Here is a 57,078-nt window from a genome sequence, read left to right as displayed (position 1 = left end):
CGGCTCGAGGTCGCGGAACCCGGACTTGCGGATCTCCTCGAAGCTCTTCTCGAACAGGAAGAACTCGAGCTCGGTGGCCATCATCGCCGTGAGGCCCATGGCCTCGAGCCGCGCGACCTGCGTCTTCAGCATGGCGCGCGGCGAATGGGGAACCGCCTGATGGGTGTGATGGTCGAGCACGTCGCACAGCACCATCACCGTGCCCTCCAGCCAGGGCAGGGGGCGCAGGGTGGAAAGGTCCGGCTTCATCACATAGTCGCCGTAGCCGCCGGCCCAGCTCGTCGCCGCATAGCCCTCGACCGTATACATCTCCAGGTCGGTCGCCAGCAGGTAGTTGCAGCAATGCGTCTCCTCGAAGGAGTGCTCGATGAAGTTGCGCGCGTGAAAGCGCTTGCCCATCAGCCGGCCCTGCATGTCGACGATGCAGGCCAGCACGGTGTCGATCGAGCCGTCGTCGACGGCCTTGATGAGCGCTTCGAAGGTCAGATTGCCAGCCATGGATCATCGTTCTCGGTTTGGCAGAAAGCTGCGGTATCACGGCCGGGCACGCCGGCGGGAAAGGCCGGGGACGGCGATGTCGCCGCCCCCGGACGCGTCACGCTCAGGTGTAGCGGTAGGGCCGCCCAGCCTTCTGCATGTCGGAGTTGTACTTCTTGAAGATCTCCACGACCTTCGCCTTGATCTCGGACTCCGCCGCGATCTCGTCCCAGAACTTGACCGCGGCTTCCTCCACCGTCGCCCATTCGGCGTCCGGGATCGAGGTCAGCTCCATCTTGGTTCCGTCCACGCGCAGGCTCGCCTCGCCGCCCCAGTACCACCACTGGCGATAATAGTGAGAGGCGTCCATGGCGAGCTGAAGCATGACCTTGAGATGCTCGGGCAGCTCGTTCCAGCGATCCATGTTGGCAAAGAAGGAGCCCGCCCAGGCACCGGAGATGTTGTTGGTGAGGAAGTAGTTGGTCACATCGGCCCAGCCGACGGTGTAGTCCTCGGTGATACCCGACCAGGCAACACCGTCAAGCTCGCCGGTCTGCACCGCCACCTCGATGTCCTCCCAGGGAAGCGTCACCGGAACGACGCCGAACTGGCTCAGGAAGCGGCCCGCGGTCGGGAAGGTGAACACGCGCTTGCCCTGCAGGTCCGCGAGGCTGCGGATCGGGTTCTTGGTGGCGAAGTGACAGGGATCCCACGAGCCGGCGGAGATGTGCTTGACCCCGACCTTGGCGTATTCCTCCTCCCAGATCTCCTTCAGGCCGTACTGGTTGAACAGCACCGGCACATCCAGCGAATAGCGGCTGGCAAAGGGGAAATAGCCACCGAAGACGGTCACTTCCGTAGGCGAGGCCATGGAGTCGTCATCCGACTGCACCGCGTCGATGGTGCCGCGCTGCATGGCGCGGAAGAGCTCGGCCGTCGGCACGAGCTGATCGGAGAAATAGAGCTCGATCTCCATCTGCCCGTTGGCGGCCTTGTTGAAGGCGTCGATATGCGGCTTGATCACATGCTCGGCCAGAGCCGGGCCGGCGTAGGTCTGCAACCGCCACTTGATCGGCGCCTGGCCCAGGACGGCCGGCGCGGCAAGCGTGGTGGCGCCTGCGGCGGCGACGGAGCCGAGGCCGGCCTTCTTGAGAAAATCGCGTCTGTTGGTCATCGGTATCATTCCCCTCTGGTTGGTCGATCTTTCGGCACCCGGGTTTCCCGGGAGCCCAAACGTCATTTCGACACCGCGTGCTTTCAGCCCGTTCTCGTTGTTTTCCGCGGGGACCTCTCATCCCGCCCGGTTTCCCCGGGTCTTGGCCTTCGGCCCCGCATTTCCTCTCCCCCGGTTCCGCGTCTCCTCAACGGCCGTAGACATAATCAGGCAGCCACAGAGCGATCTGCGGGAAGACCATCAGGATCACCAGCGCGAGCACCATCACAATGACGAAGGGCGTGATCGATCCGTAAATGTCGCGCATGGAAATCTCCGGCGGAGCCATGGCGCGCATCAGGAACAGATTGTAGCCGAACGGCGGCGTCATGTAGGCGATCTGGGTGGTGACCGTGTAGAGCACGCCGTACCAGATCAGCACCTCGTCGCGCGGCAGGCCGAGATCCAGCGTGCCGACCAGCGGCACGTAGAGCGGCGCCACGATCACCAGCATGGCGGTGTCGTCGAGAAAGGTGCCCATCACCAGGAAGGACAGCTGCATCAGGATGAGGATCATCCAGGGATTGAGGCCGAGCCGCTCGGTGAAGAGGTCCGAGATGGCGTTGACCGCACCGAGACCGTCGAAGACCGCGCCGAAGCCCAGCGCTGCCAGGATGATCCACATGAACATGCAGGAGATCGCCAACGTCTGCCGCACGCAGGTGATGAACACCTTCCGGTTCATCCGGCGGCGCAGGACAGCGGCGAGAAAGGCGGTGATCGCACCGATCGCCGAGCTTTCGACAAGGCTCGTCCAGCCATTGACGAAGGGCACCATCATGGCGGCGAAAATCACCAGCGGCAAAATGCCGGCGCCGAGCAGCCGCAGCTTCTCGGCCCGAGAGACGTTGCGCTCCTCGGCGCTGAGCGCGGGTCCGAGCGAGGGCTTGATGCGGCAGCGCACGTAGATATAGACGACGAACATCGCCGCCATCATCAGCCCCGGCACGATGCCGGCCAACCAGAGCTGGCCGACCGGCGCGCGCGCGATCATGGCGTAGAGCACGAGCACCACGGAAGGCGGCACCAGAATGCCGAGCGACGAGCCGGCCTGGATCACGCCGGTGACCATGCGCTTGTCGTAGCCGCGCTTGAGCAGCTCGGGCAGGGCGATGGTGGCGCCAATGGCCATGCCGGCGACAGACAGGCCGTTCATCGCCGAGATCAGCACCATCAGGCCGATGGTGCCGATGGCCAGCCCGCCGGACATCGACCCCATCCACACGTGGAACATGCGATAGAGATCGTCGGCAATCTTCGATTCCGACAGGACGTAGCCCATGAAGATGAACATCGGCAGCGTCAGCAGCGGATACCACTTCATCAGCTTCATGGCCGAGGAAAAGGGAATGTCCGCGCCGCCCGTGCCCCATAGCGCCAGGGCCGCGACCGCGGCCACGCCGCCGATCGCGGCAAAGACCCGCTGTCCCGTCAGAAGCATCAGCATCATCGAGGAGAACATCAGCAGGGCGATCATTTCATAGGACATCAGATCTCCTCTCCGCGGATGCGGGCAATGTCCTTGATCAGTTCCGAGATCGCCTGGAGCAGCATCAGAAAGAAGCCGAGCACCATCACGCCCTTGATCGGCCACAGATACGGCCGCCAGGCGGTGGGGCTGCGCTCGACATAGCCGATCACCTCGCCGGCCGCGTCGGGACCGCCGGTAACGAAGGCAACGACGAGATCCTTGAAAAAGACGAAAGGCTCGGTGCCAAAATGACCGAGCGAATAGGCCATTGAGTTGAGGCCGCCATAGAGCAGGACACCCAGGTAGAAGATCAGCACGAAGACCGTGAAGGCGTCGAACCAGGCCTTCTTCTTGACCGACCAGTTTGCATAGAAGAGATCCATGCGCACGTTCGAGCCGAGCTGGATCGAATAGGGTCCGCCGAGAATGTAATAGGCGACCATGGCGAACTGGGCGATCTCCAGCGTCCACTGGGACGGCAGGAAGAAGGTCTTGGAGATCGACGACCAGAGCAGGATCGCCATCATCACGAAGATGCCGAACATGACAATGCAGCCGAGGACGCGGTTGAAGCTGTCGACACCGCGCACGTAGGCCCGCGCCAGACTACCCATTGCGCGCCCCTCTTTCGACAAGAGCCGCCTCGCCGGCGCGTAGCGCCCGCGCGAGCCTTTCTCCCCACAGCCGTTCTCCGGCCGGATCGGCCACCTCATCGTTGCGGATCTCGACCATGGCGCAGGCGAGCCCGCGCCTCTCGCCGTGGCGGTGAAGCGTGTAATAGACCCCGTCGCGCGGCGCATAGGGCTCATTGTCACCGATGTCGGAGATCGACTGCGCCGCCAGGTCGGCGCGCATCGCATCGGCAAGCCGGCGGTCATGGTTGGACAGGATGCCCACCGGCCAGGGACGGGAGACGCCCTTGTAGACCGGCGTGAACGTGTGGATCGAGACGACGATGCTCTCGATGCCAGCGCCGGCGCGCGCCTCGAGAAGCGCCTCGACGCGGGCGTGGAAGGGCGCGTGGGACAGCGCGATGCGGCGGGCACGGGCCGCCGCGTTCAGGTCCTGATTGCCCGGCACCCGCGTCGTCTCGCTCACCGCCGGCACGAGATCCGGCGCGGAAATGTCGCGGTTGCAATCGATGACGAGGCGGGAAACATCGGGAAACACCAGCGGCGCATCGAGCGCGGCGGAAAGATGGCGCGAGACCCCCAGTGCGCCCGGATCCCAGGCGATATGGGCGCGCCGCGCCTCGGCATCGAGGCCGAGGTCGCCGAATTCCGCCGGAATCCGGTTTGACGCGTGGTCGCACAGGATAACGACGCGGCCCCGGCCGCCGGCGTTCTCCGTGACGATGGGGGCATCCCCGAGGGGCTCCCCGTTCGGCATGCCTGATGCCGGCTGCGGCGTCATGCGCCTCTCCCCCGCTCCGGGCGCCGGCTGGAAACGGCCCCGTGGCTGCACTGCGAACCGGCAACGCTTGTTATATTTGTTACAGAATTGCGTTGCCTGTGCCCTTCTGTATGATTTGATACACCATGGTTCCGATTGTCAATCGGGTTTCAAAAACGGCACTGCCGAGGCGGCACATGACGCAATCGCTGGCGGAAGAGATCCGCGAAAGGCTCGGGGAATGCACGGCGACGGAGCGGCGTGCGGCGCTGGCGCTGCTTGGCAACTATCCCGTTCTGGGGCTGGGAACGGTCGCGCAATTCGCGGCCGCCGCCGGCGTCAGTTCGCCAACGATCCTGCGCTTCGCCACGCGGATGGGCTTTGCCACCTATGCCGCCCTGCAAACCCGGCTGCGCACCGAGCTTGAGGATCAGTTGCGCTCGCCTCTGGCCAAGGCGCAGGCCGGCGGCGGCGTCGGCAAGCCGGCGGCGGGACAAGGCATCGGCGCGCTGGCCGACGCCGCCCGCACCAACATCGCCGAGACCTTCCGCCAGCTCCCCGAGGCCGAACTTGCCGCCGTGGTCGCGCTGCTGGCCGACGAGCGCCGCACGGTCCACCTGCTCGGCGGGCGCTTCACCGACGCGCTCGCCCGCTACATGGCCGCGCATCTGCGCATCGTGCGCTCCGGCGTGGTGCATCTGCCCGGGCAGGAAGGCAACTGGCGCGACTTGCTGCTCGACATGGGGCGCCGCGACGTGCTGGTGGTCTTCGACATCCGCCGCTATCAGGCCGACCTCGGGCGGATGGCGGAGAGCGCGTCGGCGCTTGGCGTGACGGTGGTGCTCGTCACCGACAGCTGGCTGTCGCCGATCGCAAGTGTCGCCGCCCATGTGCTGCCGGCGCGCGTCACCGTGCCTTCGCCCTGGGATTCGGCCGCCGCCCTCCTCGTCATCGCGGAAACGCTGGTCGCCGGCGTCACGCAGCACGATCCGGAGCGCAGCGAGCGGCGCATGGCGATGCTGGAGCGGCACCGGGATACGGACCCCGCAGATCCGCGCCCGGGCCCGTCGGCGACGCGCACCGGCGGACCGCAGGACGGCGACGGATGAGCCGCTAGCCGGCCAGGCCGCCACGCCCGCAGACCGCCTTGCGCAAGGCCGCAATGAAGGCGACCAGATCCGGCGTCTGCGTCTCCTCGGCGCGGGTCGAGATGCCGACCGGACCGAGGGTCAGCGCCGTATCGACGGGCAGCGCCACCAGCGCGCCCTCGGCAAGATCAGCCGCAATCACCCCGTGCGAGATGATCCAGACCGCATCACCGGAACGGGTGAAGGCCCGACCGAAGGCGTTCGAGACGGTCTCGATCCGGCGTGGCAGGTGGCCGATGCCATTGGCGACCATCAGCCGCTCCACCAGCGGCCGGATCGCCGCAGAACGGTTCGGAAAAAGCACCGGGAACGCGCCGAGCCGGGCGAGATCGGGATCGGCGATGAGCGGATGCCCCGGACGCACGGCGAATGCAACCTGCTCGGCGTAGAGCTGGCGGAAGCTGAGGCCCTGCATCGCGTCGGGGCGGCCGAGCCGGCCGATCACCACGGTGAGCGCGCCGGAGCGCAATTGATCGAGCAGGTGGCCGTTCGGGCCGGTGACGATCTCGAGCGTCGCGCCGTGGCCCTGCTCCAGATAGAGGCGCGCGGTCTCGGGAATGACGCTGGCGGCCACGCTCGGCAGGGCGCCGACGCTCAGCACCCGGTCGCTGCCCCTGCGCGCCTGCTCGATGCCGTCGAGCCCCTCGCGCAGGGCGGAGACCGACAGGCTCGCGTAGTGATGGAAGACCTCGCCGGCCTGGGTCAGGGCCACGCCGCCGCGTCCGCGCTCCATCACCGTCACGCCGAGCAGGGTTTCCAGCTCCTTGAGCGTCTTCGAGATCGCCGGCTGCGTCACACTGAGCGCATCCGCCGCCTCCGAGAGGCTGCGCCGGCGCGCGATCTCGAGAAAGGCCTCGAGATGTCGCAACTTCAACCCCATGCCGACCCGCATGCGCTGCCTCCGCAGATTGAGCAATTTGGTTATGCAAATACGCCGATTTCTTATTTTACATTACCAAACCCCATCGCCATGCTGAACACTGAAGATCCTGCGGGGAGGCGGAGGAGAGTGTGAGAGCGGTCATTCGGGACGGACGCGTGCTTCACGCAAGCCACAGGCCGGGCACTGGCGCGGTGACGCTGGCGTTTTCCAATTCGCTCGGCACCGACCTGCGCGTCTGGGACGCCGTCGCCGAGCGCCTGCCGGCAGCCTTTGGCCTGCTGCGCTATGATACCGCCGGCCACGGGCTTTCCTCCGGGGGGGCCTCCACCCGCTCTCCCTCTGTTTCTGACCATGCGGACGACCTCGCTCATCTCCTCGACACGTTCGGCATCGGCAAGGCCGTTGTCGTCGGACTGTCCGTCGGCGGGCTGATCGCGCAGGATCTGGCGATCCGCCATCCGGATCGGGTCGCCGGCCTCGTCCTGTCCAACACCGGCATGAAGATCGGCGCGCCCGAGATGTGGGAGGCGCGGATCGCGGCGATCGCGGCCGGTGGCATGGAGGCGATCGCCGAGGCAACGATGGAGCGCTGGTTCTCGGAACGCTTCCGCCGCGACCGGCCGGCCGAGCTTGCCCTGTGGCGGACGATGCTCGCCCATTGTCCGGCCGACGGCTATTGCGCGCTGGCGCGCGCCATCGGCGCCGCCGACCTGCGGGAGCTGACACCCACGATCCGCCGCCCCGCGCTGTGCATCGCGGGCTCGCAGGACCTGGCGACGCCGCCGGAAACGGTGCACGCGCTGGCGCGGGCAATCGAGGGGGCGGAGTTCGCCGAAATCGCCGGGGCCGGGCACCTGCCCTGCGTCGAGGCACCGGAAGACATCGCCGGGCTCCTTGTCGGTTTCGTGGAGGGGAGGATCGCATGAGCGAGGGCCGGGACCCCTATGACGACGGTGTGGCGACACGCAGGGCGGTGCTGGGCGAGGCGCATGTGGCGCGCGCCCAGGCGGCGGCGACCGCCTTCGACGCGCCCTTCCAGGAACTGATCACGCGCGGGGCGTGGGGCACCGTCTGGTCGAGCGACGCGATCACCCGGCGGGAACGCTCGATGATCACCGTCGCGCTGCTCGCGGCCCTTGGCCAGGATGAGGAACTGGCCATGCACTGCCGCGCCTGCGCCCGCACCGGGGCAAGCGCGGACGATGTGCGCGAGGCGCTGATGCATGTGGCGATCTATGCCGGCGTGCCGGCCGCCAACCGGGCAATCCGCATCGCCCGGGCCGCCTTCGCCGAGACGGCGACGCAAGAGAAAGACAGCGCCGCCGGCGCGCCGGGGGAGGAGCAGGAAAACGATGGCTGAAACCGCGCGCGGGCAGGGGCCCGCTTTCTATCGCCGCGACAGGAGCGGGCACCCGCCGTCGCTGACGCCGGCCTACAAGAGCTCGGTGCTGCGCGCGCCGGTCCGCCCGCTCGTCTCGCTGGAGCAGACGAAACTGGAAAAGACCGGCCCGGCCCTCGGCCGGCGCCCGCTCGGACCGCTCGACCACGACCTCATCCGCAACGCCGCTGTGAGCGGCGACGCGCTCGGCGAGCGCATCTACGTCTTCGGCCGGGTTCTCGACGAGAACGCGCGCCCCGTGCCCGATGCGCTGATCGAGGTCTGGCAGGCCAATGCCGCGGGACGCTACGCCCATGTCAACGACGGCTATCTGGCGCCGCTCGACCCGAATTTTTCCGGCTGCGGGCGCTGCGTCAGCGACGCGGACGGCCGCTATCTCTTCCGCACGATCAAGCCCGGCCCCTATCCCTGGCCGAACAATGGATCCGACTGGCGACCGGCGCATATCCACCTTTCGGTGTTCGGCGAGGCCTTCGCCCAGCGACTGGTCACCCAGCTCTATTTCGAGGGCGACCCGCTCATCCCGCTCTGCCCGATCGTCAACACCATCCCCGACAAGAGCGTCGTCGAGCGGCTGGTGGCACGGCTCGACATGCGCAATCAGGAGCCGTTCGACTGCCTCGCCTACCGGTTCGACATCGTCCTGCGCGGACGCCGGCAGACGCATTTCGAGAGCCAGCCGGAGGGCATGTGATGGGCGACGAAGGACTGACCGCGCGACTGGTCGAAAGACTGGCCGAAACCCCGTCGCAGACGGCGGGCCCCTTTGTGCACATCGGCACCGCGCCGCAGGCGATAGGGCGCAACGCCGCGATCAACATGCCGGGCGCGGAGATCGACAGCGACACGGGGCCGGCGATCGAGATCGAGGGCACCGTCTTCGACGGGGCCGGTGCGCCGGTGCGCGACTGCATGCTGGAAATCTGGCAGGCGGACGGCAGGGGCCGGGTGGGCGAGCACGGGCTCTTCGCCCGCGCAACGGCCGATCTTTCCACCGGCCTGTTCCGCTTCAGGACGGTAAAGCCGGGCGTTCACGCGGAAGGACACGCTCCGCACATCGCGCTGTTGATCTTCGCGCGCGGCATCAACATCCATCTGCACACCCGCATCTACTTCGAGGAGGACCGCACGGCCATCGCAGCCGACGGCGACCTCGGACGCATGGATCCGGCGACGCGCGAGACGCTGATCGCACGTGCCGTCGAGGGGACAGGCGACCGCTACCGGTTCGACATTCGGCTTCAGGGCGCGGATGAGACCGCGTTTTTCGACATCTGAGCACAAAGGCGGATAGTCTGCGGCGACACACTCCAAGACCCCCGCCCGGAAGCGATCCGACATGGCCGAAACGCCCCTTCATTCCCCGCTCTATGCCGGCCTTTTCGGCGACGCGGAAACCCTTGCGCTGTTCACCGACGAGGCGGAAATCGCCGCCATGGTCGAGGTGGAACGGGCCATCGCCCGCGTGCAGGGCGGGCTCGGCCTGATACCGGGCAAGGCGGCGGCGGCGATCGACCGGGAACTCGCGGCGCTGGCCGACCGGGGCGATCTGCCGACGCCGGAGGAACTGGCGCAAGGCACGGCATCGGCCGGCGTTCCCGTGCCGGCGCTGGTTGCGGCGCTGCGCCGCCGGATCGGTCGCGAGGCGGCCGACCATCTCCACTTCGCAGCCACCTCGCAGGACATCGTCGACACCGGCCTGATGCTGCGCCTCGGCAAGGCGGTTGCAGTGCTGGAGAAGCGTCTCGCCGGACTCGTCGACGCGCTTGCCACCCTTGCCCGCGCCCACGGCACGACGCCGATGGCCGGACGCACCCGCACGCAAGGCGCGACGCCGGTCAGCTTCGGCTTTCGCGTCGCCGGCTGGGCGCTGCCGCTCGCCCGCGCGCTTGCCCGCACGCGGCGGCTTTCCCGCGACGGGCTTGCCGTACAGCTCGGCGGCGCCTCGGGCGACCTCGCCGCCCTGTTCGAGAGTGCCGGCGCGAAGGGGCTCCCAGATGATTTCGGCGCGCGGCTTGCCGGCGAACTCGGCCTTTCCGACGCCCCGCCCTGGATGACCGACCGACAACCGCTGGTGCGGGTCGCGGACCTGTGCAGTGCGATCTGCACCGCCGGCGAGAAGCTCGCCGCCGACGTGCTCATCGCCGCGCGCTCCGAGATCGGCGAGCTCCGGCTGAAGGGGGCCGGCGGCTCCTCCACCATGCCACAAAAGCAGAACCCGGTCCGGGCCGAGGCGGTGGTGGCGCTGGCGCGCCAGGGGCGCGGCCTTGCCGCCATGCTGTCAGGAACGCCCGCCCATCAGGACGAACGCGACGGCGCCGGCTGGATGGGCGAATGGCTGATCCTGCCGCAGCTCCTGCCGGTCACCGGAGCGCTGCTTCTGCAGGCTGGCGCGCTCGTCGACACGCTGGAGCCACAGGTGCGGCGGATGGGGGAAATCGTCACGCAAGGCGGCGGCGCACTGCTAGCAGAACGGCTTTCCTTCGCGCTCGTGCCGCATGTCGGGCGCGCCCGCTCGCAGGACCTGGTAAAGGCGGCGGCGGCGAAGACCCGCACGCAGGACATCACGCTCGTCGATGCGCTGAAAGAGATCGCGGACAGCGAGACGGGCGAGGGCGGGGCGGGTCTGCGCACACTCGACTGGGAGGAACTCGGCTCCTTCGCGGCGGCGAGCCGGCCGGCGGCAGCGATGACGGAGAGGCTGCTTGCCGAGGTCGACCGGCTGACGCGCGCGGGCTAGAACCCCGCGCGCCCGCCGCTCAGCGCTGGCCCTTGAAATAGGGCTTGAGCATGGCGCGCGGGTAGTCGGCCTTGCGGGCGACGACGACGAGCGCGGCGATGGACAGAAGATAGGGCATCATCAGGAAGACCTGACCTGGCACGAAGGCGCCGACCTCGGTCTGGAGCCGCACCTGGAAGGCATCGAACGCGCCGAAGAGCAGCGCCCCGAGCAGGGCCTTGCCCGGCCGCCAGGAGGCAAAGACCGTCAGCGCGATGCAGATCCAGCCACGGCCGTTGACCATGCCGAAGAAGAAGGCGTCGAAGGCCGACATGGTCAGGAACGCCCCGCCCAGCGCCATCAACGCCGAACCCGCGACCACCGTCCCCATGCGCAGCCACGTGACCGAAAGCCCCTGCGCCTCGACAGCAGAGGGATTGTCGCCGACGGCGCGGATCGCCAGGCCGAGCGGCGTTCGGTAGAGCACGAAGCCGACCGCCAGGACGAGCGCCAGCGCCAGCATGGTGAGCGCGGTCTGCTGGAACAGCACCGGGCCGATGAACGGCAGGTCGGAGAGGCCTGGAATGTCGAGCGGCTGGAACGCCTCGATGCGCGGCGGCGAACTCACGTCGGGCAGCGCCGTACGGTAGGCATAGTAGCTGAAGCTCGTGGCGAAGAGCGTCACGCCGATGCCCGAGACATGCTGTGACAGGCCGAGCGGTACGGTGAGGATGGCGTGGACAAGGCCGAAGGCCGCCCCCGCGAGCGCGGCGACCAGCACGCCGCCCCACAGGCCCGCGCCAAGCCAGGCGGCCATCCAGCCGGCCATGGCACCGGCGGTGAAGATGCCTTCGATGCCGAGATTGAGGACGCCGGCACGCTCGCACAGGAGCGCGCCCAAAACGCCGAAGATCAGCGGCGTCGCGATGCGCAGCGCCGCCGCCCAGAAGCTCGCCGAGGCGAGAATGTCGAGGACCTCGGTCATGCCTCTTTCCCGCCTTTGCCGAAGGGGCCGGTGATGCGCACCTTGAAACGCACGAACAGGCCCGAGACCAGAACCGCGATCAGCGACGTGGCAACGACGAGGTCGGCCAGATAGTTGGAAACGCCAATGGCCCGGCTCATGCTGTCGGCGCCGACGAAAATGCCGGCGATGAAGAGCGCGGCGACGACCACGCCGAGCGGCGACAGGCCGGCGAGCATGGCGACGACGATGCCGGAATAGCCGAAACCGGGCGAGATGTCGGCGGTGAGATAACCCTTGAGGCCTGCGACCTCGCCAACGCCGGCGAGCCCCGCGAGCCCGCCGCTGATGAGGGCGACCCGCAGGAAGGTCGCCGTCACGGGAATGCCCGCGTGGCGGGCGGCATCCTGGTTCTCGCCGACGGCGCGGATCTCGTAGCCGACCACGGTCCGCTTCATGACGATATGGATGGCAATGGCGGCGACGAGCGCCACGATCAGCCCGGCGTGAACGCGCATGCGGGCCATCAGCTTGGGCAGGCTCGCCTCCGCCAGGATCGGCGCGGACTGGGGCCAACCCATGCCCATCGGATCCTTCATCGGCCCCTCGAGCATCATCTGCACGAAATAGATCACGACGAAATTGAGAAGCAGCGTCGTCACCACCTCGTCTGCCCCGAGCCGAACCTTGAGGAGGGCAGGAACCAGCATGAGCAGGCCGCCGGCGAGGAAGCCGGCGAGCAGCACGGTCGGGATCATCACCGCCGGCGGCATCGACACCGTGCCCGAACCGATGGCGACGGCGGCGAGCGCGCCGGCGTAGAGCTGCCCCTCGCCGCCGATGTTCCAGAGCCGCGCACGGAAGGCGATGGCCGCGGCAAGGCCGGTCAGGATCAACGGCGTCGCCCGCGCCAGCAACTCGGAGAGGGCGAAGAGCGAGCCGAAGGCGCCCTTGGCCATCAGGCCGTAGGCGGTCAGGACCGGCGCACCGGCCGCCGCAATCGGGATCGCGGCCAGAGCGAGTGCCGCCAGCGCGGCGATGACGGGGGCCGCGATGCGGCGGGCGGGCGAGACGCTTTCGCGTGGTTCGAAGCGGATCATGCCACCGCGTCCTCATGGTCGTGGCCGGCCATCATCAGGCCAACGGTCGCACGGTCGAGATCTTCCGTCGCCGCCGGCGCGGACAGCCGGCCACGGTGGATCACCGCGATACGGTCGGACAGGGCGAAAAGCTCGTCGAGATCCTCGGAAATCAGGATGACGCCGGCGCCACGCCCGCGCGCCGCGAGCAGGCGGCGGTGCACGTCGCCGGTCGCGCCGATGTCGAGCCCGCGCGAGGGCTGGGCGGCAAGCACCACGCGCGGATCGGCGTCGAGGGTGCGGGCGAGCACGATCTTCTGGATGTTGCCACCGGACAGGAGCCGCGCCACAGCGTGACCGCCGGAACAGCGGATGTCATAGGCGGCAATCGCCTCCTTCGCCCGCGCCGCGATGGCGCCGAAGTCCAGGAACCCCAGGCGCTGGTAGCGCGGCGAGCGGATCTCCTCGATGACGAGGTTCTCGGCGACCGTCATGGCGCCGACGATGCCGTCGCGATGCCGATCCTCGGGAATGCGGGCGAGGCCGGCGCGGATCATCGCCCGCGCGTCGTGGGCCTCGATCGGTCGGCCGTCGAGGCGGAGCGCACCGCCGGTGGCGGGCGTCAGGCCGGAGAGCAGGCGGGCAAGCGTCGCCTGGCCGTTGCCCGAGACGCCGGCGATACCGAGGATCTCGCCAGCGCGCAACTCGAGATCCACGTCGGAGAGCGCGTCGCGGCCGGATCCTGCGGAAACGCGGGCCATCGCCAGCAGCACGCCACCGGGCGTGCCCGGTTCGCGCAGGGTCTGGGTCAGCGCATGACCGACCATCAGCTCGGCCAGCTTCTTGCGGTCGCATTCGACTGTGGGCAGGTCGGCGACCTTGCGGCCGTGACGCAGCACCGCCACCCGGTCGGAGGCAGCGAGCACCTCGGCAAGCTTGTGCGAAATGAAGACGATGGCGATCCCGTCGGCGGCAAGCGTCTTGAGGGTCGAGAAGAGCTGCTCGGACTCTTGCGGAGTAAGCACCGCGGTCGGCTCGTCGAGCACCAGCACGCGGGCATCCCGGTAAAGCGCCTTGAGGATCTCGACGCGCTGCTTCTCACCGACCGAAAGCCGCGAGACGCGCAGGTCCAGATCGACGACGAGGCCGCAGCGGCGCATCAGCGCCTCGAGCCTTACGCGCGCGCCTGCCGGGGCGCTGCGCGGCGCGAAGAGAGGACCGGTCCCAAGCAGGATGTTTTCCAGCGCCGTCAGGTTCTCGGCGAGGGTGAAATGCTGGTGCACCATGCCGATGCCGGCGGCAAGCGCGGCATGCGGCGATCCCGGCTCGAGCGGGGCCAGACGGCCGCCTGAACCGGAGCCATCAACCAGAACCTCTCCTTCGTCGGCGACATAATGGCCGAAGAGAATGTTCATCAGGGTCGTCTTGCCGGCGCCGTTCTCACCGAGCAGCGCGACGATCTCGCCGCGGCGCAGATCGAGGTCGATGCCCTCGTTGGCGACGAGCGGGCCGAAGCGCTTGGTGATGCCGGCAAGCGACAGGACAACGGGCGCGATGGCCTGCGTCTGCCGGGCCGCGTCCTGCGGGGAGGCGGGCATGGGACCCTCTTTCCGGTCTTGCGGGGGGCGCTCGGGCCGGAACCGGTCCGGAGCGGGCCTGATCGTCATGGCGGCCGGGGACGGAGCGCCTGTCATCGGCCGCCGCGTGTCATATCGGGCGGACGCGGGCGCGGCAAGCCGCCACTCCCGGGCCGGGACCGGTGGCGTGGAAAACCCCGCCACCGGGAAAGCCGGTCACATCGTCGACTTGGGCTCGCCGTCGTTGACGTTGACGCGGAAGAGACCGTCGACGATCTCCTTTTCCTTCTCACGGGCAGCCTTGACGGCATCCGCATCGGCAAGCGTCTCGTCGACGACAAAGCTGCCGCCGCCATAGCTCATGAAGGAATACTGGCCGTAGTCAGCCGGCTCGAAGCTGTCGGAGGCGACCGCCTCGACCACCTTGTCGATGGTCGGCTGCATGTGCCACAGCGCGCTGGCGAGGATCGTTCCGGGATAGTCGCCGGCGGTGTCGATGACATTGCCGATGGCCAGCACGCCCTTCTCCTTTGCCGCGTCGGACACACCGAAGCGCTCGGCGTAGAGAATGTCGGCGCCCTTTTCAATCATGGCGAAGGCGGACTCCTTGGCCTTCGGCGGGTCGTACCAGGAGTTGATGAAGGTCACGAGGAACTTCACATCCGGATTGACCGCGCGCGCGCCGTCCATGAAGGCGTTCATCAGCCGGTTCACTTCCGGAATGGCGTAGCCGCCGACCATGCCGATGACATTGGACTTGGTCGCCTTGCCGGCGATCATGCCGGTCAGGTAGCTGGGCTCGTGGATCCAGTTGTCGAAGACCGCGAAATTGGGCTGCGCCGGACCAAAGGAAGAGCCCATCAGGAAGGCGGTGTCGGGGTATTCGGCCGCCACGGAGCGGGCGGCGCGCTCAACGGCGAAGGCCTCGCCGATGATCAGATCCATGCCGCCTTCGGCATATTCGCGCATGACGCGCTCATAGTCGGTGTTGGCCACATTCTCGGAATAGGTGTAGGTCACATCGCCGCGCGCCTCGGCGGCCTTGAGCGCCTCGTGGAGACGGCCGACCCACTGCTGCTCGACCGGCACCGTGTAGATCGCCGCGACCTTGAGCGGCTTGTCCTTGGCAAAGGCCGGCATCGAAGCGCCGGCGAAGGCCGCCGCGCCGACGGCAAGACCGAGCACGGCCCGGCGCGTCCACGCGAAACTGGATTGGAACGTCATCAGCTTTCCCCTGCATGCGCCGAATGTCGGCAAGCGGCGTGGAGTTCGCCTCCATCGCCCGCGATCCGGCGCCGCACGGGAAGCCCCGGCCGGACGGCTGTCCGGCGGATCAGAACCTGCCCCCTCGCCCGGCGCGCCGGACCTTCCCCGACCGGTCGCGCGTCTCCGCATCCCGGCCGATCATCACAAGCCGCGATTGGACCACATTCCCAGAAAACCGACAATGCGGGGACCGGTGCGCCGGCTCATTTTCTTGATCAAATGGACAGGATTTGATCATTTGGTCAAAAATTGACCCGGCATCTGTCTCAATTTTCGTCCGCGCCGGAGGGTGGGGGCGTGGTTGGCGCGCCCTGCCGCGCCGCCTTGCGGCGGGCCTGCGAGGCCTTGCCCCTGCGGATGTAGCTCCTGATGTCGACGGCTCCGGTGACCTGCACGAAGACGGCGAAGAGCACCATTCCAGCGGCAACCAGCAGTGCCAGCGCGCCGAAGCGGGCGGCGACCGCCTCGGCGGTGAGCCAGGGCGCCAGCAGCCCGGCGCCGAAGTGAACGCCCGCGCCCATCAGCAGGCTTGCCAGAGCCAGCAGCGGCAGGCGCTTTCGAGAGCGGGAATCGAAGCGGAAATGGCCCCGCTTCCACAAGACGGCGACGAGCAGGCCGGTGTTGATCCAGCCCGCAAGGCTGGTCGCCAGCGCAATGCCGACATGGGCAAGGAAGGGTGCCAGCGCCAGCGCGCCGGCGACATTCACCACCATGCCGATGCCAGCGAACCACATCGGCGTGACGGTGTCCTCGCGGGCGAAGAAGGCGGGCGAGAACACCTTGTTGAGGACGAAGGCCGGCAGGCCGACGGCGAAGGCGACGAGCGCCCCCGTCGTCGCGGCCGCCGCCTCCGGCCCGAACTCGCCCCGCTGGAAAAGCACCGACACGACGGGGCCCGGCACGACGATCAACGCCACCGTCGCCGGCAGGGTGAGCGCGAGGGAGAACTCCAGCGCCCGGTTGAGCCTGTCGTTCGCATCCGCGGCGGCGTTTTCCGCTCCCGATCGCAGCGCCCGGGAGAGATCCGGCAGCAACACCACGCCAATGGCGATGCCGACGACACCGAGCGGCAGCTGGTAGATGCGGTCGGCGTAATAGAGATAGGAGACGGCGCCGGCCTGGGCGGAAGCGATCACCGTGCCGACGGCGATATTGATCTGTGTGATGCCGCCGGCGACAACGCCGGGCACGCCAAGCTTCCACAACCGGCGCACCCCCTGCGTGAGGCGCGGGCGTCGCAGCGGGACGGAAAATCCCATGCGGCGCACGGCGACAACGAGCAGCGCAAGCTGGGCGACGCCGGCGACGGTGACGCCGGCCGCAAGCACCATGCCGAGCGTCTCACCGGTCTCGAGACCGACGGCCCAGATGCCGAGCAGCACCGTGATCATCACCAGATTGAGCACCACCGGGGCGAAGGCGGCGGCCGCGAAGCGCTGGAAGGTGTTGAGAATGCCCGACAGGAAGGCGACCAGCGACATGCACAGCAGATAGGGAAAGGTGATCCGCGACAGCAGGACCGCCAGGTCGAACTTCTCCGGATCCTCGGCAAATCCGGGCGCCAGCACGAAGACGAGGCCCGTCATGCCGACGAAGGCAATGGCGGTGAGCGCCATCAGCGTCCAGAACAGTGCAGCCAGGATCTCGCCGGCAAACCGGCGCGCGCCCGCCTCGCCCTCTTCCTCCAGCGACCGGGCAAAAAGCGGCACGAAGGCCGAGTTGAAGGCCCCTTCCGCGAACAGCCGGCGGAACAGGTTGGGCAGGCGGAAGGCGACGAAGAAGGCATCGGCGACCGGGCCCGCGCCGGCGAAGGCGGCGATCATCACGTCGCGGGCGAAGCCGAGCACACGGCTCGTCATGGTCGCGCCGCCGACGGTGGCGAAATTGCGCAAGAGGCTCATGCAGGGTGCTCCGGGAGCGCGGGAAAGCGGGGGAAGGCTCTTGTCAGGCGGCGCCGGCGCGGCGCGGCCGCCGTCTTGCGGGATCCTCGCCCGCCTCGCCCTCGACCGCCTCGCTCAGGCGCTCCCGGATCGCTTCCTGACGGCCGATGTTGGCGATTTTCTGGCCCGTGAGGTCGGTGACATAGAAAACGTCGACGACGCGCTCGCCAAACGTCGCCACATGGGCGGAATTGATGTTCAGGTTGAGATCCGAAATCGCCCGCGTCAGGTCGTAGAGCAGGCCGGGACGGTCGAGGCCGGAAATTTCCAGCACCGTATAGCGGTTCGACAGGGCGTTGTTCACCAGCACCTCCGCCTCGATGCGGAACGCCTTCATGCGCCCTCGCGAGGCCACCTTGCTGGCGACGCTGTCCGGCAGGCGCTCCTGGCCGCGCAGGGCCTTCTCGATCAACCGGCAGATGCGCGCGCCCCGCCGCGCCTCGTCCTCGTCGCCGGGCAGTTCGCGCGAAATGAAGATCGTATCGAGGGCAAAGCCGTCCGTCGTGGTGTCGATCTGGGCATCGACGATGTTGGCGCCGGCGACGAAACAGGCGCCGGCGATCACCGACAGCAGGCGCGGGTGGTCAGCGGCGAGCACGGTGATCTCGGTCACCTCCTCGAAGGCATGCGGAGCAACGCGGGAGGCGAAGCCGGTGCCGGCCCGGTCGCCGGCGCGGATCATTTCCGCATCGGCGACCTTGCGCTCCAGCGGCACGCGCAGCCAATAGGCCGGATAGTGCCGCTCCAGATAAGCCTCGCGCTCCGCCGGCTCCCAGTGCCGGAGCGCCTCGGCGAGCTCGTCCCTGGCGCGGGCGACGCGCATGTCGTGGGGGAGGTGCGAATGGCCGCCCGTCAGCACCGGCTCGGTCTCGTAGTAGAGCGTGCGCAGGAGCTGCCCCTTCCAGCCGTTGAAGACATTGGGGCCAACGGCGCGGATATCGGCCACCGTCAGCACCAGCAGCAGCTTCAGCCGCTCGAGGCTGCGCACCTCGCGGGCAAAGTCCTCGATGGTCTTGCGGTCTGCCAGATCGCGCGACTGGGCGGTGGTGCTCATGTCGAGATGATGCTCGATCAGCCAGGCGACCGTGTCGGTCTCCGACGCACTGAGGCCGAAGCGCGGGCACAGGCGGCGGGCGATGCGGGCGCCGGCAATGGAATGATCCTCCGGCCGGCCCTTGGCGATGTCATGCAGGAACATGGCGACGAAGAGCACGCGCCGGTTCTGGATCGTCTTGATCAGATCGGTCGAGAGCGGATGGTCCTCGCCCGCCTCGCCGCGCTCGATCTCGCCGAGGATGCCGACCGAGCGGATCAGGTGCTCGTCCACCGTGTAGTGGTGGTACATGGAGAACTGCATCATCGCCACGACCTTGCCGAAATCCGGCACGAAGCGGCCGAGAACGCCGGTTTCGTTCATCCGCCGCAGCACGGTCTCCGGATCGTTGCGCGAGGTCAGGACCTGGAGGAACAAGCGGTTCGCCTCCGCATCCTCGCGCACCGCCGAGGTGATGAGCTTCAGCGACCGGCGCACCAGCTTGAGCATCTCCGGGTGCAGCAGGGCCGAAAGCCGGTCGGCGATGGCGAAAAGGCGGATGAGATTGACCGGGTCCTTCTCGAAGATCGTCGGCGCGGCGGCGTTGAGGCGGCCGTTGTCGATGACGAAGTCGGTCGTTCCCTTCACCGGGCGACGCTGCGAGCGGCCCGTTATGCGGCCGATGAGCTGGGAAAGCGGCTGCGGAGCCTTGGCGTGCTGCTCCTCCAGCGCGGCGCAGAAGATGCGCGTGAGGTCGCCCACGTCCTTCGCCACGAGGAAGTAGTGCTTCATGAAGCGCTCGACATCCTTCATGCCGGGGTGCTGGGTGTAGCCAAGGCGCACGGCGATGTCGCGCTGCAGGTCGAAGGAAAGACGCTCCTCAGACCGCCCGGTGAGAAAGTGCAGGTGGCAGCGCACCGCCCAGAGGAAATCCTCGCCCTTGCGGAAGCGCTTGTAGTCGGCGCGGGTGAAGACGCCGGCCTTGACGAGGCCGGAACCGGTGCGCACCCTGTAGAAGTACTTCGAGATCCAGAACAGCGTGTTCAGGTCGCGCAAGCCACCCTTGCCCTCCTTGACGTTGGGCTCGACCAGATAGCGCGAGGCGCCTTGGCGGGTGTGGCGGGCATCGCGCTCGGCAAGCTTCGCGGCGATGAATTCCGGCCCGGTGCCGGCCACCACCGTCTTGTCGAAACGCTCCATCAGCTCGTCGGTCAGCCCGGTGTCGCCCCAGACATGACGGGCCTCGAGAATGGCCGTGCGGATGGTCATGTCGGTGCGCGACAGGCGCAGGCATTCCTCGATGTTGCGGGTGGAATGGCCGACCTTCAGTCCGAGATCCCAGAGCATGTAGAGGATGTATTCGACCACCTGCTCGCCCCAGGGCGTCTGCTTGTAGGGAAGCAGGAACAGCAGGTCGACATCGGAACCCGGCGCAAGTGTGCCGCGGCCGTAGCCGCCGACCGCGACGATCGCCATGCGTTCGGCCGAGGACGGGTTCTTCACCCGGTAGACGTGATGCACGGCGAAATCGTAGATCACCCGCAGGATCTCGTCCTGGACGTGGCTGAGGCGCTGTGCGCAGAGCGTGCCGCCGCCATCCTCGAAGAGAAGCTCCTCCACGCGTGCGCGGGCATCGCGCATCGCCGTCTTGAGCTCGGCCAGCACCTGGCCACGCACCGAGTGCTCGGATCCGTCGCCGCCGCTCGTCGCGGTCAGCGCCGTCAGCCGCTGGCGCAACCCGTCGGCGTCGACAAGGCCGGAGAATGGATCCTGCGTTTTCGTCATGTCGGTTGGTCTGTCCCTGCTTCGCCCTGCGACGCAGCGGCAGGGTACGCGCGCGCCGGCCCGGGGTCGAGTCCGCCGCGTCCTCCGGCACAAGCCGCAGGCTGCCCCCACATACTGCCCCGAAAGGGTTGCAACTTCGTGGATTTCGGCGTCAGACCCGGTCGCGGGCCGCCGCTGCGCGAAGCTGATGCAGGAGATGTGCCAGGCTTTCCCGTGACAGGCCGGAAATCTTGCCGGCCAGCACATTGGCCAGCTCCGTTGCCTCGGGTTCCAGCCCCGCCGTGTCGATGGAAATCTTCGGATCGGAGAGTTCGGCGAGGCGCTGCAACTCTTCCGCCTCGTCCCAGATGACGTTGAAATAGGCAATGATGCGCTGAACCATGAACCATGTCGGGCGCCCCCGCTTACCGTGTTCGAGCGCCGAGAGATAGGCCGGCGAGACGGAGAGCGCCGCAGCCATTTCCGACAGGGTGAGGCCACGCTTGCGGCGGATTTCCCGGATTTTCGCGCCGAAAGGTGTCATCTGCCGCTCCCGCGCCCGGACCTGCGAATGCGCACGTAGAGCGCGCCCGCGCCGCCGTGGGCCGTGTGGGCCTCCTCGAAACCGACCACCAGCCCGCGAAATTCGGCGAAGGACAGCCATTGCGGCACGACACGGCGCAGGATGCCGCGCCCGTCGGCGGCAAGCGAGCCCCCCGGTCCACCCTTGCCGGTGATCACCAGCACGACAGTGGATCCTTGCGCCTGCGCCTGCGACAGGAACCCGCGCAGGCGCACATGCGCCTCCGCCTGGGTCAGGCCGTGCAGGTCGATGCGCCCGTCGATCGCGCGGGTGCCACGCACCAGGCGGCGGCGCTGGCGCGGCTCCAGCGGGGCAAGCGGCGGCGGTGGTGGGACAAGCTGTTTTGGCGGGGGCGTCGGGCGCAGGGCGGTCTTGCTGACCACCCCCTTGCGGCGCGGCGCGGTCTGCGCCTCGGCCTCGGCCGGATCGGGCGCCGACGGCGGCTCCACCGCGTCCGCCCTGGCGCGGGCGCGCCGCGGCACGACGATGGGCGTCACGTCGGCGGTGACCTTTTCCCAGAGCTGACGCTCCTCCGGCGAGGGAGTGCGTCCCTTGCGCCGGCTGCTCATCGGCCCGCCTCCGGCACGGGCTCAAGCACGAACATCACGCCACGATGCTGGATCAGACCAGCGGCAGCGCCGGCCGCAGCCCCGGAGCCGACGAAGATATCGGCGCGCGCCGGCCCGACGATGGCGGAGCCGGTGTCATCGGCAATCATCAGCCGACGAAAAGGATGCAGCGCACCCGTCTCCGTGCGCGGCAGGTCGGCGGCGATAAAAACCGGCGTGCCATAAGCATGGCGGGTGGCGTCGACGGCCAGGCTGCGGCCGGCGACCAGCGGCAGGCCGGCGGCGCCGATCGGTCCGTCGTCGGTGCCGGTCTCCGTGACTTCGCGAAAAAAGATATAGGACCGGTTGCGCCGCAGGACGCCGTCGACCTCCTGCGGATTGTCGGCCAGCCAGCCGCGCAGGACCTGCATGGTCACGGTGCCCGGTTCGGCAAGGCCGCGTTCGATCATCACCCGCCCGATGGGCGAATAGGGATGGCCGGTCTTTGCCGCGTAGCCAACCCGCATGGTGCCGCCGTCGGCGAGGCGGATGCGCGCCGAACCCTGGACATGCACATAGAAGGCATCGACCGGATCGGCGAGCCAGACGAGTTCGAGCCCGCGCCCGGACAACGCCCCGTCCATGATCGCGCCCCGATCCGGCGGCATGGAAAGGCGCCCGTCGGCCCCTTTCATCGCGAAGGGCGCGTCGGTGGGCAGGGCATCGGGGCGCTTGCCGGTGACGGCAACGAGTTCCGGCGGGCGGAGGAGAAGGGGGAAGCGGTGACGGGCGTCGCGATGGCGCGCGCCCTCGAACTCCGGCTCGAAGTAGCCGGTGAGAAAGGCCGGTTCGGAGACCCGCACCGGCCGGAAGCCATCCTCGAAGAAACGACGGGCCGCCGCCTCGCTCCCCCGGGCCTCGGCCTTTCGCGCCTCCGCGCAAAGCCGCTCAGGCGCGCGCCCGCCAGCCCGGCAATGGCGCAGGTAGGCCGACAGGGCAGCCCGATGATCGTCTTCCGCCCAGCCTGGAACATCGGAGAAGGAAATCGGGCGGGAGGTCATCTCTGGCCGGGCGTCCTTTGCCGAAGCGGGCAGGGCGGCAAGGCAAAGGCCGGCCGCGAGAAGGGGCAGGGCGAGTATCCCCGCCATCCCGGCGGGAACGCCCCGGCCGCCGGTTGGAGCGCGAAACGCAAGCCGGGCGCGCCCGCAAGGTGCGCACCCGGAAAGCCCTTCGCCCGGAGATCGGCGCGCCGGCGACCCGGAGGCCGCGGACAAGGGCGCCGCGCGGCGGCGCATCCTCGCCTACTCGACGGATTCAGTCGCGACCAGACGCCAGTTCGGATCGCGCGAGGTGGTGTCGCGGGCAAAGGTCCAGATATCGGTGACGTCGCTCACCGCATTGGGATCGCCGTCGACGATGGCGCCGTCCTTGTCGCGGGTGGCGGAAATGAGCTCGCTGCGGAACCGGACAGTGATCTGCGCCGTGCTGCCCTTCATCGCCGCCTCGACGATATCGGCCTTGTCGATGCCGACGAAGGTGGACTCGATGGTCTCGCCGCGCGACTCCCGGTCGGAGATGGCCGCCACGAAGCCCTCGTAGACTTCCTTGGATAGAAGCCCCTTGAGCGCCTTGCGGTCGCCCGCGGCGAACGCGGTGACGATCATCTCGTAGGCTGCACGCGCGCCCTGAAGGAAGCCCTGGGGCTCGAAGGAACGGTCGGCCGACAGGATCTGCCGCAGCGCCTCGTTGAGCGCGGACCCCTGGGGCGCGACCTTGTCGAGCGTCGCCGCGCTCGCGCCCTGCGAAGGCACGGACGCATCGGCCTGACCGGGCAGCGAGATCACATTGTCCTCGACAGGACCAGGACCGCCCTTGGCGTCGCGATCCTGCGCCGAATAGGGGTCGAAGGGCGGCCGCTCGCTGCCGGTGCGCTTGCCAAGCACGCTGCGCAGCCTGAGCAGGATCACAACCGCCAGAATGAGAAAGATGAGTGTGGTGACGTCGAACATATGACCCATTTCGCCTTCGGCCGGTATTTCAGGACGGGCTGCCCGGAGTGCGGCAGGGCCGGCCGACCCAAACCCGCCTGGGACCGTACCGGCACGGCACCTCGCACCGGAAGCGATGAAGCTGGCAAAGCGCCCGCCCAAGGTGTCCGGCCCGCTCTCTGACACATCCTTTTGCCCGAGTCCAATATAAGTCCCGCGCGAGCAACATCCAGACTCGATCACGCCAGCCGGACAGTGTTTTCTCCATCAGGCGGTCGTTTCTCCCCGCGAGGGCCTCCCGCTGGCTGTTGGAGACAGCCAGCATAGCCGGAAAATCGGGCAAGTCGCCGAATGACTTTCCACGATCCGCTCGCAATTCCGGCAAGACTTCCCTACATGTGGCGGAAAGGCTTGAGACCCTATCGCGCGCACCGCGCGGTCGCCGGTCTGCCGGATGCAACGCAACAGGGACGCGCGACAGCCACACGCCATGCCAATCGGTCTCGTCATACTGCTTCTTCTCATCGGCCTGCCGCTGGTCGAGATCACCGTCTTCATCGAGGTCGGGTCCGAAATCGGCGCCGCCTGGACGATCCTGCTGACAATCGCCACCGCAATCGCGGGCTCGGTGATGCTGCGCATCCAGGGGCTGACCCTGCTGACGCGCATGCGTCGCGAGATGGACGCCGGGCTCGTTCCCGGCAGCGATCTGGTCGAAGGGGCGCTGATCGTCGTCGCCAGCATCCTGCTGCTGATCCCCGGCTTCGTCACCGATGCCTTCGGCCTGCTGCTGTTCGTGCCGCCTGTGCGCAGCCTCATCGCCGGCTTCGTCATCCGCAACGCGCGGGTGACGGTTGTCAACGCGGGCGGAACGCCCCGCCGCGAGGCCGGCGTCGTTGACCTCGACGCGGACGAATGGCAGCGCAACGAGGGCCGGGGGCGCAATCCCGGCGCGCAGAACTCTCCCTGGATCGCCGACGACCGCCAGCGGCCGGACGACGAGCCGGAGACCGGCAACGGGCGACGTCCCGATTAACAGCTCCTAAAGCCTTGCAACCTATCGTCGTTGCGCCGGGCGGGGGCATGGCGAAAGGGCAGGCATGGGCAAGACGAGCGGCGCGCGTGTCGATTGGGTAGACACCGCCAAGGGCATCTGCATCATCTTCGTGGTCATGATGCACTCGACGCTGGGCGTCGAGAAGGCGGCCGACCAGACCGGGTGGCTCGGTCACCTCGTCGAATTCGCAAGACCCTTCCGGATGCCCGACTTCTTCATGATCTCCGGCCTGTTCCTGGCCCAGGTCATCGACCGGCCATGGCGTCGCTACCTCGACCGCAAGGTCGTCCACTTCTTCTATTTCTACATCTTGTGGCTGACGATCCAGTTCGCCTTCAAGGCGCCGGGCATGGCCGCCGACGGCGGCTGGCAGGCTCCGCTTTCCGAATATCTCCTCGCCTATGTCCAGCCCTTCGGCACCTTGTGGTTCATCTACATGCTGCCGGTGATGTTCGTTGTCACACGCCTGCTGCGCCAGGCCGGCGTGCCATGGCAGGCGGTCATCGCGTGCGCGGCTCTGCTGCAGATCGCCCCGATCGAGACCGGCTCGGTGCTGATCGACGAATTCGCCTCGCGCTATGTCTACTTTTATGCCGGCTACATCTTCGCCGATCGCGCCTTCGCGCTCGCCGCCTGGGCCCGCGCCCACCTCGGCCTCGGCTTCGCCGGCCTGCTGGCCTGGGGCCTGCTCAACGGCACGGTCGTCTTCACCGGGTATTCGACGCTCCCGCTCGTCAGCCTCGCGCTCGGGATCGCCGGGGCGCTCGCGGTCATCGTCAGCGCCGGCCTGCTGACCGAGGTGCGCCTCTACCGGCCGCTCGCCTATTGCGGCCAGAACTCGATCGTCATCTATCTCGCCTTCTTCCTGCCGATGGCCGCGACCCGCATCATCCTGCTCAGGACGGGCGTCATCACCGACATCGGGCTGATCTCCGTACTGGTGACGGCCGCCGGCGTGATCGCGCCGCTGGTGCTGCTGTGGCTGGTCCAACGCACCGGCAAGGGCTGGTTCCTGTTCCGCCGCCCGGCCTGGGCGCGGCTCGAGCCGGCCCCTCCGCGCAAGCCCGTGACGCAGGCGGCGGAATAGTTGTTTACACGCTTAGATAGAAGATATTATATTTTCCCATATTCACTGGGGAGATAAGTTCTATGGTTAAAGGTAAAATTATATTCACCGGAAATTTTTGGGAATTCTTTTTTACATCAATCGGCTTAATCGTTCTTTCAATATTAACGCTCGGACTTTTCTTGCCATACCTAGTATACTGGCAATTTAAGTATTTTTTTGGCCACATGGAAATTGAAATGTATGACAACAGGCAGACGATATACGGCCATCAAAGTTCGCATGGTTGATCCAGTACTCGCTTTGTCTGGATATTCACCAGCCTGTTGATCTCGCGATTTTAACTACCAAAGCAGGGATGTGGCCCTTTCAAAAACCGGAGGCGACGGGCATGATCCGCGCCATGTCGAATGATGCCGCCTCCGCCCTCACCGCCGACGACCACCTGATCCTGGTCGACGGCTCCACCTTCATCTTTCGCGCCTACCACGCGCTGCCGCCGCTCACCCGCAAGTCCGACGGACTGCCGGTGGGCGCGGTGTCTGGCTTCTGCAACATGCTGTGGAAGCTGCTGCAGGAAGGCCTGACGCCGGAGCCGGGCGACGAGCCGACGCACATGGCGGTGATCTTCGACCATTCGGCGAAGACCTTCCGCAACGAGATCTATCCCCAGTACAAGGCCCAGCGCCCGGAGCCGCCGGAGGATCTGATCCCGCAGTTCGGCCTGATCCGCGAGGCGACGCGGGCCTTCACCGTGCATTGCGTCGAACAGGAAGGCTTCGAGGCCGACGACCTGATCGCCACCTATGCGCGGGCGGCGGCGGCGCAGGGCGCGCGGGTCACCATCGTTTCCGGCGACAAGGACCTGATGCAGCTCATCGGTCCGCGCGTCGGCATGATCGACACGATGAAGAACAAGACCTTCGGCGAACCGGAGGTGGTCGAGAAGTTCGGCGTCGGACCGGACAAGGTGATCGAGGTGCAGTCGCTTGCCGGTGACAGCGTCGACAATGTGCCCGGCGTTCCCGGCATCGGCCTGAAGACGGCCGCGCTTCTCATCAACGAGTTCGGTGACCTGGAAACGCTGCTCTCGAAAGCCGATACGATCAAGCAGAAGAAGCGGCGCGAGAACCTGATCGAATTCGCCGAACAGGCGCGCATCTCCAGAAAGCTGGTGACGCTGAAGGATGACGTGCCGGTCGAGCTGCCCGGCGGGGCGTTCAAGGTGCGCGATCTCGACGCCAGCCGTGCACTCGCCTTCCTCAAGGCGATGGAATTCACCACGCTGACGCGGCGCGTGGCGGAGACCACCGGCCTCGACGCCGGAGGTGTGGAGCCGGCGCAGTTCACCATTCGCGGCTGGGACGAGCCGGACGGCAAGGGCCGGCTCTCGCCGATGGCCCCGGCCGCCGGCGGAGCGCCAGCCGCGGCCGAGACGTCGACCCCGCCGGCAGGCGCGGTCACAGCCTCAGCCGCGGCCGATCCGGGTTCGACCACCGGCCCCTGGACACCGCAGGCGCGCGCCGAGGCAGCCGCCGCCCAGGCAGCTGCCATCCCTGTCGACGCCTCCGCCTATGAGACCGTGCGCGACCTGGACAGGCTCGAGGCCTGGATCGCGGCGGCGATGGAGGCGGGCTACGTGGCCGTCGACACCGAGACGACATCGCTCGACGCCATGCAGGCCGAACTCGTCGGCGTGTCGCTGGCAACCGCGCCGGGCGAGGCCTGCTACATTCCGCTTGGCCATGTGGACGGCGAGGGCGACCTGCTCGGCGGTGGCGGCCTGGTCGCCGGACAGATCCCGATCAAGCAGGCGCTTGCCGCGCTGAAGCCGCTTCTCGAGCATCCCGGCGTCCTCAAGATCGGACAGAACCTCAAGTACGACTGGGTTGTCCTCAAGCGTCACGGCATCGAGGTCGGTCCGTTCGACGACACCATGCTGCTCTCCTACGCGCTCGACGCGGGCAAGGGCGGAAACGGCATGGACGCCCTCGCGGAGCGGTGGCTCGGCCACACGCCGATCCCCTTCAAGGAGGTGGCCGGCTCCGGCAAGTCGATGATCACATTCGACAAGGTGCCGATCGACAAGGCGAGCGCCTACGCCGCGGAGGACGCGGATGTGACGCTGCGCCTCTGGCAGGTGCTGAAGCCCCGGCTCGCGGCAGAGGGGATGGCGAGCGTCTACGAGCGGCTCGAACGGCCGATGGTGCCGGTGCTGGCGCGCATGGAAATGCGCGGCATCTCCATCGACCGGCAGATGCTGTCGCGGCTTTCCGGCGACTTCGCGCAAGGGATGGCAGCGCTCGAGACCGAGATCCACGAACTCGCCGGCGAGAATTTCAACATCGGCTCGCCGAAGCAGCTCGGCGACATCCTGTTCGGCAAGATGGGCCTTCCCGGCGGCAAGAAGACCAAGACCGGAGCATGGTCGACGTCGGTTTCCGTGCTCGACGACCTTGCCGCCGAGGGGCACGCGCTGCCGTCGCGGATCGTCGACTGGCGCCAGCTCTCGAAACTCAAGTCGACCTATTCGGACGCGCTGCCCGGCTTCATCAATCCCGAGACGAAGCGGGTGCACACGTCCTACTCGCTGGCGGCGACGACGACAGGGCGGCTCTCCTCCTCGGAACCGAACCTGCAGAACATCCCCGTGCGCACCGAGGCGGGACGCAAGATCCGCAAGGCCTTCGTGGCGGAAAAGGGCATGAAGCTGATCTCGGCCGACTACAGCCAGATCGAATTGCGCGTGCTCGCCCACATGGCCGACATCGGACAGCTCAAGCAGGCCTTCGCCGAGGGGCTCGACATTCACGCGCTGACGGCCTCGGAGATGTTCGGCGTGCCCATCGAAGGCATGGATCCGATGGTCCGCCGCCGCGCCAAGGCGATCAACTTCGGCATCATCTACGGCATCTCCGCCTTTGGCCTGGCGGCCCAGCTCGGCATCTCGCGCGGCGAGGCGGCGGAGTATATCTCCACCTACTTCAAGCGGTTCCCGGGCATTCGCGACTATATGGACGAGACCAAGAAGTTCGTTCATGCCAATGGCTACGTGACGACGATCTTCGGCCGCCATGCGAACTATCCGGAGGTCAACACCTCCAACCCCAACATGCGCGCTTTCTACGAGCGGGCGGCAATCAACGCTCCGATCCAGGGTTCGGCCGCCGACATCCTGCGCCGGGCGATGCTGCGGATGGAAGAGCGCCTGTCAGCTTCGACGCTTGCCGCCAGGATGCTGCTGCAGGTGCACGACGAGTTGATCTTCGAGGTGCCGGAAGATGAGGTCGAGCGGACCATTCCGCTCATCCGCGAGGTGATGGAAACCGCCGCCGAGCCGGCGGTGACGCTCTCCGTGCCGCTGCAGGTGGATGCGCGCGCCGCCGACAACTGGGACGAGGCGCACTGATCCTGCGCCCGCGCATGGCTCAGTCGAGGTCGTCGGCGCGCTCGCCCGGCGCAATGCGTCTGAGGTCGGTGATGCCGGCCTCGTCGAGAAGCCGCGCCTCGACCACCGCCAGCCCCGCCTCCAGCGCCCTCAGCGCCTCGGGTCCGAGCTCGCGACATAGGGACTTCTGGTAGGAGCGGGCAAGCCCGGCGAGCTCGCGGTAGACCGCCTCGCCCGAGGGCGTGAGTTCCAGATGCTCGATGCGCCGGTCCGCCGCATCGACCCGGCGTGTCAGCCAGCCGCGCGCCTGAAGGGCCGCCACCGCGCGGCTCACCTTCGTCTTGTGCATGGTCGAGCGGCGCGAGATCTCCGTCGCCGTGGTCCGCCCCGCCTCGCCGAGGATGGCGAAGCAGCGCCACTCCTGCCTGGTGATGTCGTGCGCGGCGCGGTAGGCCTCGGCAAAACGACGACTGACAAGCTCCGAGGCCCGCACCAGCCGGTAGGGCAGGAAGGCCTCGAGCACGAGGCGGTCGGGCACGTCCGCCACGCCGGCGTCATCCTGCTCCAACTCCCCGACCCCGTCGCCCGTCCCGTCGTTCTGGTGCATCGTCCTGGTCCCCAGTCCTGCCTGCATCCCGTTTGCTTCCTGGCATCGGAATGACCGTTGATAGTTACAAGCTAAACAGTTACACATGCAACTATCAACCGTCTGGATCAGGAGGGATCAGACATGCCGCTTGCCTACATGCCAGGCTTTGGCAATGATTTCGAGACCGAGGCGCTGCCGGGCGCCCTGCCGCAGGGCCAGAATTCGCCGCAGCGCGCGCCTTATGGTCTCTATGCCGAACAGCTTTCCGGGTCTCCGTTCACCGCACCGCGCGGAACCAACGAACGATCGTGGCTCTACCGCATCCGCCCCTCGGTGAAGCACTCCGGCCGCTACGCCGCCACCGCGCTTCCCGACTGGAAGAGCGCGCCGCACATTGGCGAGCACAACCTTCCGCTTGGCCAGCTGCGCTGGGATCCGGTGCCGATGCCGTCGACCCCGACGACCTTCCTGGAGGGCATGCGCACGGTCACGACGGCCGGCGACGTGCACACCCAGGTCGGCATGGCCTCGCATGTCTATGTCGCCAACAAGGACATGGAAGACGAGTTCTTCTTCAATTCCGACGGCGAGCTGCTGATCGTGCCCCAGGAGGGCCGCATCGAGGTGGCGACCGAGCTCGGCATCATGGAGGTCTCGCCGAAAGAGATCTGCGTCATCCCGCGCGGCATGATTTTCCGCGTGCGACTGCCGGACGGGGCGGCGCGCGGCTATGCCTGCGAGAACTACGGCGCCAAGTTCACCCTTCCGGACCGTGGCCCGATCGGCGCCAACTGCCTCGCCAACCCGCGCGACTTCAAGACGCCGGTCGCCGCCTTCGAGGACAAGGACGGTCCCTGCCGCCTCGTCGTCAAGTGGTGCGGCGAGTTCCACGAGACGACGCTCGAGGCCTCACCGCTCGACGTGATCGCCTGGCATGGCAACTACGCGCCCTACAAGTATGACCTGACGACCTTCTCGCCGGTCGGCGCGATCCTGTTCGACCACCCGGATCCGTCCATCTTCACGGTTCTGACCGCGCCCTCGGGCGAGGAAGGCACCGCGAACATCGACTTCGTGATCTTCCCCGAGCGCTGGATGGTGGCCGAGCATTCCTTCCGCCCGCCCTGGTACCACCGCAACATCATGTCCGAGTTCATGGGCCTGATCTGCGGCCAGTACGACGCCAAGGAAGAGGGCTTCGTGCCGGGTGGCATGAGCCTGCACAACATGATGCTGCCGCACGGGCCGGATGCAACCGGCTTCGAGAAGGCGAGCCGCGCCGATCTCAAGCCGGTGAAGCTCACCGACACGATGGCGTTCATGTTCGAGACCCGTTTCCCGCAGCACCTGACGCGCTTCGCGGCGGAACTCGACACCCTGCAGGACAGCTACCTCGACTGCTGGACGCCGCTGAAGAAGCGGTTCGACGGCACCCTCGAAGGCAATTGGGATTGATCACATGAAACTCGCAACACTCCGCGACGGCAGCCGCGACGGCAAGCTCGTCCTCGTCAACCGCGCGCTCACCCGCTGCACCGAAGCCGGCCACATCGCGCCGACGCTGCAGGCCGCTCTCGACAACTGGGACGAGATCGCGCCGAAGCTGGCGACGCTGGCGGAAAGCCTCGAGCACGACGCCGTGCCGTCCATGCGCTTCCACGAGCACGACGCCCTGTCGCCGCTGCCGCGCGCCTACCAGTGGGCGGACGGTTCGGCCTACGTCAACCACGTCGAGCTGGTGCGCAAGGCGCGCAATGCCGAGATGCCGGCAAGCTTCTGGACCGATCCGCTGATGTATCAGGGTGGCTCCGACAGCTTCCTCGCTCCGCGTGACCCGATCCTGATGGCCGACGAGGCCTATGGCATCGACATGGAGGGCGAGGTCGCCGTCATCACCGGCGATGTGCCGATGGGCGCCACCGTCGAGGAGGCGCGCGCCGCCATCCGCCTCGTCATGCTGGTCAATGACGTCTCCCTGCGCGGCCTGATTCCGGCCGAGCTTGGCAAGGGCTTCGGCTTCTTCCAGTCCAAGCCGTCCTCGGCGTTCTCGCCGATCGCGGTGACGCCGGACGAGCTGGGCGGCGCCTGGGACGGCGGCAAGGTCGCGCTTCCGCTTCATGTCGACCTCAACGGCAAGGCCTTTGGCCGCGCCCAGGCCGGCATCGACATGACCTTCGACTTCCCGACCCTGATCGCCCATGCGGCGAAGACCCGGCCGCTGGCCGCCGGCGCCGTCGTCGGCTCCGGCACGGTCTCCAACAAGCTCGACGGCGGCCCCGGAAAGCCGGTCTCCGAGGGCGGCGTCGGCTACTCCTGCATCGCCGAGATCCGCATGATCGAGACGATCGAGAGCGGAGCCCCGAAGACGCCGTTCATGCGCTTCGGCGACACGGTGCGCATCGAGATGCTCGATGCCGAGGGCCACTCCATCTTCGGTGCCATCGAGCAGACGGTCGAGAAATACGAAAAGACCTAAGCCGGATCCGTCGAACGCGGGCGCGCCACCTGCGCACCCGCGTTCGACGGAGGCGAGGCCGAGCGGACGTGATATGACCCTGAGGCCGCGACGGGTTCGCGGTCACTGACAGAGGTTGATCCAGATGAAGACGATTTGCCTGATCGCTTTCGCCCTGACGCTTCCGCTTCCGGCCCTCGCCGCCGACGTCACAGCGCCCGTACGCGCGGTGATGGAGGCGGCGGAGGCCAACTGGGCCGATCCGCCCCAGGACTATCAGGACTATTTCTCCGAGGAGCGCCTTTCGACGCTCTACAGCGCGGATTTCGCCGCCCGATATCGCAAGGCGGCGGAGACGCCCTTCGCCAAGGAGATGGGCACGCCCTTCGACTACGACGTGATCGTCAACGGTCAGGACGGCTGCCCGCTCAAGAACATCAAGATCGCGCAGACCGGCGTCGAGGGAGGCGCTGCTCACGTCGTGGCAAGCTTCCAGGGCACGACCTGCTTCGGGCCCGGGGAAGAGTTCCAGATTCGCCAGGAGGCTCATTTCCTCGTCGTGGAAGTGGGCGGCCATGCGGCGATCGACGACATCGTCACGCCAATGGACGGCGAGCCCACGTCGCTCAAGGCGCAGATGGACGAAATCGCCGCGGGAGCGGAATAGGCCGGACGTCGCCGCCGGCGGGAGAAAGATCTCGCCGGCGGCGGACCAAGGCCGGCGAGACGGCCCGGGGCGGGTTTCGGTGGAGGACCGGAACCGCCGGAGAGGGCTTTCGGGAGGACGCATGACGAAGATTTTCGAAACCCCGCTTTATCCGTATGCGCGCTCGCGCGACCAGGACGCCGACACGCCCGTGCGTCATCCGGTCGTGGTGCTGGGTGCGGGGCCGGTCGGCCTTGCCATGGCCATCGATCTTGCTCAATCGGGCGTGCCGGTGGTCGTGCTCGACGAAAACGACAAGGTCAGCTTCGGTTCGCGGGCTATCTGTTTCGCCAAGCGCCCGCTGGAGATCCTCGACCGGCTCGGCTGCGGCCAGCCCATGGTCGACAAGGGTGTCGTGTGGAACCTCGGCAAGGTGTTCCTAGGCGACCGGCAGGTCTATGAGTTCAACCTGCTTCCCGAGGACGGGCACAAGCGCCCCGCCTTCATCAACCTTCAGCAATATTATCTCGAACAGTATCTGGTCGAGCGCGCCCGCGAGATCGCCGACGAGACCGGGCTGATCTCGCTGCGCGGCGGCAACCGCGTGAGTGCCGTCGAGCCGGACGATGCCGGTGTGACGCTGACGGTGGAGACGCCGGAAGGGATCTACCGGCTCAAGGCGGACTGGCTGGTTGCCTGCGATGGCGCCAGTTCGCCGACGCGCACCATGCTCGGCCTCGACTTCCAGGGCCGCGTGTTCGAGGACAATTTCCTCATCGCCGACGTGGTGATGAAGGCGGACTTCCCGACGGAACGCTGGTTCTGGTTCGATCCTCCCTTCAACAAGGACCAGTCCGCGCTTCTGCATCGTCAGCCGGATGACGTGTGGCGGATCGATCTGCAGCTCGGCTGGGACATCGACCGCGAGGCGGAGAAGGATCCGGCAAGGATCCGGCCGAAACTCGAGGCCATGCTTGGCGCGGACGTCGACTTCGACCTCGAGTGGGTGTCGATCTACACCTTCCAGTGCCGGCGCATGGAGAAGTTCCGCCACGGGCGGGTGCTGTTCGCCGGTGACGCGGCGCATCAGGTATCGCCGTTCGGCGCGCGCGGGGCGAACTCCGGCTTCCAGGACACGGACAATCTCGCCTGGAAGCTCAAGCTCGTGATCGACGGGCTGGCGCCGGACGGGCTCCTCGACAGCTATGACGAGGAGCGTATCTTCGCGGCAGACGAGAACATTCTGAACTCGTCGCGCTCGACGGACTTCATCACTCCGAAGAGCCACGCCAGCCGCGTCTTCCGCGACGCGGTACTGGAGCTGTCCGAGCATCACGCCTTCGCCAGGCCCCTGGTCAACTCCGGCCGGCTGTCGCTGCCGGCGATCTACGACGGCTCGCCGCTCAACGGTCCGGATGCCGCCGGAATGCCGGCGCGCAGCCGTCCCGGCGCCCCCGCGAGCGACGCACCGCTGGGAGAAGGCTGGCTCATCGACAGGCTGGGCGGCGGCTTCCAGCTTCTCGCCATCGATGCACAGGTGCCCGAGCGGCTGGAGATCGACGGCATCGCCCTCGACGGCATCTCGGTGTCGACGGCGCACGACGCAAGCGATGCGCTGCGCCAGCGCTATCTGGGAACGGCCGCATCGGCGGTCTACCTGATCCGCCCCGACCAGCATGTCGCGGCCCGCTGGACAACCTATGACGCGGACGCCGTCGCGGACGCCCTGCGTCGGGCGACGGCGCGCGGCTGAGGAGAGGACACGATGAACGCACGTCACACACCGGCCGGCCCCTTGCGGCTTGATCCGAACATCACCGACCCCGACGGCTTCTATGCCGCGCTGATCCGCGCGCATGAAGGCCTCGGCCGCGAGGAGAGCGAGGCGTTCAATGCACGCCTCGTGCTGATCCTCGCCAACCATATCGGCGACCGCGCGACACTCGATGCCGCGCTTGCCGCCGCAAAGCTCCCGGAACGGGGAGACTGACCACCGGTTTCCGCCCGGCGGAAGAGAGGGCTCCACCGGGCAGGAACCCAATATCGAACGCGGACGGGGCGTTCCTGCACTCACTGTCGGACAGGAGCTACCTCATGACTACGATGCCTGAGCTGAAGATCGATCGGATCCATCACGTCGCCTATCGCTGCAAGGACGCGAAGCAGACCGTGAACTGGTATGTCGACAACCTGAACATGGGCTTCGTGCTCGCCATCGCCGAGGACAAGGTGCCCTCGACGCATGAGCCCGATCCCTACATGCACGTCTTCCTCGATGCAGGCGCGGGCAACGTGCTCGCCTTCTTCGAGCTTCCGACCAAGCCGGAGATGGGCAAGGACCCCAACACGCCGGAGTGGGTCCAGCACATCGCCTTCAAGGTGAAGGACCGCGAGACGCTGGTCGCCTACAAGGAGAAGCTCGAGAAGAACGGCATTCCGGTGCTCGGCGTTACCGACCACTCGATCTTCCATTCGATCTACTTCTTCGATCCGAACGGCCACCGCATCGAGCTGGCCTGCCCGGATCCGGAAGAGGAGGCGATGATCGCCCGCCTCGACGCGGTGAAGTGGGACATGCTGGAGGAATGGTCGAAGACCAAGCGCGCGCCTCAGCACGCCGCCTGGCTGCACGCCAAGGAACTGAAGAAGGACTGACGGTCGGTCGCGACCGGGCGGACGGTGGCCTATCGCGCTTCCGTCCGCCAGTCCCAGGCGATGGCGACCGCCCGATCGGCAATCACCGACATCGCGGACGGCGCCGTCTCGAACAGGCGGACGGGCGGCATTTCGCCCGCCGCCGTACCTTCCGCGCACAGCGCCAGCGCGTGGCGGTCGCCATCCGGCCCGGCAATTGTCGCCTGGCGGAAGCAGAAATCCCGGCCGTCGGCAGACAGCGCTCGCCCAACGCCCGCCATCTGCCGGAGCGCTTCCGGCAACCGGTCGCGGTGGCGACGGAAGACGATCCGGCCATTGCCGGAAAAGGCGAAGGAAAAGCCGGTCAGAGGCAGCGACATGCCGAGCCCCGTCGCCTTGATGAAACTTTCCTTCAACGACCACAGCGTGAAGAAGCGGCGACGTTGCTCGCCTGCCGGCAATGCCCGCAGGGCCGCCACCTCCTCGGGGGCGAAGAAGCGCTCGGCGACCGAAAGCTCGACATCGCGGCCGGCGTCCTCCACATCGACGCCGAGCGGTGCCTGCGCAAGCCCACGCGAGACGGCGAGGGCGATCAGTCCGCGCGTGTGGGAGAGATTGAAGTCGACGCGTGGCAGCGACGGCGCGACGGCAGGCTTGCCGTTGGCGCCCTCGACAAAACGCCAGTCGCGCGGCGCGACGCCCGGTCGGACGCGCGAGAGCGCCTGCCGGACGAGACCGTGGGCAAGACCATATTGGTGACGCAGACCGTCGAAGCGAAACCGCGCCATGCGCTCCCGCTCGGCCGTGCAAAGCACCTCCATCCACGGCCCGGTGGCCACGGGGTCATTGGCCGCACCGTCACGGCAAAGCCGGAGATCGATCCCCTCGTCGTCCATCCCGTCCTCTCGCCGCCCCTTACGCGGGCGAGCCTAGAGCGAAACGGCCGGCGTGCGAAACGCCCTTTTCGCGCGCCGGCCGGCGCTCAGGTGAGGGCGGCCACCGCATGTTCGACGCCACGCAGTTCGGCAAGGCCGCGCAGGCGGCCGATGGCCGGGTAGCCGGGCGTCGAGGTCTTGCGCAGATCCTCAAGGATCTGATGGCCGTGGTCGGGCCGCATCGGCAGACTGACGCCGCGCCGGCGTTCCTCGGCAACGATCCGCGCGACCATCGCCACCATGTCGACGTCACCGGCCAGATGCGCCGCCTCGTGGAAGCTCTGTGGATCCTGCTCGCGCTTCGTCGCCCGCAGATGCAGGAAATGCACCTTGTCGGCGAAGCGGGAAAACATCGCCGGCAAGTCATTGTCCGGCCGCACGCCATAGGACCCGGTGCAGAAGGTAAAGCCGTTCACCGGCGTGTCCGCCATCGCGGCGATGGCCGCCATGTCATCGACGGTGGAAACGATGCGCGGAAGACCGAAGAGCGGGCGCGGCGGATCGTCCGGATGAATGGCGAGAACCGCCCCCTCGCGCGCGGCCACCGGCACGATGCGCGCCAGGAAGGCGGCGAGATTGCCGCGCAGGCCCTCGGCCCCGAGCCCGTCATAGGCGGCAAGCCTCTCCCGGAAGGCCGACAGCGAATAGCTCTCCTCCGAACCGGGAAGCCCGGCAATGACCGTATCGGCGAGACACTGGCGCGCGGCTTGGGAAAGGGCATCGAAATGGGCGCGGGCGGCGGCGATCCGTTCCGCTGGATAGTCTGCCGCGGCTCCCTCGCGCTCGAGGATGAAGAGATCGAAGGCAGCCAGCGCGGTCTGGTCGAACCGCAGGCAGCGGGATCCGTCCTCGAGCTCGTGGACGAGGTCGGTGCGGGTCCAGTCGAGAACCGGCATGAAGTTGTAGCAGATGGTCTTGACGCCTGCCCGGGCGAGATTGGTCAGGCTCTGCGCCCAGGCATCGGCCTTTTCCTCCCAGCCGGGCGCGCCGGTCTTTATGTCCTCATGGACGGGAATGCTCTCGACCACGCTCCACACCAGGCCGGCGGCTTCGACCTCGGCCTTGCGTGCGGCAATGCGGTCCGCCGGCCAGACCGTGCCGTTGGGAACGTCGTGGAGGGCGGTGACAACGCCGAGCGCGCCGGCCTGACGGATATCGCTCAGCGTGACCGGGTCGGCCGGTCCGAACCAGCGCCAGGAGTGAAACATCGTTCTTGCTTCCGATTGGGGAGGGGGAAAGGCGCGCCGACCGGGCGGCGCGCGAAAAGTCCTGGCCGCGGCCGGCCTCAGGGGCCGGCGACAGCCACCGGGCCGCTGTCGAAAAGATAGCCGTCGAACTGCGGGTCCTCGACATCCGACAGCTTGAGCAGGGTCAGCCGCACGTTTTCCAGATGCTGCCACATGGCCTGGCGGGCGGCTCCCGGATCCCGGCATTGCAGCGCGGTGAGAATCCGCTGGTGATCCTCGAGCCAGCGATCGCGGTAACCGCGATCGAAGATGCGCGTGTGCAGCCGCGCCCACATCGGACTCTGCTCGCGCTTGCGCCAGAGCTCATCGATCATGTCGACGAGCACGCTGTTCTGCGTCGCCTCGGCGATGAGGTGGTGGAACAGCTCGTCGCCAGCGTAGTCGCCGGTGCCGTCCTCGATGGCGCGGCGCTCCATTTCCAGCGCCTCGCGCATGCGCAGCACGTCGGCCTTGGTGACCATGGTCGCAGCGAAGGCGGCGATGGAGCTTTCCAGCACCTGGCGCGCCTGCAGCAGCTCGAACGGACCGATGTCGCCGCGCGCGTCCCGCGTCTCGCCGGCGGGCAGGCGGGCAACATAGATGCCCGACCCCTTGCGCACATCGACGAAGCCCTCGATCTCCAGCATGATCACCGCCTCACGCACCAGCGAGCGGCTGACGCCCATCTCCTCGGAGATCTGGCGTTCGGTCTTGAGGCGGTCGCCAAGGGCATAGTTTCCCTCGGTGATCTCCCGCCTGAGCGCCTCGGCCACCTCTTCGTAGCGGCGCTTTCCGCCTTTACCGATCATCTCTCCTCCTCCTGCTCCGCCTCCGCGTCGCGGCGCTCGGCATAATAGTCGGCAAGCACGTCGAAGGCCTTCTTGCGCGTCGCCTTGTCGGCCGCGATCAGACCTTTCTTGTTGTAGCCGCGCTGAAATATATTTTGCCGGCGTTCGACACGGAAGTCATAGAGGATCCAGGGCGACATGCCCTTGACGTACGCAAGCCCGCGCAGGGTGGCGATCTGCTTCTCGTAGACCTCGGTCATATAGGCCTCGCTGAACAGGCCACGCACCGGGGCACCCTCGCCGATGGCGCCGTCGGCACCGGTCTCGGAAATGACCACCGGCTTGCCGGGGTCGGAATTGGCGCCGATGGCGACGAGGTCGTCGAAATTCTCCTCGTACCAGCCGTAGTACTCGTTGATGCCGATGACATCGATGTGCTCGGCCAGCCTGTCCTCGATGCGATTGCGGGCGTGGTTGACGAGGCAGGCGGCGGAGGTGAGACGCGTCGGGTCGAGGCGCTTGGCCGTATCGGCGAGCCCCTTCATGAACGACAGCCTGGCATCGGTGTCCGGATTCTCGTTGCCCACCGACCAGATGATGACGCTGGCGCGGTTGCGGTCGCGCAGGACCAGCTCGGCGAGCTGGTTGCTGGCGTCCGCATAGGTCGCCGGATCCTCGAAGGCGATCGCCCAGTAGACCGGGATCTCCTCCCACAGCATGAAGCCGAGCTCGTCGGCAAGCCGTGCCGCCATCTCGTGGTGGGGATAGTGGGCAAGGCGCAGGTAGTTGCAGTTGAGCGCGCGGGCATGTGCAAAGCGACGGCGCAGATCTTCCTCGCTCGTCACCTTGCCGAGGTCCGCGTCGTCCTCATGCACGGAAATTCCCCGCAGGAACACCGACTTTCCGTTGAGGCGGATCTCGTCGCCGACGCGCTCGATGCGGCGGAAACCGACCCGGTCGCCGACAAGGTCGCCGCCGGCCTCAAGGGTCACATCGTAGAGCTTCGGGTCTTCCGGCGACCACAGCTCAGGGCGTGCCTCGAAGACGATCTCGCCGCGACCATCCGGCCCGAGCGGAATGTCGAGCGCGAGCCCGAGGCCGGCGATGGCAAGACGCGCGACGGACGCCGCACCCTCCACCGTGACCTCGGCGCGAATTCGCGTGTCGCTGCCGTCGGGAACAAGATGGATGAAGAAATCGCGGATCACCGTCTGCGGCGTCTCATAGAGCGCCACCTCGCGGTAGACGCCGCCATAGTTGAACCAGTCGGTGTTGCGCATCGGCACCCGGTCGAGGGTGCGCGTGTTGTTGACCATCAGCATCAACCAGTTGCGGCCCGGGCGCAGATGGTCGGTCAATTCGCAGAAGAACGGCGTCGAACCGCCGAGATGATTGCCAAGAAAGCTGCCGTTCAGGAAGACCTTGCAGTCGTATTGCGCGGCGCCGACACGCAGGAAGCGGCGTTTGCCGTCATCGGGAGCGGCGATGTCGAGCGGACGGGTGTACCAGGCGCTGCCCTCGAAGAAGTACCACTTCTCCTTGACCATCTGCCAGCAGGAGGGGACCGGAACGGTCTCTCCCTCGTAGGGGTCGTAATCCCAGGGCTCTCCGCGCTCCTCTGCAGCCATCGGCTCCATGGCGAACCACTTCTGCCGCAGTCCGGTGTCGAGCAGGTCGACGCAGAAGTTCCAGTCGCCGTCGAGGCTGGTCGCCGTGCGCCCGCCGGTGAAGATCATCGTGGCGGCATTCAGCGAGCGGCTGTCGAAGGGTCGACCGTAATCCTCGTCATGCAGGCACTGGATCGCGTTTTCGGCAAGGTCGGAACGTTCGAGCACAACGGGTCTCCGGCGAAGTGGGGAGGCGGGAAGCGACGGCTTTTCAGGCACGAAGGGAGCCGGCCGCGGCATGGGGCCGCGACCGGATGCGGGCCGCCGGCGTGCCCGAAGGCCCGCGCCGGCGCGATCCCGAGAGGAGGCTTACTCGGCGGCCGCCTTGATGCGCGCGATCAGGTCGGCGACGCGCGGAGACGCCTTGGCGGCCTCCTCGTGCATCGGCAGCACCTTCTCGACGAACGGGCCCTTGTCGACCTCGATGAACTTGACGCCGAGTTCGCTCTTGGCGACCTCGATGCCGGCCGCGACCTGCTTGTTCCAGTTGTCGCGGTGGAAGTCCATGGACTCGCGCGCGGCCTGCTTGACCGCCTTCTGCTGGTCCTCGCTCAGCGAGTCCCAGGTCTGGGTCGAGATCATCACCACCGACGGGATCATCGTGTGCTCGTCGTTGGAATAGACCTTGGCAACCTCGCCGTGACGACCCGAAGTGAGCGCGAGCGGGTTGTTCTCCGCGCCGTCGACCACACCCTGCTGAAGCGCGCTGTAGAGCTCGCCCCAGGAGATCGGCGTCGGGCTGGCGCCGAGCAGCTCGATCATGCGGATCGCCGACGGGCTCGGCTGGACGCGGATCTTCATGCCGGCAAGGTCGTCGGGCGAGCGGATTTCCTTGTTGGCGTAGAAGGAGCGGGCACCCTCGACGTAATAGGCGATGCCGATGAAGCCCTTGTCGCGCGAGGACATCAGGATGTCCTCGCCGATCTCGCCGGAGAGAACCTTGTAGTAATGGTCCTCGTTGGCGAAGATGAACGGCAGGTTGAGGGCGGCGTAGGACTCTTCGAAGGCCTCGAGCTCGCTGGCGTTGGAGCGGGCCATGTCGAGCGAGCCGTTCTGCATCAGCTCCATGGACTCGCGCTGGTTGCCGAGCTGGGCGTTGGCATAGACGCGGATCTTCAGATCGCCGTCGGTCAGCTCGTTGACGCGCTTGGCCATGAATTCCATCGACTGGTGCAGCGGATGGTCTTCAGGGTTGTTGTGGTTGAGCTTCAGCGTGCGCGCCTCGGCCGTGGTGGCCATGGCGAAAAGGGCCGCGCCGGCGAGCGCAGCGATGCGACGGGACATGCGCATTCTCGGATACCTCCCGAAATTGGTCCGGCCAAACGACACGCGGCTCTGCTCGGCGCCGACGATCCTCCCGTCAGCAACCGGCTGCCGCTTCTGGCCGATTTTCTTGACCTCGACGCATTGCGACACGTCGAGGCATTGGATGAGGGTGCGCCTGGCCGTCTGGCCCCTAGCCGAACCCGGCGCAAAGGATGGCCAAGCGGATCAGCATGTCAACCAGTTTTGAAAATTGGTTGACCAATTTTGTCGAATGGGCAATGTGGACGGCAAGGTCCGGCACGGGACCGGCCCGGCAAGCTGCCGGCAGGGAGGAGACATGCGGGCGCGGCGCGAGGCCGACGACCTGCCCAGGACGGAGGCCCCGCCAATGCAGGGACTAAAGGCCCGCGTCGACAGGACGCTCGGCTGGCTCATTTCACTCGTCTTCGCCATTCTTGTCGCCTGCGTCGTCTGGCAGGTGGTGTCGCGCTATGTGCTTGGCACGCCGAGCACCATCACCGACGAGATGGCGCGGTTCCTGTTCATGTGGACCGGGCTCGTCGGCGCGGCCTACACGCTGGGACAACGCCGGCACCTGGCGATCGACGCGCTGCCGCTGATGCTGGGGCCGGCGCGGGCGCGCTACCTGCACATCCTGGTGATGCTGATGATCGCCGGTTTCGCCGCCGTCGTCATGATCTACGGCGGAATCGACCTGATGTCGCGGACGCTGGCCAGCGGCCAGGTCTCGCCGGCCCTGCGCGTGCCCATGGGCTATGTCTATGGCGCCATTCCGTTTTCCGGCGCCATGATGCTGTTTTACTGTCTCCACTTCCTCGTTGCGCTGCTGCGCGGCGAGCTGCTCGACCCCGACGAGGCCGAGACCGCTGCCCCCGGGGCGGCCGGCGGACCGCTCGACTGAGGACCCCGACATGGAAGAACTGCAAAGCGCGCTCACCCTCTTCGGTGTCTTCGCCCTTCTGATGGTGATCGGCGTTCCGATCGCCTTCGCCATCGGCATCGCCTCGGTCGCCACCTTCCTGCTGTTCATGACCTTCGACCAGTCGGTCTACATCACGGCGCAGCAGATGGCCTCCGGCCTCGACAGTTTCACGCTCCTGGCCATTCCCTTCTTCATCCTGGCCGGCAACATCATGAACCGCGGCGGCATCGCACTGCGGCTGATCGATTTCGCCAAGATCCTCGGCGGACGGCTGCCGGGCTCTCTCGCCCACTGCAACGTGCTCGCCAACATGATGTTCGGCTCGATTTCCGGCTCGGCGGTCGCCTCGGCGGCCGCGGTCGGCGGCGTCATGTCGCCCCTGCAGAAGAAGGAAGGCTACGACCCGGCCTATTCGGCCGCCGTCAACATCGCCTCCTGCCCGACCGGCCTGCTCATTCCGCCATCGACCACCTTCATCGTCTATTCGCTGATCACCAACGGCACCTCGATCGCCGCGCTGTTCGTCGCCGGCTACATTCCCGGCCTGCTGATGGGTCTCGGGCTGATGCTGGTGGCCGGCATCATCGCCAAGCGTCGCGGCTATCCGGTAACGCCGCGCCCGACCTTCCGCCAGATCGTCGCCACCACCGCGGACGCGATCCTGCCGCTCGGCCTCATCGTCATCGTCATGGGCGGCATCATCGGCGGCGTCTTCACCGCGACCGAGGCCTCGGCGGCCGCGGTGGTCTACACGCTGATCCTGGCGCTTGGCGTCTACCGCGAGATCGGCATCCGCGACCTTCCCGGCATCATTCTGGAATCCGCCGTCACCACCTCGATCGTGCTTTTGATGATCGGCTGCTCCATCGCCATGTCCAAGGTCATGGCCTTCGCCGACATCCCCTACACGATCTCCGACGCACTGCTGGCGCTCTCAGACAATCCGCTCGTTCTGCTGCTCATCATCAACATCGCGCTGCTCGTCGTCGGCACCTTCATGGACATGACCCCGGCGCTGCTGATCTTCACGCCGATCTTCCTGCCAGTGGTCAAGGACCTCGGCATGGATCCGGTTCATTTCGGCGTGGTGATGACCTTCAACCTGTGCATCGGCATCTGCACGCCGCCCGTCGGTTCGGCGCTCTTCGTCGGCTGTTCGGTCGCCAAGGTCTCCATCGGCCAGGTGCTGAAACCGCTGCTGCCCTTCTACGGCGTGCTCTTCGTCCTGCTCCTGCTCGTCACCTATGTGCCGGCGCTGAGCCTGACCCTGCCACGCCTGCTGTTGGGCTACTGACACCGGCGCGGCGGGCGAATGTCCGCCGCCACTTTGACAATCTCCCGGGTTCGCCATGAAAACGCTGAAGACCTTCCGCCTTGCCGCCCGTCTCGACGCCGGGATCGAACTGCGCGTCGACGACCGACACGTCCTGTCCGTATTCGTTCTCGAGGACACGCTGTGGCGCGTCGTGCTGCGCAAGGACGGCGCCTTCCGCCAGTCGCGCACCTGGTCGATCGCGCCGGAACTTGCCGGGGGCGGGGCGGATGTCGCCTGGGAGGGGCGAGAGCGGCTCGACCTTTCCGGCTTCTCCTGTCCCGCCTTCAGCCTGGAGGAGGGCGAGGATCGCCTCGTGCTGGAAAGCGAGACGCTGCGCCTGGAGATCGATGCCCCGCTGACCCTCGCCTGGTCGGCGCGCCAGGCCGACGGCAGCTTCCGCCGCTTCGCCGAGGAACGTCCCACCGGGGCCTACATGCTCGGCGTCAGGGACCACGCCCACGCCCACTTCCTGCTGCGCCATCCGGGTGAGCGGATTTACGGGCTCGGCGAGAAGGCCGGCAAGCTGGAGCGTTCGGGGCAACGCTACGAGATGCGCAATCTCGACGCCATGGGCTATGACGCCAGCGCCACCGATCCGCTCTACAAACACATCCCCCTGACGCTGACGCTGACGCCGGAGGCCGGCGCCTATGGCCTGTTCTACGACAATCTGGCGAGCTGCTGGTTCGACCTGGGCAACGAGCTCGACAACTATCACCGGGCCTATCGCGCCTATCGCGCCGGCGACGGGGATCTCGACTACTACCTGAGCTGGGCGCCGGAGCTGCTCGGTGTCGTCAAGCGCAATGTCCGCCTCACCGGCGGCACCGCCTTCCCGCCGCTCTGGAGCCTCGGCTATTCCGGCTCGACCATGCATTACACCGACGCACCGAACGCGCAGGAGCAGCTGGAGGGCTTTGTCCGGCTTGTCGGGCAGCACGACATCCCCTGCGACAGCTTCCAGCTTTCCTCCGGCTACACCTCGATCGGCGACAAGCGCTACGTGTTCAACTGGAACCACGAGAAGGTGCCGGACCCGAAGGCGATGTCGGCCCGTTTCGCCGATGCCGGCCTGCATCTTGCCGCCAACATCAAGCCCTGCCTGCTGCAGGACCACCCGCGCTACGACGAAGCGGCACAGGCCGGACTGTTCGTGCGCGACAGCGAGACAGACGCACCCGAGCGCTCCTCCTTCTGGGACGACGAAGGCTCGCATCTCGACTTCACCAATCCGGCGACGGTGCGCTGGTGGCAGGAGAACGTAACGGCAAAGCTGCTCGAAAACGGCATCGGCTCGACCTGGAACGACAACAACGAGTATGAGATCTGGGACGCCGGCGCACGCTGCAACGGCTTCGGACGCGAAATCCCGGTCGGCCTCATCCGGCCGCTGATGCCGGTGCTGATGACGCGGGCAAGCCACGAGGCGCAGCGCGCCCATGCGCCCGACAGCCGCCCCTATCTGATCTCGCGCTCCGGCGCGCCGGGGCTGCAGCGCTACGCGCAGACCTGGTCGGGCGACAACCGCACCAACTGGGCGACGCTGCGCTACAACATCCGCATGGGCCTCGGCATGTCGCTTTCGGGCCTCTACAACATCGGCCACGATGTCGGCGGTTTCGCCGGGCCGAAGCCAGGGCCGGAGCTTTTCGTGCGCTGGGTGCAGAACGGCGTCTTCCATCCACGCTTCACGATCCACTCCTGGAACGACGACCGCACGGTCAACGAACCGTGGATGTATCCCGAGGTCACGCATCACATCCGCGATGCCATCCGCCTGCGCTACCGGCTGCTGCCCTATCTCTACACCGCGCTCTACCGGGCGGTTGTCGAGGATGAGCCGATGCTGCGGCCGACATTCCTCGACCACGGGCACGATGCGGCGACCTTCGCGGAAACCGACGACTTCTTGATCGGCCGCGACCTTCTGGTGGCGAGCGTCGTGGAGGAAGGCGCGCGCAGCCGCCGCGTCTACCTGCCCGAGAACGGTGCCGGCTGGTGGGACTTCCACACCGGGTGCCATCATGCGGGCGGACAGACCGTCGACCTGCCGGTCGACCTCGCCTCGATGCCGCTCTTCGTGCGGGCCGGGGCAGTGCTGCCCCTTGCCGAGGGTCTCACGCGCGCCAATGCGGCGCGCGACACCCGCCGCAGCTACATGGTCTTCCCGCAGCGCCCTTGCGCGGACACGCAGGAGAGCCTCGAATACGCCGACGACGGGTTCGCCGCCGATGCACTTGCCGCCCGCCACGCGCTGACCCGGCTGGCGCTTTCCGGCGACGACGAATGCGTAGAGCTCCAGATCTCCCGCCAGGGCGGTCACCGCCCGGGGTTCACGGAGGCGACCATCCTGCTGCCTCAAGGCGAGACGCGGCGGCTTCTCGTCAATGGTGTCGAGACGGCGTCCGGCGCCGTCGTGGCGATCCCGCACGCCTGAGCCGCGGCTGGCCAGCACAGACGGCCGGCTCGCCGGTTTCCGGGAGCCGGCCGTTTCAAGGGCCTAGCGCACCGCCAGCTGCGTGGCCGCGAGAGCCCGTTTCGCACGCGCCACCTGTGCCCGCTGACCTGCGATGATGCTGGCGAAGATGACGAGAACGCCCGCCATCTGCATCGGCGAGAGCGTCTCGCCGACCAGCGCCCAGCCAAGCACGACGGCGGTCACCGGGCTCAGGAAGCCGAGCGGCGCGATGACCGAGGGCTCGAGCCGGGAGATTCCGCGAAACCACACGAGATAGGTGAGCGCCGCGCCGATCAGACCGAGATAGGCAAGGCCGGCGAGATTCCCGAGGTCGACAGTCTGCGGCATGGGCGCAAGCAGGAGCGCCACCGGCAGCAGCAGGACGCCGCCGGCGGCGAGCTGCCAGGCGGTGAATGTGAGCGGGCCGGCCGGCGGTTGCCAGCGGCGCGAGAGCACCGTGCCGAAAGCCATCGACACCGCCCCGCCAAGGCCGGCCGCGAGGCCGAGCGGATCGAGCTCCGCGCCCGGTGTCAGGATCAGCATGGCAACACCGCCGATGCCGGCAAGAGCGGCAAGCACCGCCATCATGGCGATTGGCGTGCCGAGAAGCGGCCGCGACAGCAGCACCACCAGCAGCGGCTGGATCGCGCCCACCGTCGCCGCAACGCCGCCGGGCAACCGGTAGGCGGCGACGAAGAGCAGCACCCAGAAGACCGAGAAGTTCAACGCGCCGAGCAGGAACACCCGCCCCCACCACGCCCCGCGGGGCAACTGCCCGACGATGACGAGCAGCAGCAGGCCCGCCGGCAGGGCGCGCAGCAACGCCACCAGCAGCGGATGCCAGCCGGGCAGAAAGGTCGTGGCGACATAGTAGGAGCTGCCCCAGATCGCGGGGGCAAGCGCCGTCAACAGAAGGTCCAGACGTGGGCTCATGGCCGATCTCCATTTATCTTGACGTCAAGATATGACCATAAATCTTGACGTCAAGATAAAACTCCGGCGATATGTCGATCATGGATCATGTCGACCGCATCATTGATCAATGGACCCGGGAACGCCCCGATCTCGACGTCGGACCGATGGCCGTCATCGGCCGCCTTGGACGCCTCGTGCGCGCCTTCTCCCGCGAGATGGATGCAACCTTTGCCCGCCACGGGCTCAACCAGGCGAGCTTCGACCTGCTCGCCACCCTGCGCCGGTCGGGGGCCCCTTACGCGCTCTCGCCGGGCGCGCTGATGGACGCGACCATGGTGACGTCCGGCACGGTGACCAACCGCATCGACCGGCTGGAACAGGCCGGCCTGGTCGTCCGCAAGCCCAATCCGCAGGACGGCCGCGGCTTCGTCGTCTCACTGACGCCGGAAGGTTTCCACCGCATCGAGGCCGCCGTCTCCGACCACGTCGAGACCCAGGCCCGCCTCCTCGCGCCACTCGACACCGCCGACCGCACCGCCCTCGACGCCCTGCTCAGGAAGGCCGGCACAGGTCGAGAGGAACCGACCAAAACCGATTGATCTTGGCGACCAGCCTCACTTCGACAGTGACCAGCTCCCCTGAAATGCTCTCGATTTGAGGTTGGTCTGTTCGCCTGATCTGGACCGACCACTGAAAAGGGGCTTTTCGCGGATAGTTTCCAGTTGGATAGCTCCCGTTCTGTGACGGGTGAGCCAAATGGGTGCCAGAAAATCGTGAGCCCGAATTGGTCACAAGGAAATCTTACATAGGAAATTGATTTTCATGGATTCTATGGTGTTTCGCACCTGTTGCAGATGACAACTACGTCTACGCTATAGCCCTCTAAATTTAGGCCCGAGGGAATGGCTCCTATTAGGTGGAAAGTGGACAGTCCGCTTTCAGGCCGGAAATTTCATAAGCGGACGCTAGAAGCCGTCTATTGCAGCCCAACAGGTGAACCACTCGTATTTCTGGAATCGGATCGGACATGCCTAATCAGTCGCCGTTGGAGCTTGATTTAACACAGCTATCGAAAGCGCTCATCGAGCGACAGTGGACTGCGCGCGCAGTTGCTGAGGCAACTATGTCCCGTATTAGAGAGCTTGACCGCGATCTACATGCCTTCTGCACCTTAGACGAAACGGCAATTGCTCAGGCAGAGGACGTCGATCGCCGCCTTGCTGCTGGATTGCCCGTGGGACCGCTGGCAGGTGTTCCCGTGGCTGTTAAGGACCTGATATGCACCCGAGGCCTACGCACTACGTTTGGTTCGCGTCTGTATGGCAATTTTGTGCCCGATCAGGATGATATCGTTATCGAACGCCTCAGAGCGGCGGATGCGATCATTGTCGGCAAAACGAATGCCTCTGAATTTGGCTACGGCGCTGTCGGCCACAATCACCTTTTCCCTACGACACGGAACCCATGGAACACGGCTCTGACCCCGGGCGGCTCCAGTGCCGGCTCGGCCGCTGCTATCGCCGCACGGATGGTTCCGTTGGCCCTGGGGAGTGATGGCGGCGGGTCAATACGAATCCCCGCGTCGCTGTCTGGCATCTTCGGCATGAAACCGTCCTGGGGGCGTGTACCGCTCTATCCAGGGTGTCGCGACGAACGCTATCCTGGCCAATCCAGTTGGGAGTCGCTGGAGCACATCGGCCCATTGACCCGAAACGCGGCGGATGCCGCTCTGGCCTTATCTGTCATCAGCGGCCCTAGCCCTTATGACAGGCATTCGATTCCATCGAGTGTCAGCGATTGGGCTTTGGATGGCATGGAAACGATGAAAGATGTCCGTATCGCATATACGCATGACCTCGGTTTTGCGCCCGTCGATCCCGAAGTACGTGCGGTCTTCGAAAATATAATCCGGGAACTGGAGAAGATCATTGGCAGCATTGTCTGCGCTTATCCGGCCGTCGGGAACACGGAAGGCCTACTGGACACCCTCGTTGCGCTGGAGACGGATCGCGCGGGGCTCAAGGCCATGGCCGCCGAGCAAGGCATCCGATTGGATGGCTGGATAGGGAGTATCCTTGAACGCAAGTGGGGCGCGGACCAATTCACTGCCGCACTTTTGGAGCGGAAGCGGGTTGTCAATATTACCACCAAGTTCATGGCCGACTTTGATTTTCTGCTAACGCCGGCAACCGCAACCGCGGCGTTTCCGATAGATACAGACGGCCCGGCGGAAATAGCGGGGCAAGCTCTTCCTCCGTCAGCGTGGGTTCCATTCTCGGCGCTCGCAAACTTTACGGGTCAACCTGCGGCCTCAGTTCCGATCGGTTTCACAAATGACGGCCGCCCGATTGGCTTGCAAATCATGGGCCGTCACCTCGATGACAGGGCGGTTCTTTCCTTATCTGCGATCATCGAAACACTATTTCCAAATAACCGCTGGCCTGGTCCGAAGCTATGACAATGGATGTACGATGTCTGTTGGCTTCTCGTTGAAGAGAAAGCTATGACAACCACTGTAGCTCGTGATTTCCGGTTTCAGGACTGATGATCGCCGACACTAACGACCGCAATGGGGTCGGGAGTTGCCGTTTGCTGGCCTTCAAAATTGATCGGGCTGTAGCGTGGAATCGGCGGTATTTGGCGCACCCGACAGGATTCGAACCTGTGACCTCTGCCTTCGGAGGGCAGCGCTCTATCCAGCTGAGCTACGGGTGCCTTGCCTGCGTGACGCGGCGAATTGTCGAACCGATATCTGATCCGCCGGGGCGAGGCAACGGTTTTTGTCCCGCAGCCCGCGCCCAGGGCAAATGGCGTGGTGCACTTGTGGACGCCATAGGACGGGCGGGCAACGGGCGCGCAGTCCGTGCGAGGCGCCGCCAGGTGGCTGGAAGCGGGACGGCGCGACCGTTTTCCAACCAATACAGCCTGGATCGCACACACGCCCCGCAGCGCTGAGAGCCGTCGTCCTGGCGCACCCTGGGGCCAGGAGAGCCGCCCCCGCGCGGTGCATGGGCGCGCCGCGCGGGGACCACGCTGTTACAGGTCGTAGCCGAGGATCTTGCCGACGGTGAAGACGTCCTTGTCGCCGCGCCCGCACAGGTTCATGACCAGGATCTGGTCCTTGCCCATCTGCGGCGCCAGCTTGATGACCTGGGCAAGCGCATGGGCCGGCTCCAGCGCCGGAATGATGCCCTCGACGCGGGTCAGGAGCTGGAAGGCGTCGAGCGCCTCCGTGTCGGTAATCGGCACATAGTCGACGCGGCCGGTGTCCTTCAGCCAGGAATGCTCCGGCCCGATGCCCGGATAATCGAGACCGGCGGAGATCGAATGGCCCTCGAGGATCTGGCCGTCATCGTCCTGCAGCAGATAGGTGCGGTTGCCGTGCAGCACGCCCGGCTTGCCGGCGTTGATCGAGGCGCAGTGCTCGTTGCCCTCCAGACCGTGGCCGCCAGCCTCGACGCCGTAGATCTTGACGCTGTCATCGTCGAGGAACGGATGAAACAGGCCGATGGCGTTGGAACCGCCGCCGACGGCGGCGACGATGGCGTCCGGCAGCCGGCCCTCGGCTGCGAGGATCTGCTCGCGCGTCTCCGTGCCGATCACCGACTGAAAGTCGCGCACCATCTCGGGATAGGGGTGCGGGCCGGCGGCGGTGCCGATCAGGTAATAGGTGTCGGAGACATTGGTCACCCAGTCGCGCAACGCCTCGTTCATCGCGTCCTTGAGCGTGCCGGCTCCGGCCGTGACCGGCACGATCTCGGCGCCCAGAAGCTTCATGCGGAAAACGTTCGGCTTCTGCCGCTCCACATCGGTGGCGCCCATGTAGACGACGCAGGGCAGGCCGAAGCGGGCGCAGACGGTCGCCGTCGCCACGCCGTGCTGGCCGGCGCCGGTCTCGGCGATGATGCGCGTCTTGCCCATGCGCTTGGCAAGCAGGATCTGCCCGAGACAGTTGTTGATCTTGTGGCTACCGGTGTGGTTGAGCTCGTCGCGCTTGAAGTAGATCTTCGCGCCACCGAGCTCCTCCGTCAGCCGCTCGGCGAAATAGAGCGGCGAGGGGCGGCCGGTGTAATGGGCGTTCAGACCGTCGATCTCGGCCTGATAGGCCGGGTCGGCCTTCGCGTCCTTGTAGGCCTGCTCGAGATCGAGGATCAGCGGCATCAGGGTCTCGGCGACGTAACGCCCGCCGAAAATGCCGAAGTGCCCGCGCTCGTCCGGCCCGGTGCGGTAGCTGTTCAGCTGGATCGTCATGCTTTCGGTCCCTGTTCGGCGGCCCTTCAGGCCGCCCGTGTTGCGCCGCGCGCCGCCGCGACGAACGCCCGGATGAGGTCTGTGTCCTTGACGCCGCGTTCCCGCTCCACGCCGGAGGAAACGTCGACGTCGAAAATCCCGCCGATGCGGATGGCCTGCGCCACATTGTCCGCGTCGAGCCCCCCGGAAAGCATGAGGGGCAGCCCGAGGTCAAGATCCTTGAGAAGCCGCCAGTCGAAGCTGACGCCATTGCCGCCGGGAACCTCGCCTCCCTTCGGCGGCTTGGCGTCGAAGAGAAGACGGTCGACATGAGGCACATAGGGCGCCGCGGCGGCAATGTCAGCCGTCCGGGAGATGCCCAGCGCCTTCATGACCTTGCGGCCGTGCCGCGCGGCGATGGCGGCTGCCCGCTCCGGCGTCTCTCCGCCGTGAAGCTGCAGCCAGTCGGGGCCAACCTCGGCGACAATGCGATCGAGCAGCGCGTCGGGCGCATCAACGGTGAGCGCCACCACCTCCGCCTTGCCGCGCGCCAGCCCGGCAAGCCGCGCCGCCGTCTCCAGGGAGACGTGGCGCGGGCTCTTTTCGAAGAAGACGAGGCCGATCATGTCGGCCCCTGCGTCCAGCGCGGCCTGAAGCGTGGCCTCGTCGGAGAGGCCGCAGATCTTGACGAGACCGCTCATGGCGCCTTCCTGCCTCACGTCACGTTGTAGGCGGCGATGGCCGCCATGTTGACGATATCGCTGTCCTTGGCCCCGATGGGCAGGATCTGCACCGGCTTGTCGAGGCCGACGAGCAGCGGGCCGATCACCGTCGAGCCGCCGAGTTCCTGCAGCATCTTGGTCGAGATCGAGGCGGAGTGGAACGCCGGCATGACGAGCACATTGGCCGGGGCCGTCAGGCGACAGAACGGATAGGCCGCCATCTTGTCCATGTTGAGGGCGACATCCGCGCCCATCTCGCCGTCATACTCGAAGTCGACGCGCCGCCGGTCGAGGATCTTCACCGCCTCGATCACCTTCTCCGAACGCTCTCCGCGCGGATGGCCGAAGGTGGAATAGGCAAGCATGGCGATACGCGGCTCGTAGCCGAGCCGGCGGGCGACGTGGGCGGCCTCCTCGGCGATGTCGGCAAGCTCCTCCGAGGTCGGCATGTCGATCACCGCCGTGTCGGCGACGAGCACCGTGCGGCCCCGGCACAGCGCCAGCGACACGCCGATGACCCTGTGGCCGGGCTTGGTGTCGATGCAGCTGCGCACCGTGTCGAGGGCGACGGAATAGTTGCGCGTCAGGCCCGTCACCATGGCGTCGGCATCGCCGCGCGCCACCATGATCGCGCCCCAGTAGTTGCGGTCGTTGTTGACCAGCCGCTGACAGTCGCGGTGCAGGTAACCGTGCCGCTGAAGCCGCGAGTAAAGGAAGTCGGCGTAATCGGAATTGCGGTTCGACAGCCGCGCGTTGAGGATGGTGATACCGCCACGCTCCAGATCGATGCCGGCGCCATGGGCAACGCTGCGCACCTCGTCCTCGCGGCCGATGAGGATCGCCTCGCCGAGCCCCTGCTGGACGAAGCTCGCCGCGGCGCGCACCACCGGCTCCTCCTCACCCTCCGCGAAGACCACGCGCTTGGGCTGCTGGCGCACCTTGGAGAAGATGCGCTGGAGCGTGCCGGCGACCGGATCGCGGCGGGCGGAGAGCTGCTCGCGGTAGCGGTCCATGTCGACGATCGGCCGCCGCGCCACGCCGGTCTCCATCGCCGCGCGGGCGACCGCCGGCGGAATGGCGGAGATCAGGCGGGGATCGAAAGGCACCGGGATGATGTATTCGCGGCCAAACTTCGGCCGCGTGCCGCGATAGGCGGCGGCGACCTCGTCGGGCACCTCCTCGCGGGCGAGGGCGGCCAACGCCTCGGCGCAGGCGATCTTCATCGCCTCGTTGATCTCCGTCGCCTGCACGTCGAGCGCGCCGCGGAAGATATAGGGAAAGCCGAGGACGTTGTTGACCTGGTTGGGATAATCGGACCGGCCGGTGGCGACGATGGCGTCGTCGCGCACCGCATGGGCTTCCTCCGGGGTGATCTCCGGATCCGGATTGGCCATGGCGAAGATGATCGGGTTCGGCGCCATCTCCTTCAGCATGTCGTCGGTGAGCGCGCCCTTGACCGAGACGCCGAGGAAGACGTCGGCCCCCTTCAGCGCGTCATGCAGGCTGCGCGCCTTGGTCTCCACCGCGTGGGCGGACTTCCACTGGTTCATGCCCTCGGTGCGGCCCTTGTAGATCACGCCCTTGGTGTCACACAGCAGGACGTTGTCATGCGGCACGCCCAGCGCCTTGGCCAGCTCGATGCAGGCGATGCCGGCCGCGCCAGCGCCGTTGCAGACGATGCGGGTGTCCTTGATATCGCGCCCGGTCAGATGCAGCGCGTTGATCAGGCCCGCCACCGCGATGATCGCCGTGCCGTGCTGGTCGTCGTGGAAGACGGGAATGTCCATGAGCTCGCGCAGGCGGCTCTCGATCATGAAGCATTCCGGCGCCTTGATGTCTTCAAGGTTGATGCCGCCGAAGGACGGGCCCAGGTAGCGCACCGAATTGACGAAGGCGTCGACGTCTTCGGTATCGACCTCCAGGTCGATGGAATCCACATCGGCGAAGCGCTTGAAGAGCACGGCCTTGCCCTCCATCACCGGCTTGGCGGCCAGCGCGCCGAGGTTTCCAAGGCCGAGAATGGCGGTTCCGTTGGTGATGACGGCGACGAGATTGCCCCGCGTGGTATAGTCGAAGGCGCGCGAGGGGTCCTCGGCGATGGCGCGCACCGGCACGGCTACGCCGGGCGAATAGGCCAGCGACAGGTCGCGCTGGGTCGCCATCGGCTTGGTGGGCGAGATCTCGAATTTACCGGGCCGGCCCTGCTGGTGGAATTGCAGCGCCTCCTGCTCGGTGAAACTGACGTTGCTCTTACCCGTCTTGTCCGTCGTCGGCATTTCGCTCCCTTCCCTAAGGCCTTGCCGCCGGCGACCGGCGGACGAAGACCTTATCCCCGGAAAATTCGGCACTCAAGCTGCCCGCCCCGTCACCGGGCCGGAAAGCACTGAACTCTTTTGCTAAGCAGTTTCGCCAGGATCCAAGGTGATCCCGGGCCGAGATTTCGGTTTCCGGGGGGCCGCGCGCGAATTAGGGTCTGCCCGATGGTCGAGACAGCCGAAACACCCAGCACCGCCAGGAACGGCAAGGACGCCGGAGCAGCGCACGGCGCGCCCGCGCCCGATCCGTCCGGCATGACGCCGATGATGGCGCAGTACATCGAGATCAAGACCGCCAATCCGGACTGCCTGCTGTTCTACCGGATGGGCGACTTCTACGAGATGTTCTTCCACGACGCGGAGCAGGCCTCGCGGGCGCTCGGCATCACGCTGACCAAGCGCGGCAAGCACCTGGGCGAGGATATCCCCATGTGCGGCGTGCCGGTCCATGCCGCCGACGACTACCTGCAGAAACTCATCGGGCTCGGCTTCCGCGTCGCCGTTTGCGAGCAGACCGAGGATCCTGCCGAGGCCAAGAAGCGCGGCTCCAAGTCGGTGGTGCGGCGCGAGGTGATCCGCCTTGTCACGCCGGGCACGTTGACCGAGGAGCGGCTGCTCGAGGCGGCGCGCAACAACTTCCTGCTGACCCTGCACCGGGCGCGCGGCGGCTCGCTCGGCGAGGGCGAGGTCTTTGGGCTTGCCTGGGTCGACATCTCGACTGGCACCTTCCGGGTGGCGACGAGCGAGGGCGGGCGGCTTGCCGCCGATCTCGCCCGCATCGACCCGCGCGAGATCGTCGTCGCCGACGCGCTGCTCGACGACGCGCATCTGCGGCCTCTCCTGAACGACACGCCAGCGGCGCTGTCGCCGGTGCCCAGGAGCCTCTTCGACGGGGCGACGGCGGCCGACCGTCTGGCGCGCTACTACGGAGTAGCGACGGCGGAGGCCTTCGGCCGCTTTTCCCGCGCCGAGCTGACGGCGGCGGCGGCGGCCATCGCCTATGTGGAGCGTACCCAGTACGGCGACCGCCCGCCGCTCGATCCGCCGGCGCATGAGGGCGAGACGGCGCGCATGCTCATCGACCCGGCGACACGGGCGAACCTGGAGCTGATGCGCACCCTTTCCGGCGAGCGCGCCGGATCGCTTCTGTCCGTCGTCGACCGCACCGTTTCCGGTGCCGGCTCCCGCCTGCTGGCGACCCGGCTGGCAAGCCCGCTCACCGACGTCGAGGAAATCCGTGCGCGCGCCGACGCGGTGGCGCGCCTGTTCGACGACACCTACCTGCGCGAACGGCTGCGCGAGCGGCTGAAGGCGGTGCCGGACATGGCCCGCGCCCTGTCGCGCATCGCGCTGGAGCGCGGCGGTCCGCGCGATCTCGCCGCACTTGCCGACGGGCTGTCGGCGGCCGCCGACATCGCCGATCTCTTCGCCGACCCGAGCGCGGAAGGCACGGAAATCGCCGGCGCGCTCGCCGGCATCGTCAATGCCCCGACGGACCTGCGCGACCGGCTGAAGGCAGCGCTTGCCGACGACCTGCCGCTGTTGCCCCGCGACGGTGGTTTCGTTGCCCTGGGGTTCCTGCCCGAGCTCGACGACTTGCGCCGGCTTCGCGACGACAGCCGCAAGGTGATCGCGCAAATGCAAGGCGCGCTGATCGAGGAATTCGGCATCCGGGCGCTGAAGATCAAGCACAACAACGTGCTGGGCTGGTTCATCGAGGTGCCGGCCGCCCATGCCGAAAAGCTGACGGCAGAGCCCGGTCGCTTCATCCACCGCCAGACCATGGCCGGCGCCATGCGCTTCACCACGCCGGACCTTGCCGATCTGGAAAGCCGCATCGCCAACGCGGCAGGCCGCGCGCAGGCGCTGGAACTGGCCCTTTTCGCCGAGCTTTCGGCGGAAGTCACGGTGGCGGGCAGCGCCATCAAGGGGGCCGCCGACGGGCTGGCCGTGCTCGACGTCTGCGCCGGACTTGCCCATCTCGCGGACGCGGAAAACCACACCCGCCCCATCGTCGACGACAGCCTCGCCTTTTCCATCGAGGGCGGGCGTCATCCGGTGGTCGAACAGGCGCTGAAGCGCGACGGCGGCGACGGCTTCGTCGCCAACGACGCGGAGCTGGGACCGGGCGAGGGCGAGAAGGCCGGCCACATCTGGCTGGTCACCGGTCCGAACATGGCCGGCAAGTCGACCTTCCTGCGCCAGAACGCACTGATCGCGATCCTTGCCCAGACGGGTGCCTTCGTGCCGGCCGCGCGCGCCCACATCGGCGTGGTCGACCGGCTGTTCTCGCGGGTGGGCGCGGCCGACGATCTGGCGCGCGGGCGCTCCACCTTCATGGTCGAGATGGTCGAGACGGCGGCAATCCTCAACCAGGCCGGCGCGCGGGCGCTGGTCATCCTCGACGAGATCGGCCGCGGCACCTCCACCTTCGACGGCTTGTCCATCGCCTGGGCGGCGGTCGAAAACCTGCACGAGGTCAACCGATCCCGCGCGCTGTTCGCCACCCATTATCACGAACTCACAGCCCTTGCCGGCCGGCTGCCGCGGCTCTCCAACGCCACCGTGCGGGTCAAGGAATGGCAGGGCGACGTGGTCTTCCTGCACGAGATCGTGCCTGGTGCGGCCGATCGGTCCTACGGCATTCAGGTGGCCAAACTGGCCGGCCTGCCGCCAGCGGTGATCGAGCGGGCGAGGGCGGTTCTCTCGCAGCTTGAGGAGCAGGACCGGCGCGCGCCGGGCGAACAGCTGATCGACGACCTGCCACTCTTCGCCGCGGCCGCCACACCGAAGCAGGCACCTCCCGCGGCAGCCTCCGGCCCAGATCCGCTGCACGAGGCGATCGAGGGCCTCGACCCGGACGACATGACCCCGCGCGACGCGCTCGAGGCGCTCTACCGCCTGAAGCGCATGCTCCGCGAGACGCGAAACTGAAATCGGCCGGCGCTCCGGCGCCGGCCGTCTCATCGATCCCGAAAAGCCCTTGCCGGAAAGCCCGCGCGGGTCAGACCTGCTCGAG

General features: G+C 67.0%; 48 protein-coding genes and 1 tRNA gene (2 of these 49 running past the window's edge). 21 read left to right on the top strand and 28 right to left on the bottom strand.

All coding sequences use genetic code 11. From position 1 onward, the window contains the following. The 5 genes from ACSLUQ_RS17085 to ACSLUQ_RS17065 all read right to left on the bottom strand — a co-directional run. Positions 1-498 carry the 5' end (the start) of a glutamine synthetase family protein gene (locus ACSLUQ_RS17085; protein WP_461809210.1) on the bottom strand. It extends 870 nt beyond the left edge of the window, so only the first 498 of its 1,368 coding nucleotides appear in the window; it begins with the start codon at positions 496-498; its stop codon lies off the left edge, out of view. A 103-nt stretch (positions 499-601) separates the two neighbouring features. Beyond that, positions 602-1,651 carry a TRAP transporter substrate-binding protein gene (locus ACSLUQ_RS17080; protein WP_417771309.1) on the bottom strand — a complete coding sequence of 350 codons (1,050 nt, stop codon included), beginning with the start codon at positions 1,649-1,651 and terminating at the stop codon, positions 602-604. 187 nt (positions 1,652-1,838) lie between these two features. Next, positions 1,839-3,179, bottom strand: coding sequence for a TRAP transporter large permease (locus tag ACSLUQ_RS17075; RefSeq protein WP_417771310.1), 1,341 nt, complete (start codon positions 3,177-3,179; stop codon positions 1,839-1,841). Further along, positions 3,179-3,775: a TRAP transporter small permease subunit gene (locus ACSLUQ_RS17070; RefSeq protein WP_417771311.1), complete on the bottom strand. Its 597-nt coding sequence runs from the start codon at positions 3,773-3,775 to the stop codon at positions 3,179-3,181. Before ACSLUQ_RS17070 ends, ACSLUQ_RS17075 begins: the two co-directional genes overlap by 1 nt. After that, positions 3,768-4,574 (bottom strand): N-formylglutamate amidohydrolase, encoded by an 807-nt coding sequence (locus tag ACSLUQ_RS17065; RefSeq protein WP_461809209.1) that lies wholly within the window; start codon positions 4,572-4,574, stop codon positions 3,768-3,770. Before ACSLUQ_RS17065 ends, ACSLUQ_RS17070 begins: the two co-directional genes overlap by 8 nt. 176 nt (positions 4,575-4,750) lie before the next feature. Here ACSLUQ_RS17065 and ACSLUQ_RS17060 point away from each other — a divergent pair, with 176 nt between their 5' ends. Then, positions 4,751-5,662 (top strand): MurR/RpiR family transcriptional regulator, encoded by a 912-nt coding sequence (locus ACSLUQ_RS17060; RefSeq protein ID WP_461809208.1) that lies wholly within the window; start codon positions 4,751-4,753, stop codon positions 5,660-5,662. 4 nt (positions 5,663-5,666) lie between these two features. Here the strand turns inward: ACSLUQ_RS17060 and pcaQ are convergent, their stop codons facing one another. Further along, positions 5,667-6,593: a pca operon transcription factor PcaQ gene (gene pcaQ / locus ACSLUQ_RS17055; RefSeq protein WP_417771314.1), complete on the bottom strand. Its 927-nt coding sequence runs from the start codon at positions 6,591-6,593 to the stop codon at positions 5,667-5,669. A gap of 146 nt (positions 6,594-6,739) precedes the next feature. On the opposite strand from pcaQ, the gene pcaD reads away from it, so the two are divergent. The 5 genes from pcaD to ACSLUQ_RS17030 all read left to right on the top strand — a co-directional run bounded on the left by pcaD (position 6,740) and on the right by ACSLUQ_RS17030 (position 10,723). Continuing rightward, positions 6,740-7,510: a 3-oxoadipate enol-lactonase gene (pcaD, locus tag ACSLUQ_RS17050; protein WP_461809207.1), complete on the top strand. Its 771-nt coding sequence runs from the start codon at positions 6,740-6,742 to the stop codon at positions 7,508-7,510. Further along, complete coding sequence (gene pcaC / locus ACSLUQ_RS17045; protein ID WP_461809206.1) at positions 7,507-7,944, top strand: 4-carboxymuconolactone decarboxylase; 438 nt, start codon at positions 7,507-7,509, stop codon at positions 7,942-7,944. Before pcaD ends, pcaC begins: the two co-directional genes overlap by 4 nt. Next, positions 7,937-8,677 (top strand): protocatechuate 3,4-dioxygenase subunit beta, encoded by a 741-nt coding sequence (gene pcaH / locus ACSLUQ_RS17040; RefSeq protein ID WP_461809205.1) that lies wholly within the window; start codon positions 7,937-7,939, stop codon positions 8,675-8,677. The genes pcaC and pcaH overlap by 8 nt, the downstream gene beginning before the upstream one ends. Then, on the top strand, positions 8,677-9,261 hold the full coding sequence (pcaG, locus tag ACSLUQ_RS17035) for a protocatechuate 3,4-dioxygenase subunit alpha (RefSeq protein ID WP_461809204.1): 585 nt from the start codon (positions 8,677-8,679) through the stop codon (positions 9,259-9,261). The genes pcaH and pcaG overlap by 1 nt, the downstream gene beginning before the upstream one ends. Before the next feature lie 61 nt (positions 9,262-9,322). Beyond that, positions 9,323-10,723, top strand: coding sequence for a lyase family protein (locus ACSLUQ_RS17030; protein WP_461809203.1), 1,401 nt, complete (start codon positions 9,323-9,325; stop codon positions 10,721-10,723). A 19-nt stretch (positions 10,724-10,742) separates the two neighbouring features. On the opposite strand, the gene ACSLUQ_RS17025 is transcribed toward ACSLUQ_RS17030, so the two are convergent. The 10 genes from ACSLUQ_RS17025 to ACSLUQ_RS16980 all read right to left on the bottom strand — a co-directional run bounded on the left by ACSLUQ_RS17025 (position 10,743) and on the right by ACSLUQ_RS16980 (position 23,474). Beyond that, positions 10,743-11,687 carry an ABC transporter permease gene (locus ACSLUQ_RS17025; protein ID WP_461809202.1) on the bottom strand — a complete coding sequence of 315 codons (945 nt, stop codon included), beginning with the start codon at positions 11,685-11,687 and terminating at the stop codon, positions 10,743-10,745. Continuing rightward, on the bottom strand, positions 11,684-12,766 hold the full coding sequence (locus tag ACSLUQ_RS17020) for an ABC transporter permease (RefSeq protein ID WP_417771321.1): 1,083 nt from the start codon (positions 12,764-12,766) through the stop codon (positions 11,684-11,686). Before ACSLUQ_RS17020 ends, ACSLUQ_RS17025 begins: the two co-directional genes overlap by 4 nt. Continuing rightward, a complete protein-coding gene (locus tag ACSLUQ_RS17015) occupies positions 12,763-14,343 on the bottom strand; it encodes an ABC transporter ATP-binding protein (protein WP_461809201.1) in 1,581 nt (526 codons plus the stop codon). The genes ACSLUQ_RS17020 and ACSLUQ_RS17015 overlap by 4 nt, the downstream gene beginning before the upstream one ends. A 195-nt stretch (positions 14,344-14,538) precedes the next feature. After that, a complete protein-coding gene (locus tag ACSLUQ_RS17010; protein ID WP_417771323.1) occupies positions 14,539-15,546 on the bottom strand; it encodes a BMP family protein in 1,008 nt (335 codons plus the stop codon). Between the two features lie 308 nt (positions 15,547-15,854). Beyond that, positions 15,855-17,489, bottom strand: a complete 1,635-nt coding sequence (murJ, locus tag ACSLUQ_RS17005; RefSeq protein ID WP_461809200.1) for a murein biosynthesis integral membrane protein MurJ — start codon at positions 17,487-17,489, stop codon at positions 15,855-15,857. 43 nt (positions 17,490-17,532) lie between these two features. Then, complete coding sequence (locus ACSLUQ_RS17000) at positions 17,533-20,346, bottom strand: [protein-PII] uridylyltransferase (protein WP_461809199.1); 2,814 nt, start codon at positions 20,344-20,346, stop codon at positions 17,533-17,535. A 151-nt stretch (positions 20,347-20,497) separates the two neighbouring features. After that, positions 20,498-20,869, bottom strand: a complete 372-nt coding sequence (locus tag ACSLUQ_RS16995; protein WP_417771326.1) for a helix-turn-helix domain-containing protein — start codon at positions 20,867-20,869, stop codon at positions 20,498-20,500. Beyond that, positions 20,866-21,477, bottom strand: coding sequence for a Smr/MutS family protein (locus tag ACSLUQ_RS16990; protein ID WP_417771327.1), 612 nt, complete (start codon positions 21,475-21,477; stop codon positions 20,866-20,868). Before ACSLUQ_RS16990 ends, ACSLUQ_RS16995 begins: the two co-directional genes overlap by 4 nt. Continuing rightward, complete coding sequence (gene mltA / locus ACSLUQ_RS16985; RefSeq protein WP_461809198.1) at positions 21,474-22,517, bottom strand: murein transglycosylase A; 1,044 nt, start codon at positions 22,515-22,517, stop codon at positions 21,474-21,476. The genes ACSLUQ_RS16990 and mltA overlap by 4 nt, the downstream gene beginning before the upstream one ends. Before the next feature lie 240 nt (positions 22,518-22,757). Beyond that, positions 22,758-23,474: a Tim44/TimA family putative adaptor protein gene (locus tag ACSLUQ_RS16980; protein ID WP_417771329.1), complete on the bottom strand. Its 717-nt coding sequence runs from the start codon at positions 23,472-23,474 to the stop codon at positions 22,758-22,760. A gap of 460 nt (positions 23,475-23,934) precedes the next feature. Between ACSLUQ_RS16980 and ACSLUQ_RS16975 the strand changes: the two genes are divergently transcribed. From ACSLUQ_RS16975 to polA, 3 genes are all read left to right on the top strand, one after another. After that, positions 23,935-24,480, top strand: coding sequence for an FxsA family protein (locus ACSLUQ_RS16975; RefSeq protein ID WP_461809197.1), 546 nt, complete (start codon positions 23,935-23,937; stop codon positions 24,478-24,480). A 64-nt stretch (positions 24,481-24,544) separates the two neighbouring features. Then, positions 24,545-25,588 carry an acyltransferase family protein gene (locus ACSLUQ_RS16970; protein WP_461809196.1) on the top strand — a complete coding sequence of 348 codons (1,044 nt, stop codon included), beginning with the start codon at positions 24,545-24,547 and terminating at the stop codon, positions 25,586-25,588. A 370-nt stretch (positions 25,589-25,958) separates the two neighbouring features. After that, complete coding sequence (gene polA / locus ACSLUQ_RS16965) at positions 25,959-28,976, top strand: DNA polymerase I (RefSeq protein WP_461809195.1); 3,018 nt, start codon at positions 25,959-25,961, stop codon at positions 28,974-28,976. Between the two features lie 19 nt (positions 28,977-28,995). On the opposite strand, the gene ACSLUQ_RS16960 is transcribed toward polA, so the two are convergent. Next, positions 28,996-29,493, bottom strand: coding sequence for a MarR family winged helix-turn-helix transcriptional regulator (locus ACSLUQ_RS16960; RefSeq protein WP_417771704.1), 498 nt, complete (start codon positions 29,491-29,493; stop codon positions 28,996-28,998). A gap of 192 nt (positions 29,494-29,685) precedes the next feature. Here ACSLUQ_RS16960 and hmgA point away from each other — a divergent pair, with 192 nt between their 5' ends. From hmgA to ACSLUQ_RS16930, 6 genes are all read left to right on the top strand, one after another. Then, positions 29,686-30,999 (top strand): homogentisate 1,2-dioxygenase, encoded by a 1,314-nt coding sequence (gene hmgA, locus ACSLUQ_RS16955; protein ID WP_461809194.1) that lies wholly within the window; start codon positions 29,686-29,688, stop codon positions 30,997-30,999. 4 nt (positions 31,000-31,003) lie between these two features. Then, positions 31,004-32,020, top strand: a complete 1,017-nt coding sequence (locus tag ACSLUQ_RS16950) for a fumarylacetoacetate hydrolase family protein (protein ID WP_461809193.1) — start codon at positions 31,004-31,006, stop codon at positions 32,018-32,020. A gap of 124 nt (positions 32,021-32,144) precedes the next feature. Then, complete coding sequence (locus ACSLUQ_RS16945; protein ID WP_417771335.1) at positions 32,145-32,666, top strand: hypothetical protein; 522 nt, start codon at positions 32,145-32,147, stop codon at positions 32,664-32,666. Between the two features lie 121 nt (positions 32,667-32,787). After that, positions 32,788-34,398, top strand: coding sequence for an FAD-dependent oxidoreductase (locus tag ACSLUQ_RS16940; RefSeq protein ID WP_461809192.1), 1,611 nt, complete (start codon positions 32,788-32,790; stop codon positions 34,396-34,398). A gap of 12 nt (positions 34,399-34,410) precedes the next feature. Continuing rightward, positions 34,411-34,635: a DUF2783 domain-containing protein gene (locus ACSLUQ_RS16935; protein ID WP_461809191.1), complete on the top strand. Its 225-nt coding sequence runs from the start codon at positions 34,411-34,413 to the stop codon at positions 34,633-34,635. 122 nt (positions 34,636-34,757) lie between these two features. Beyond that, complete coding sequence (locus tag ACSLUQ_RS16930) at positions 34,758-35,300, top strand: VOC family protein (RefSeq protein WP_461809264.1); 543 nt, start codon at positions 34,758-34,760, stop codon at positions 35,298-35,300. Positions 35,301-35,329: 29 nt separating this feature from the next. On the opposite strand, the gene ACSLUQ_RS16925 is transcribed toward ACSLUQ_RS16930, so the two are convergent. The 5 genes from ACSLUQ_RS16925 to ACSLUQ_RS16905 form a co-directional block, all read right to left on the bottom strand. Beyond that, entirely contained in the window at positions 35,330-36,175 is an 846-nt protein-coding gene (locus ACSLUQ_RS16925; RefSeq protein ID WP_461809190.1) for a 4'-phosphopantetheinyl transferase family protein, read from the bottom strand. A gap of 86 nt (positions 36,176-36,261) precedes the next feature. Further along, positions 36,262-37,422, bottom strand: a complete 1,161-nt coding sequence (gene uxuA / locus ACSLUQ_RS16920) for a mannonate dehydratase (protein ID WP_461809189.1) — start codon at positions 37,420-37,422, stop codon at positions 36,262-36,264. Between the two features lie 77 nt (positions 37,423-37,499). Beyond that, a complete protein-coding gene (locus tag ACSLUQ_RS16915; protein ID WP_417771340.1) occupies positions 37,500-38,249 on the bottom strand; it encodes an FCD domain-containing protein in 750 nt (249 codons plus the stop codon). Beyond that, positions 38,246-40,063 (bottom strand): glycoside hydrolase family 2 protein, encoded by a 1,818-nt coding sequence (locus ACSLUQ_RS16910; protein ID WP_461809188.1) that lies wholly within the window; start codon positions 40,061-40,063, stop codon positions 38,246-38,248. The genes ACSLUQ_RS16915 and ACSLUQ_RS16910 overlap by 4 nt, the downstream gene beginning before the upstream one ends. A 141-nt stretch (positions 40,064-40,204) precedes the next feature. Further along, the gene (locus tag ACSLUQ_RS16905; protein ID WP_461809187.1) at positions 40,205-41,185 is read right to left on the bottom strand and encodes a TRAP transporter substrate-binding protein; all 981 of its coding nucleotides are present in this window, start codon (positions 41,183-41,185) and stop codon (positions 40,205-40,207) included. A gap of 364 nt (positions 41,186-41,549) precedes the next feature. Here ACSLUQ_RS16905 and ACSLUQ_RS16900 point away from each other — a divergent pair, with 364 nt between their 5' ends. The 3 genes from ACSLUQ_RS16900 to ACSLUQ_RS16890 are packed head-to-tail and all read left to right on the top strand — an operon-like array spanning position 41,550 to position 45,856. Beyond that, entirely contained in the window at positions 41,550-42,083 is a 534-nt protein-coding gene (locus ACSLUQ_RS16900) for a TRAP transporter small permease (protein WP_461809186.1), read from the top strand. 10 nt (positions 42,084-42,093) lie between these two features. Further along, positions 42,094-43,398: a TRAP transporter large permease gene (locus ACSLUQ_RS16895; RefSeq protein ID WP_417771344.1), complete on the top strand. Its 1,305-nt coding sequence runs from the start codon at positions 42,094-42,096 to the stop codon at positions 43,396-43,398. 55 nt (positions 43,399-43,453) lie between these two features. After that, positions 43,454-45,856: a glycoside hydrolase family 31 protein gene (locus ACSLUQ_RS16890; RefSeq protein WP_461809185.1), complete on the top strand. Its 2,403-nt coding sequence runs from the start codon at positions 43,454-43,456 to the stop codon at positions 45,854-45,856. Between the two features lie 63 nt (positions 45,857-45,919). Here the strand turns inward: ACSLUQ_RS16890 and ACSLUQ_RS16885 are convergent, their stop codons facing one another. Next, positions 45,920-46,810, bottom strand: a complete 891-nt coding sequence (locus ACSLUQ_RS16885; protein WP_461809184.1) for an EamA family transporter — start codon at positions 46,808-46,810, stop codon at positions 45,920-45,922. 80 nt (positions 46,811-46,890) lie between these two features. Here ACSLUQ_RS16885 and ACSLUQ_RS16880 point away from each other — a divergent pair, with 80 nt between their 5' ends. Then, on the top strand, positions 46,891-47,391 hold the full coding sequence (locus ACSLUQ_RS16880; protein ID WP_461809183.1) for a MarR family winged helix-turn-helix transcriptional regulator: 501 nt from the start codon (positions 46,891-46,893) through the stop codon (positions 47,389-47,391). Positions 47,392-47,819: 428 nt separating this feature from the next. Next, complete coding sequence (locus ACSLUQ_RS16875; RefSeq protein WP_461809182.1) at positions 47,820-49,250, top strand: amidase; 1,431 nt, start codon at positions 47,820-47,822, stop codon at positions 49,248-49,250. Positions 49,251-49,430: 180 nt separating this feature from the next. Here the strand turns inward: ACSLUQ_RS16875 and ACSLUQ_RS16870 are convergent. From ACSLUQ_RS16870 to ACSLUQ_RS16855, 4 genes are all read right to left on the bottom strand, one after another. Beyond that, positions 49,431-49,507, bottom strand: a tRNA-Arg gene (locus tag ACSLUQ_RS16870). Positions 49,508-49,828: 321 nt separating this feature from the next. After that, entirely contained in the window at positions 49,829-51,043 is a 1,215-nt protein-coding gene (gene trpB, locus ACSLUQ_RS16865) for a tryptophan synthase subunit beta (RefSeq protein WP_461809181.1), read from the bottom strand. 26 nt (positions 51,044-51,069) lie between these two features. Next, a complete protein-coding gene (locus ACSLUQ_RS16860; protein WP_461809180.1) occupies positions 51,070-51,723 on the bottom strand; it encodes a phosphoribosylanthranilate isomerase in 654 nt (217 codons plus the stop codon). 14 nt (positions 51,724-51,737) lie between these two features. After that, positions 51,738-54,020, bottom strand: a complete 2,283-nt coding sequence (locus tag ACSLUQ_RS16855) for an NADP-dependent malic enzyme (RefSeq protein ID WP_461809179.1) — start codon at positions 54,018-54,020, stop codon at positions 51,738-51,740. A gap of 306 nt (positions 54,021-54,326) precedes the next feature. Here ACSLUQ_RS16855 and mutS point away from each other — a divergent pair, with 306 nt between their 5' ends. Next, entirely contained in the window at positions 54,327-56,993 is a 2,667-nt protein-coding gene (gene mutS, locus ACSLUQ_RS16850; protein ID WP_461809263.1) for a DNA mismatch repair protein MutS, read from the top strand. Between the two features lie 70 nt (positions 56,994-57,063). Here mutS and ACSLUQ_RS16845 read toward each other — a convergent pair whose 3' ends face one another. After that, positions 57,064-57,078, bottom strand: partial view of a methylated-DNA--[protein]-cysteine S-methyltransferase gene (locus tag ACSLUQ_RS16845; RefSeq protein ID WP_417771352.1) — the 3' portion only. 909 nt of this gene lie beyond the right edge of the window; only the last 15 of its 924 coding nucleotides appear in the window; the start codon falls outside the window, past its right edge; the stop codon is at positions 57,064-57,066.

The organism is Stappia sp. ICDLI1TA098, assembly GCF_054880955.1.
Note: the sequence above shows the minus strand (reverse complement) of the source record. Positions and strands in the feature narration are given on the sequence as shown.

What these genes read in the sequence shown, in the direction of transcription:
- ACSLUQ_RS17080 (WP_417771309.1), bottom strand. Translation starts at nt 1,651, where the DNA reads ATGACCAACAGACGCGATTTTCTCAAGAAGGCCGGCCTCGGCTCCGTC.
- ACSLUQ_RS17075 (WP_417771310.1), bottom strand. Translation starts at nt 3,179, where the DNA reads ATGTCCTATGAAATGATCGCCCTGCTGATGTTCTCCTCGATGATGCTG.
- ACSLUQ_RS17070 (WP_417771311.1), bottom strand. Translation starts at nt 3,775, where the DNA reads ATGGGTAGTCTGGCGCGGGCCTACGTGCGCGGTGTCGACAGCTTCAAC.
- ACSLUQ_RS17065 (WP_461809209.1), bottom strand. Translation starts at nt 4,574, where the DNA reads ATGACGCCGCAGCCGGCATCAGGCATGCCGAACGGGGAGCCCCTCGGG.
- ACSLUQ_RS17060 (WP_461809208.1), top strand. Translation starts at nt 4,751, where the DNA reads ATGACGCAATCGCTGGCGGAAGAGATCCGCGAAAGGCTCGGGGAATGC.
- pcaQ (WP_417771314.1), bottom strand. Translation starts at nt 6,593, where the DNA reads ATGCGGGTCGGCATGGGGTTGAAGTTGCGACATCTCGAGGCCTTTCTC.
- pcaC (WP_461809206.1), top strand. Translation starts at nt 7,507, where the DNA reads ATGAGCGAGGGCCGGGACCCCTATGACGACGGTGTGGCGACACGCAGG.
- pcaH (WP_461809205.1), top strand. Translation starts at nt 7,937, where the DNA reads ATGGCTGAAACCGCGCGCGGGCAGGGGCCCGCTTTCTATCGCCGCGAC.
- pcaG (WP_461809204.1), top strand. Translation starts at nt 8,677, where the DNA reads ATGGGCGACGAAGGACTGACCGCGCGACTGGTCGAAAGACTGGCCGAA.
- ACSLUQ_RS17030 (WP_461809203.1), top strand. Translation starts at nt 9,323, where the DNA reads ATGGCCGAAACGCCCCTTCATTCCCCGCTCTATGCCGGCCTTTTCGGC.
- ACSLUQ_RS17025 (WP_461809202.1), bottom strand. Translation starts at nt 11,687, where the DNA reads ATGACCGAGGTCCTCGACATTCTCGCCTCGGCGAGCTTCTGGGCGGCG.
- ACSLUQ_RS17020 (WP_417771321.1), bottom strand. Translation starts at nt 12,766, where the DNA reads ATGATCCGCTTCGAACCACGCGAAAGCGTCTCGCCCGCCCGCCGCATC.
- ACSLUQ_RS17015 (WP_461809201.1), bottom strand. Translation starts at nt 14,343, where the DNA reads ATGCCCGCCTCCCCGCAGGACGCGGCCCGGCAGACGCAGGCCATCGCG.
- ACSLUQ_RS17010 (WP_417771323.1), bottom strand. Translation starts at nt 15,546, where the DNA reads ATGACGTTCCAATCCAGTTTCGCGTGGACGCGCCGGGCCGTGCTCGGT.
- murJ (WP_461809200.1), bottom strand. Translation starts at nt 17,489, where the DNA reads ATGAGCCTCTTGCGCAATTTCGCCACCGTCGGCGGCGCGACCATGACG.
- ACSLUQ_RS17000 (WP_461809199.1), bottom strand. Translation starts at nt 20,346, where the DNA reads ATGACGAAAACGCAGGATCCATTCTCCGGCCTTGTCGACGCCGACGGG.
- ACSLUQ_RS16995 (WP_417771326.1), bottom strand. Translation starts at nt 20,869, where the DNA reads ATGACACCTTTCGGCGCGAAAATCCGGGAAATCCGCCGCAAGCGTGGC.
- ACSLUQ_RS16990 (WP_417771327.1), bottom strand. Translation starts at nt 21,477, where the DNA reads ATGAGCAGCCGGCGCAAGGGACGCACTCCCTCGCCGGAGGAGCGTCAG.
- mltA (WP_461809198.1), bottom strand. Translation starts at nt 22,517, where the DNA reads ATGACCTCCCGCCCGATTTCCTTCTCCGATGTTCCAGGCTGGGCGGAA.
- ACSLUQ_RS16980 (WP_417771329.1), bottom strand. Translation starts at nt 23,474, where the DNA reads ATGGGTCATATGTTCGACGTCACCACACTCATCTTTCTCATTCTGGCG.
- ACSLUQ_RS16975 (WP_461809197.1), top strand. Translation starts at nt 23,935, where the DNA reads ATGCCAATCGGTCTCGTCATACTGCTTCTTCTCATCGGCCTGCCGCTG.
- ACSLUQ_RS16970 (WP_461809196.1), top strand. Translation starts at nt 24,545, where the DNA reads ATGGGCAAGACGAGCGGCGCGCGTGTCGATTGGGTAGACACCGCCAAG.
- polA (WP_461809195.1), top strand. Translation starts at nt 25,959, where the DNA reads ATGATCCGCGCCATGTCGAATGATGCCGCCTCCGCCCTCACCGCCGAC.
- hmgA (WP_461809194.1), top strand. Translation starts at nt 29,686, where the DNA reads ATGCCGCTTGCCTACATGCCAGGCTTTGGCAATGATTTCGAGACCGAG.
- ACSLUQ_RS16950 (WP_461809193.1), top strand. Translation starts at nt 31,004, where the DNA reads ATGAAACTCGCAACACTCCGCGACGGCAGCCGCGACGGCAAGCTCGTC.
- ACSLUQ_RS16945 (WP_417771335.1), top strand. Translation starts at nt 32,145, where the DNA reads ATGAAGACGATTTGCCTGATCGCTTTCGCCCTGACGCTTCCGCTTCCG.
- ACSLUQ_RS16940 (WP_461809192.1), top strand. Translation starts at nt 32,788, where the DNA reads ATGACGAAGATTTTCGAAACCCCGCTTTATCCGTATGCGCGCTCGCGC.
- ACSLUQ_RS16935 (WP_461809191.1), top strand. Translation starts at nt 34,411, where the DNA reads ATGAACGCACGTCACACACCGGCCGGCCCCTTGCGGCTTGATCCGAAC.
- ACSLUQ_RS16925 (WP_461809190.1), bottom strand. Translation starts at nt 36,175, where the DNA reads ATGGACGACGAGGGGATCGATCTCCGGCTTTGCCGTGACGGTGCGGCC.
- uxuA (WP_461809189.1), bottom strand. Translation starts at nt 37,422, where the DNA reads ATGTTTCACTCCTGGCGCTGGTTCGGACCGGCCGACCCGGTCACGCTG.
- ACSLUQ_RS16915 (WP_417771340.1), bottom strand. Translation starts at nt 38,249, where the DNA reads ATGATCGGTAAAGGCGGAAAGCGCCGCTACGAAGAGGTGGCCGAGGCG.
- ACSLUQ_RS16905 (WP_461809187.1), bottom strand. Translation starts at nt 41,185, where the DNA reads ATGCGCATGTCCCGTCGCATCGCTGCGCTCGCCGGCGCGGCCCTTTTC.
- ACSLUQ_RS16900 (WP_461809186.1), top strand. Translation starts at nt 41,550, where the DNA reads ATGCAGGGACTAAAGGCCCGCGTCGACAGGACGCTCGGCTGGCTCATT.
- ACSLUQ_RS16895 (WP_417771344.1), top strand. Translation starts at nt 42,094, where the DNA reads ATGGAAGAACTGCAAAGCGCGCTCACCCTCTTCGGTGTCTTCGCCCTT.
- ACSLUQ_RS16890 (WP_461809185.1), top strand. Translation starts at nt 43,454, where the DNA reads ATGAAAACGCTGAAGACCTTCCGCCTTGCCGCCCGTCTCGACGCCGGG.
- ACSLUQ_RS16885 (WP_461809184.1), bottom strand. Translation starts at nt 46,810, where the DNA reads ATGAGCCCACGTCTGGACCTTCTGTTGACGGCGCTTGCCCCCGCGATC.
- ACSLUQ_RS16880 (WP_461809183.1), top strand. Translation starts at nt 46,891, where the DNA reads ATGGATCATGTCGACCGCATCATTGATCAATGGACCCGGGAACGCCCC.
- ACSLUQ_RS16875 (WP_461809182.1), top strand. Translation starts at nt 47,820, where the DNA reads ATGCCTAATCAGTCGCCGTTGGAGCTTGATTTAACACAGCTATCGAAA.
- trpB (WP_461809181.1), bottom strand. Translation starts at nt 51,043, where the DNA reads ATGACGATCCAGCTGAACAGCTACCGCACCGGGCCGGACGAGCGCGGG.
- ACSLUQ_RS16860 (WP_461809180.1), bottom strand. Translation starts at nt 51,723, where the DNA reads ATGAGCGGTCTCGTCAAGATCTGCGGCCTCTCCGACGAGGCCACGCTT.
- ACSLUQ_RS16855 (WP_461809179.1), bottom strand. Translation starts at nt 54,020, where the DNA reads ATGCCGACGACGGACAAGACGGGTAAGAGCAACGTCAGTTTCACCGAG.
- mutS (WP_461809263.1), top strand. Translation starts at nt 54,327, where the DNA reads ATGGCGCAGTACATCGAGATCAAGACCGCCAATCCGGACTGCCTGCTG.